Origin of the sequence: Pseudomonas purpurea (assembly GCF_039908635.1) — a bacterium.
Taxonomy (GTDB): domain Bacteria; phylum Pseudomonadota; class Gammaproteobacteria; order Pseudomonadales; family Pseudomonadaceae; genus Aquipseudomonas; species Aquipseudomonas purpurea.
The window spans coordinates 2,763,358-2,820,016 of the sequence record NZ_CP150918.1 but is presented as its reverse complement, the minus strand read 5'-3'; the positions used below and the strand labels follow the sequence as shown (position 1 = coordinate 2,820,016).

At 57.5% G+C, this 56,659-nt stretch carries 52 protein-coding genes and 9 pseudogenes (2 of these 61 running past the window's edge); 35 read left to right on the top strand and 26 right to left on the bottom strand.

The window, feature by feature from the left end; genetic code table 11:
* A pseudogene (locus AABM54_RS12705) lies at positions 1–197 on the bottom strand (lysis protein) (its annotated part extends 43 nt beyond the left edge of the window); the annotation flags it as partial.
* 633 nt (positions 198–830) lie between these two features.
* Between AABM54_RS12705 and AABM54_RS12700 the strand changes: the two are divergent.
* The gene (locus AABM54_RS12700; protein ID WP_347905996.1) at positions 831–1,076 is read left to right on the top strand and encodes a hypothetical protein; all 246 of its coding nucleotides are present in this window, start codon (positions 831–833) and stop codon (positions 1,074–1,076) included.
* 87 nt (positions 1,077–1,163) lie between these two features.
* Here AABM54_RS12700 and AABM54_RS12695 read toward each other — a convergent pair whose 3' ends face one another.
* Positions 1,164–1,583: a hypothetical protein gene (locus AABM54_RS12695; protein WP_347905995.1), complete on the bottom strand. Its 420-nt coding sequence runs from the start codon at positions 1,581–1,583 to the stop codon at positions 1,164–1,166.
* A gap of 300 nt (positions 1,584–1,883) precedes the next feature.
* On the opposite strand from AABM54_RS12695, the gene AABM54_RS12690 reads away from it, so the two are divergent.
* A complete protein-coding gene (locus tag AABM54_RS12690; protein WP_347905994.1) occupies positions 1,884–2,090 on the top strand; it encodes a hypothetical protein in 207 nt (68 codons plus the stop codon).
* Positions 2,091–2,258: 168 nt separating this feature from the next.
* Here AABM54_RS12690 and AABM54_RS12685 read toward each other — a convergent pair whose 3' ends face one another.
* The 3 genes from AABM54_RS12685 to AABM54_RS12680 all read right to left on the bottom strand — a co-directional run bounded on the left by AABM54_RS12685 (position 2,259) and on the right by AABM54_RS12680 (position 3,492).
* Positions 2,259–2,675 carry a hypothetical protein gene (locus AABM54_RS12685; protein ID WP_347905993.1) on the bottom strand — a complete coding sequence of 139 codons (417 nt, stop codon included), beginning with the start codon at positions 2,673–2,675 and terminating at the stop codon, positions 2,259–2,261.
* Positions 2,623–2,856 (bottom strand): integrase arm-type DNA-binding domain-containing protein, encoded by a 234-nt coding sequence (locus tag AABM54_RS26905; protein WP_367576137.1) that lies wholly within the window; start codon positions 2,854–2,856, stop codon positions 2,623–2,625. The genes AABM54_RS12685 and AABM54_RS26905 overlap by 53 nt, the downstream gene beginning before the upstream one ends.
* 261 nt (positions 2,857–3,117) lie before the next feature.
* A complete protein-coding gene (locus AABM54_RS12680) occupies positions 3,118–3,492 on the bottom strand; it encodes a MerR family transcriptional regulator (RefSeq protein ID WP_347905992.1) in 375 nt (124 codons plus the stop codon).
* Positions 3,493–3,567: 75 nt separating this feature from the next.
* Between AABM54_RS12680 and AABM54_RS12675 the strand changes: the two genes are divergently transcribed.
* On the top strand, positions 3,568–4,017 hold the full coding sequence (locus AABM54_RS12675; protein ID WP_347905991.1) for a hypothetical protein: 450 nt from the start codon (positions 3,568–3,570) through the stop codon (positions 4,015–4,017).
* A 149-nt stretch (positions 4,018–4,166) separates the two neighbouring features.
* On the opposite strand, the gene AABM54_RS12670 is transcribed toward AABM54_RS12675, so the two are convergent.
* Entirely contained in the window at positions 4,167–4,742 is a 576-nt protein-coding gene (locus tag AABM54_RS12670; protein ID WP_347906176.1) for a TetR family transcriptional regulator, read from the bottom strand.
* Between the two features lie 147 nt (positions 4,743–4,889).
* Here AABM54_RS12670 and AABM54_RS12665 point away from each other — a divergent pair, with 147 nt between their 5' ends.
* From AABM54_RS12665 to AABM54_RS12650, 4 genes are all read left to right on the top strand, one after another.
* The gene (locus AABM54_RS12665) at positions 4,890–6,011 is read left to right on the top strand and encodes an alkene reductase (protein WP_347905990.1); all 1,122 of its coding nucleotides are present in this window, start codon (positions 4,890–4,892) and stop codon (positions 6,009–6,011) included.
* Between the two features lie 52 nt (positions 6,012–6,063).
* The gene (locus AABM54_RS12660; RefSeq protein ID WP_347905989.1) at positions 6,064–6,852 is read left to right on the top strand and encodes an SDR family oxidoreductase; all 789 of its coding nucleotides are present in this window, start codon (positions 6,064–6,066) and stop codon (positions 6,850–6,852) included.
* Positions 6,853–6,899: 47 nt separating this feature from the next.
* Positions 6,900–7,769, top strand: a complete 870-nt coding sequence (locus AABM54_RS12655; RefSeq protein WP_347905988.1) for an alpha/beta hydrolase — start codon at positions 6,900–6,902, stop codon at positions 7,767–7,769.
* A 77-nt stretch (positions 7,770–7,846) separates the two neighbouring features.
* On the top strand, positions 7,847–8,845 hold the full coding sequence (locus AABM54_RS12650) for an NADP-dependent oxidoreductase (protein ID WP_347905987.1): 999 nt from the start codon (positions 7,847–7,849) through the stop codon (positions 8,843–8,845).
* A gap of 97 nt (positions 8,846–8,942) precedes the next feature.
* Here the strand turns inward: AABM54_RS12650 and AABM54_RS12645 are convergent.
* Positions 8,943–9,224, bottom strand: a pseudogene (locus AABM54_RS12645) (integrase core domain-containing protein); the annotation flags it as partial.
* Positions 9,225–9,372: 148 nt separating this feature from the next.
* Between AABM54_RS12645 and AABM54_RS12640 the strand changes: the two are divergent.
* Positions 9,373–9,714 carry a transposase gene (locus tag AABM54_RS12640; protein WP_347906175.1) on the top strand — a complete coding sequence of 114 codons (342 nt, stop codon included), beginning with the start codon at positions 9,373–9,375 and terminating at the stop codon, positions 9,712–9,714.
* 202 nt (positions 9,715–9,916) lie between these two features.
* Here the strand turns inward: AABM54_RS12640 and AABM54_RS12635 are convergent, their stop codons facing one another.
* From AABM54_RS12635 to AABM54_RS12625, 3 genes are all read right to left on the bottom strand, one after another.
* On the bottom strand, positions 9,917–11,947 hold the full coding sequence (locus tag AABM54_RS12635; protein ID WP_347905985.1) for a hypothetical protein: 2,031 nt from the start codon (positions 11,945–11,947) through the stop codon (positions 9,917–9,919).
* Between the two features lie 169 nt (positions 11,948–12,116).
* A complete protein-coding gene (locus AABM54_RS12630; protein WP_347905984.1) occupies positions 12,117–12,788 on the bottom strand; it encodes a DUF1906 domain-containing protein in 672 nt (223 codons plus the stop codon).
* Between the two features lie 902 nt (positions 12,789–13,690).
* The gene (locus tag AABM54_RS12625) at positions 13,691–14,107 is read right to left on the bottom strand and encodes a hypothetical protein (RefSeq protein ID WP_347905982.1); all 417 of its coding nucleotides are present in this window, start codon (positions 14,105–14,107) and stop codon (positions 13,691–13,693) included.
* A 465-nt stretch (positions 14,108–14,572) separates the two neighbouring features.
* Between AABM54_RS12625 and AABM54_RS12620 the strand changes: the two genes are divergently transcribed.
* From AABM54_RS12620 to AABM54_RS12610, 3 genes are all read left to right on the top strand, one after another.
* Positions 14,573–15,076 (top strand): hypothetical protein, encoded by a 504-nt coding sequence (locus AABM54_RS12620; protein WP_347905980.1) that lies wholly within the window; start codon positions 14,573–14,575, stop codon positions 15,074–15,076.
* A gap of 762 nt (positions 15,077–15,838) precedes the next feature.
* Positions 15,839–16,183, top strand: coding sequence for a metallophosphoesterase (locus AABM54_RS12615; RefSeq protein ID WP_347905978.1), 345 nt, complete (start codon positions 15,839–15,841; stop codon positions 16,181–16,183).
* 296 nt (positions 16,184–16,479) lie between these two features.
* Complete coding sequence (locus AABM54_RS12610) at positions 16,480–17,331, top strand: hypothetical protein (protein ID WP_347905976.1); 852 nt, start codon at positions 16,480–16,482, stop codon at positions 17,329–17,331.
* Positions 17,332–17,342: 11 nt separating this feature from the next.
* Here the strand turns inward: AABM54_RS12610 and AABM54_RS12605 are convergent.
* Positions 17,343–17,810: pseudogene (locus AABM54_RS12605) on the bottom strand (NlpC/P60 family protein); the annotation flags it as partial.
* Between the two features lie 215 nt (positions 17,811–18,025).
* Here AABM54_RS12605 and AABM54_RS12600 point away from each other — a divergent pair.
* Positions 18,026–18,589 (top strand): histidine phosphatase family protein, encoded by a 564-nt coding sequence (locus AABM54_RS12600; RefSeq protein WP_347905974.1) that lies wholly within the window; start codon positions 18,026–18,028, stop codon positions 18,587–18,589.
* Between the two features lie 110 nt (positions 18,590–18,699).
* Here the strand turns inward: AABM54_RS12600 and AABM54_RS12595 are convergent.
* Positions 18,700–19,157, bottom strand: a pseudogene (locus tag AABM54_RS12595) (hypothetical protein).
* 325 nt (positions 19,158–19,482) lie between these two features.
* On the opposite strand from AABM54_RS12595, the gene AABM54_RS12590 reads away from it, so the two are divergent.
* The gene (locus AABM54_RS12590) at positions 19,483–19,926 is read left to right on the top strand and encodes a hypothetical protein (RefSeq protein WP_347905972.1); all 444 of its coding nucleotides are present in this window, start codon (positions 19,483–19,485) and stop codon (positions 19,924–19,926) included.
* Positions 19,927–20,036: 110 nt separating this feature from the next.
* Here AABM54_RS12590 and AABM54_RS12585 read toward each other — a convergent pair.
* Positions 20,037–20,679: pseudogene (locus tag AABM54_RS12585) on the bottom strand (phage minor head protein); the annotation flags it as partial.
* Positions 20,680–21,239: 560 nt separating this feature from the next.
* Between AABM54_RS12585 and AABM54_RS12580 the strand changes: the two are divergent.
* Complete coding sequence (locus AABM54_RS12580) at positions 21,240–21,446, top strand: hypothetical protein (RefSeq protein WP_347905970.1); 207 nt, start codon at positions 21,240–21,242, stop codon at positions 21,444–21,446.
* Between the two features lie 207 nt (positions 21,447–21,653).
* Here AABM54_RS12580 and AABM54_RS12575 read toward each other — a convergent pair whose 3' ends face one another.
* The gene (locus tag AABM54_RS12575) at positions 21,654–21,914 is read right to left on the bottom strand and encodes a hypothetical protein (protein ID WP_347905968.1); all 261 of its coding nucleotides are present in this window, start codon (positions 21,912–21,914) and stop codon (positions 21,654–21,656) included.
* A gap of 2 nt (positions 21,915–21,916) precedes the next feature.
* Positions 21,917–22,228, bottom strand: a complete 312-nt coding sequence (locus tag AABM54_RS12570; protein WP_347905967.1) for a peptidase M48, Ste24p — start codon at positions 22,226–22,228, stop codon at positions 21,917–21,919.
* A gap of 270 nt (positions 22,229–22,498) precedes the next feature.
* On the opposite strand from AABM54_RS12570, the pseudogene AABM54_RS12565 reads away from it, so the two are divergent.
* A pseudogene (locus AABM54_RS12565) lies at positions 22,499–23,306 on the top strand (tyrosine-type recombinase/integrase); the annotation flags it as partial.
* Positions 23,307–23,326: 20 nt separating this feature from the next.
* Positions 23,327–24,916 (top strand): ABC-F family ATPase, encoded by a 1,590-nt coding sequence (locus AABM54_RS12560; RefSeq protein WP_347905965.1) that lies wholly within the window; start codon positions 23,327–23,329, stop codon positions 24,914–24,916.
* Positions 24,917–25,053: 137 nt separating this feature from the next.
* Here AABM54_RS12560 and AABM54_RS12555 read toward each other — a convergent pair whose 3' ends face one another.
* Together AABM54_RS12555 and AABM54_RS12550 are read right to left on the bottom strand one after the other, a co-directional pair.
* Entirely contained in the window at positions 25,054–26,091 is a 1,038-nt protein-coding gene (locus tag AABM54_RS12555) for a dienelactone hydrolase (protein ID WP_347905963.1), read from the bottom strand.
* 250 nt (positions 26,092–26,341) lie between these two features.
* Positions 26,342–26,953 (bottom strand): FMN-dependent NADH-azoreductase, encoded by a 612-nt coding sequence (locus tag AABM54_RS12550; protein WP_347905962.1) that lies wholly within the window; start codon positions 26,951–26,953, stop codon positions 26,342–26,344.
* A 127-nt stretch (positions 26,954–27,080) separates the two neighbouring features.
* Between AABM54_RS12550 and AABM54_RS12545 the strand changes: the two genes are divergently transcribed.
* Both AABM54_RS12545 and AABM54_RS12540 read left to right on the top strand, forming a co-directional pair.
* On the top strand, positions 27,081–27,989 hold the full coding sequence (locus tag AABM54_RS12545) for a LysR substrate-binding domain-containing protein (RefSeq protein WP_347905961.1): 909 nt from the start codon (positions 27,081–27,083) through the stop codon (positions 27,987–27,989).
* Positions 27,986–28,345: an MmcQ/YjbR family DNA-binding protein gene (locus tag AABM54_RS12540; RefSeq protein ID WP_347905959.1), complete on the top strand. Its 360-nt coding sequence runs from the start codon at positions 27,986–27,988 to the stop codon at positions 28,343–28,345. Before AABM54_RS12545 ends, AABM54_RS12540 begins: the two co-directional genes overlap by 4 nt.
* 25 nt (positions 28,346–28,370) lie before the next feature.
* On the opposite strand, the gene AABM54_RS12535 is transcribed toward AABM54_RS12540, so the two are convergent.
* Positions 28,371–28,772: a DUF1294 domain-containing protein gene (locus AABM54_RS12535; protein WP_347905957.1), complete on the bottom strand. Its 402-nt coding sequence runs from the start codon at positions 28,770–28,772 to the stop codon at positions 28,371–28,373.
* Positions 28,769–29,599 carry an undecaprenyl-diphosphate phosphatase gene (locus AABM54_RS12530; protein ID WP_347905955.1) on the bottom strand — a complete coding sequence of 277 codons (831 nt, stop codon included), beginning with the start codon at positions 29,597–29,599 and terminating at the stop codon, positions 28,769–28,771. The genes AABM54_RS12535 and AABM54_RS12530 overlap by 4 nt, the downstream gene beginning before the upstream one ends.
* 291 nt (positions 29,600–29,890) lie before the next feature.
* Here AABM54_RS12530 and AABM54_RS12525 point away from each other — a divergent pair, with 291 nt between their 5' ends.
* The 9 genes and pseudogenes from AABM54_RS12525 (at position 29,891) to AABM54_RS12485 (ending at position 38,073) form a co-directional block, all read left to right on the top strand.
* On the top strand, positions 29,891–31,525 hold the full coding sequence (locus AABM54_RS12525) for a methyl-accepting chemotaxis protein (RefSeq protein WP_347905953.1): 1,635 nt from the start codon (positions 29,891–29,893) through the stop codon (positions 31,523–31,525).
* Positions 31,526–31,650: 125 nt separating this feature from the next.
* Positions 31,651–32,214 (top strand): nicotinamide riboside transporter PnuC, encoded by a 564-nt coding sequence (gene pnuC, locus AABM54_RS12520; RefSeq protein ID WP_347905951.1) that lies wholly within the window; start codon positions 31,651–31,653, stop codon positions 32,212–32,214.
* Positions 32,211–32,735, top strand: a complete 525-nt coding sequence (locus AABM54_RS12515; protein ID WP_347905950.1) for an AAA family ATPase — start codon at positions 32,211–32,213, stop codon at positions 32,733–32,735. The genes pnuC and AABM54_RS12515 overlap by 4 nt, the downstream gene beginning before the upstream one ends.
* A 356-nt stretch (positions 32,736–33,091) precedes the next feature.
* Positions 33,092–33,541, top strand: a complete 450-nt coding sequence (locus tag AABM54_RS12510) for a hypothetical protein (protein WP_347905949.1) — start codon at positions 33,092–33,094, stop codon at positions 33,539–33,541.
* A gap of 1 nt (position 33,542) precedes the next feature.
* Entirely contained in the window at positions 33,543–34,121 is a 579-nt protein-coding gene (locus tag AABM54_RS12505) for an adhesin (RefSeq protein ID WP_347905947.1), read from the top strand.
* A gap of 63 nt (positions 34,122–34,184) precedes the next feature.
* Positions 34,185–35,177 (top strand): heme utilization protein, encoded by a 993-nt coding sequence (locus tag AABM54_RS12500; protein ID WP_347905945.1) that lies wholly within the window; start codon positions 34,185–34,187, stop codon positions 35,175–35,177.
* 63 nt (positions 35,178–35,240) lie between these two features.
* Positions 35,241–35,921: a C39 family peptidase gene (locus AABM54_RS12495; protein ID WP_347905943.1), complete on the top strand. Its 681-nt coding sequence runs from the start codon at positions 35,241–35,243 to the stop codon at positions 35,919–35,921.
* A 44-nt stretch (positions 35,922–35,965) separates the two neighbouring features.
* Positions 35,966–36,712 (top strand): hypothetical protein, encoded by a 747-nt coding sequence (locus AABM54_RS12490; RefSeq protein WP_347905941.1) that lies wholly within the window; start codon positions 35,966–35,968, stop codon positions 36,710–36,712.
* Positions 36,713–36,758: 46 nt separating this feature from the next.
* Positions 36,759–38,073 (top strand): annotated as a pseudogene (locus AABM54_RS12485) (hypothetical protein).
* Between the two features lie 67 nt (positions 38,074–38,140).
* Here the strand turns inward: AABM54_RS12485 and AABM54_RS12480 are convergent.
* On the bottom strand, positions 38,141–39,466 hold the full coding sequence (locus AABM54_RS12480; protein ID WP_347905939.1) for a sigma-54 dependent transcriptional regulator: 1,326 nt from the start codon (positions 39,464–39,466) through the stop codon (positions 38,141–38,143).
* Positions 39,467–39,808: 342 nt separating this feature from the next.
* Here AABM54_RS12480 and AABM54_RS12475 point away from each other — a divergent pair, with 342 nt between their 5' ends.
* From AABM54_RS12475 to AABM54_RS12460, 4 genes and pseudogenes are all read left to right on the top strand, one after another.
* A complete protein-coding gene (locus tag AABM54_RS12475) occupies positions 39,809–40,075 on the top strand; it encodes a hypothetical protein (protein WP_347905938.1) in 267 nt (88 codons plus the stop codon).
* A gap of 343 nt (positions 40,076–40,418) precedes the next feature.
* Positions 40,419–41,690: a hypothetical protein gene (locus AABM54_RS12470; RefSeq protein ID WP_347905936.1), complete on the top strand. Its 1,272-nt coding sequence runs from the start codon at positions 40,419–40,421 to the stop codon at positions 41,688–41,690.
* Positions 41,691–41,788: 98 nt separating this feature from the next.
* Positions 41,789–43,293 (top strand): annotated as a pseudogene (gene nhaB / locus AABM54_RS12465) (sodium/proton antiporter NhaB).
* Between the two features lie 99 nt (positions 43,294–43,392).
* Positions 43,393–44,172, top strand: a complete 780-nt coding sequence (locus tag AABM54_RS12460) for a TSUP family transporter (protein ID WP_347905934.1) — start codon at positions 43,393–43,395, stop codon at positions 44,170–44,172.
* On the opposite strand, the gene nudC is transcribed toward AABM54_RS12460, so the two are convergent.
* The 4 genes from nudC to AABM54_RS12440 form a co-directional block, all read right to left on the bottom strand.
* Positions 44,140–44,970, bottom strand: coding sequence for an NAD(+) diphosphatase (gene nudC / locus AABM54_RS12455; RefSeq protein ID WP_347905933.1), 831 nt, complete (start codon positions 44,968–44,970; stop codon positions 44,140–44,142). The genes AABM54_RS12460 and nudC overlap by 33 nt on opposite strands.
* Positions 44,971–44,976: 6 nt before the next feature.
* Positions 44,977–45,789, bottom strand: a complete 813-nt coding sequence (locus AABM54_RS12450; RefSeq protein WP_347905932.1) for a crotonase/enoyl-CoA hydratase family protein — start codon at positions 45,787–45,789, stop codon at positions 44,977–44,979.
* 167 nt (positions 45,790–45,956) lie between these two features.
* Positions 45,957–47,258, bottom strand: a complete 1,302-nt coding sequence (locus tag AABM54_RS12445; RefSeq protein ID WP_347905931.1) for an ATP-binding protein — start codon at positions 47,256–47,258, stop codon at positions 45,957–45,959.
* A 4-nt stretch (positions 47,259–47,262) separates the two neighbouring features.
* Positions 47,263–47,964 (bottom strand): response regulator transcription factor, encoded by a 702-nt coding sequence (locus AABM54_RS12440; protein WP_347905929.1) that lies wholly within the window; start codon positions 47,962–47,964, stop codon positions 47,263–47,265.
* A gap of 294 nt (positions 47,965–48,258) precedes the next feature.
* Between AABM54_RS12440 and AABM54_RS12435 the strand changes: the two genes are divergently transcribed.
* The 4 genes and pseudogenes from AABM54_RS12435 to AABM54_RS12420 all read left to right on the top strand — a co-directional run bounded on the left by AABM54_RS12435 (position 48,259) and on the right by AABM54_RS12420 (position 54,043).
* On the top strand, positions 48,259–49,416 hold the full coding sequence (locus AABM54_RS12435; protein ID WP_347905928.1) for an efflux RND transporter periplasmic adaptor subunit: 1,158 nt from the start codon (positions 48,259–48,261) through the stop codon (positions 49,414–49,416).
* 16 nt (positions 49,417–49,432) lie between these two features.
* Positions 49,433–52,532 (top strand): annotated as a pseudogene (locus tag AABM54_RS12430) (multidrug efflux RND transporter permease subunit).
* 191 nt (positions 52,533–52,723) lie between these two features.
* The gene (locus AABM54_RS12425; protein WP_347905926.1) at positions 52,724–53,365 is read left to right on the top strand and encodes a DUF1345 domain-containing protein; all 642 of its coding nucleotides are present in this window, start codon (positions 52,724–52,726) and stop codon (positions 53,363–53,365) included.
* A gap of 228 nt (positions 53,366–53,593) precedes the next feature.
* Positions 53,594–54,043, top strand: coding sequence for a hypothetical protein (locus tag AABM54_RS12420; RefSeq protein WP_347905925.1), 450 nt, complete (start codon positions 53,594–53,596; stop codon positions 54,041–54,043).
* A 70-nt stretch (positions 54,044–54,113) separates the two neighbouring features.
* Here AABM54_RS12420 and AABM54_RS12415 read toward each other — a convergent pair whose 3' ends face one another.
* Together AABM54_RS12415 and AABM54_RS12410 are read right to left on the bottom strand one after the other, a co-directional pair.
* Complete coding sequence (locus AABM54_RS12415; RefSeq protein ID WP_347905924.1) at positions 54,114–56,453, bottom strand: autotransporter outer membrane beta-barrel domain-containing protein; 2,340 nt, start codon at positions 56,451–56,453, stop codon at positions 54,114–54,116.
* A gap of 195 nt (positions 56,454–56,648) precedes the next feature.
* Positions 56,649–56,659, bottom strand: the end of a protein-coding gene (locus tag AABM54_RS12410; RefSeq protein ID WP_347905923.1) for a hypothetical protein. The gene runs 2,032 nt beyond the window's last position; 11 of the gene's 2,043 nt are visible here — the last part of the coding sequence; its start codon lies off the right edge, out of view; the stop codon is at positions 56,649–56,651.

The following is a 56,659-nucleotide window of genomic DNA, read 5'->3' as shown; positions in this document are numbered from 1 at the left end:
GCTATCAATCCTTGGTCTCCGGCATCGGTAATCCCGACAATTCGTTGAGCATGCGCTGGGTCAAACCACGCTGCTGGCGCTGTACAGCCACCGGCTGCATCCGTGGCGTCGAGAAGGACTGACAACCGCAGATCAGCAGTGGCAAGACGGTCGCGCAGGCGAGCCTGATGGGTTTGAGCATGGCTCAGCTCCTGGTGCCAGGCTGCATCGGAATGTGATCTGCAGCAAAGCAAGGCACCTGACTTGTAATCAGCACGCCGGGCAGAAACCGGCGCAGGCAGAGCCAGAGGTGACGACGTCGCGCAGATCACACCCCCGATGCGGACGAACACCCCGCCCAGAGCCGGCCACCTGCATCACTGCAACAACGGAGATGAAAGTGAGGTGCTGACTCACAGGCGAACAGGCTGCTGGCCGACTGAAAAAAGGCAGGAAGAGGTTGTTGAAATAGGTGGATCGGGGTTTCAACTCTTGGCCCTCGCACGCATGCAGGCGAAAGCCGTCGAGTCATGCCGGGATCAGCTCCGGTCATCTGAACCACCAACCGGAGAACACCATGCCCCAGACCAGTCGTCGATGTACCAGCGGGATCGTACTTCAGTCGCCTCTTCGCCTCAAAACCCGCGCGCAACAGCAAGCCTGAAGGTTGCGCCCAACACTCATACAGGCAGCGGACAGTAGGGCCGACGATGTGACCGGGCATCAGTCGGGCAACCGGTAGGCCCAACCCTCGTGACTATGCACTGCTGATGTTTCAACCCAGGCCGTCGCCAGTAGCGGGCCTGGGAATTTCACGGATGAGTCTTGGTGAGTCAGGGTGCAGCGGAAAAATGACCGAAGAAACGCAGAAGGAAGATCAGAGCAGGTTAGTCGTCTCTATCGTCACGATCGCGATTGCGCTCATACCCCTGATCATTGTCACGACGATCATATCGGCGGTCACGCCCTCGATCATCGTCATAGTCTCGGTCATACCCTCTGTCGTATCCACGACCATGATCATAACCCCGATCACGACCGTATCTTTCTCCGTCGTCCCAGTGAGGCCCGCAGCCTCCCAACAAGAGAGCGCCTGAAATGGCCATGAGCATTACTACTGCACGCTTCATTTGAACGTCCTAAAAGCAAAGGTCAGCGATATGACCGTGAAGCTGCTCAATGATTCACTGGTGAGATGCAGCAAGCCAAAAAACCAAATCCAACGCTGAGTTAACAGCGCGCTCCTTCCCCTCCAACACCACTCGCATGCACTCCCCTCCGCGCCCAACGGCAACCAGCGGTGCTTCCTGGTGGTGCGCGCGGTCAATCACGAAGGTTTCGGCGTGCTCAAGGGTTTCGCCAATGAACAGGATGCGAAGGGCTATCAGGCTGTCCTGGCTGCGGATGAGAAGACAAAGCCAGAGAACTCGTCTGCCGATGTCCCGGAAGTCGAAAGCGAGCAGCGTTATGAGGGCCGACAGCTCTAGCTCAAGGCTCACACGGGTGGCGAGCGTGTAGGGGATGCCAACAATTTCGGTATAATGCCGGCCCCGTTCGTGTTGAACCCTGGTGACGCGGTGGCGTGGGCGACTGTTTACCATCACCTAGGACGACCTGAAAAAATCGAAATTGGTCCAGAAAACTCAGAAATGGATTGTACGGCCAAGGTTTGGGGCTGGTCAGCATCACGGTAACCCGTGTTTCTGCACCCCGCCGAGGTGGTTACTGAGTTACTGATCAAGGCACTTGAGACCGCAAAAACTTCCTAGAGAGAGCGTCAGGATCAAGCGTGCCGCTGCTTGATCTTGTCGACAACGCTCTCGACGACGTGGCTAGCCTCAACAAAACGTCTTGAAAAAACCAACCAATCCAGCGCTGCCGCTACGTGCGGCAAGGAGAACGCTATGTTCGCAATAAAACTATTCGGCCTGCTCATGGCCGCCCTGTTCTACGTTGTCATCACCGGATTCTGGTTCGCCTACGGAGTGCCGCCGATGTTCGAAGTGGGCTCAGTGCCCACCCTGCTTGTCGCCGCTATCGGCACATTCATCTGGCTTACAGCCACCGGCTGCATCGCCATTCACATCATTAAAAAAGTGCGGCCGGCGTAGATCGGCCCTGGCTTTCATCAAATGCTGCCGCCGTGTGCGGCACGGAGAAATGCATGCACGGGTCACTCCGACCTGGGATCAGCAGTTTGTAGCGCTCGGTCAGATCATGCACCTGACGCACCTCTTCAGCCGCCTGCCGCGAGAGCGGCACCAGATAGGCCCGGCACTCTATTCCCCACCCTTTGCTCTGATCACCTTCTGGAACTGCTTCACACCTTCGGCCGGGATGCGGATAGCGCTTTTCGTGTACCCCGCCCCGTTGAATTTACTCGGCGCCACTAGAAAAATTCTTTCAGCTCCACCTGACGAAACATTGAGTTGAGTTTCTCCGGCGGCTCTTTCATTGCCACGATGTTCAGGTCTGAGGTCGGGTTTGTCACTATGCAGTCCGGCGCAATGGCGAACCGAAATATCTCGTTCAGCCCGGTGCGACACTGTCGAGGCCACGTTCAATGCCCCTCTGGATTCAACCCGACGCATTGCACTTAGCACGTCGGCAACCGGGATTTTCCCCAGCGCGGGAATCAGGTCCTTATCCAGGTACATGCGCGACTGGGTGACGCCGCCCCTCTTTGCGGTCAGCATGGCGATTTGAAGGCATGCCCTCATTGGCTACGACTTTGAAGGTTTTCACAGTACCAGTACTGGCGGCGCGCTTTTCTTCACGATGCTGTGATCGAGGATCAACTCCCTTGGCGATAAGAGATCTGGCTTCGTCTCGACGCTCGCGGGCTTCTTTCAGGCTGATTTCGGAATAGGTGCCCAAGGATATGCGCGGTTGCTGTCCACGCCATGCTTACGTAACCACATCAACACCGTCGACCGACCCTGAATCCCTTAGCCCCGTTGAGCTTCTTTCATAACTCAACTCGCTTTTTTCGACCTGGTCGACGACCGACAATTTAAAAGTCAGCGTGTAATCACGCTGACTGCGCCTTTTTCTTGTGTCCATTCCGTCCTCCTGAAAAAAGATCAGAAGGTGTAAACCTTATTCAGGACGGGACAGTTATCGGCCAGGAGCAGCCAGTCAAGCCGGTGAAATCGGCCCGTCGCCCAGCAAAGGACATACTTGCGTTGCTCGTTCGGCCAGTAGATTTTTCAGAGCCTGCATTTGCCCGATGCGCTCATCCAACAAAGCGATTTTTTCAGTAAATAACTGAGCCAGCAGGTGTTTAGAGACTTCTTCGCTGTTCCAAAGTAGTGGCAAATTTTCGCCAATCTCCGCCAACGAAAATCCCAGCTGCTGCGCCAACTTGATATAGCCCACCAGTTGTAGCGTCTGCTCTGGATAAAGCCGATAGCCGTTGGCAGCACGCTGAGGCTTGATCAACCCTTTCTCTTCATAAAACCGCAGTGCGTCGACCGAGACACCCGAACGCGTTGCCACTTCTCCGATTCTCATGACTTTCAATACTCGCGTTGACTCTGGACCTAAGACCAGGCTTTAGCCTGAGGGCCCAAACTGTGAGTGATGATTATGACCAGCGTAAAGAACAATCTACACATTGTCCGGGCTAGCGCCTTCTACGACCTGATAGTTACGGCGGGCTTCATGACGCCCTGGACAGCATCACTGGTTTTCAAAGGCTTCGCAGCGTTATCCGGCGCCTTGGCATTGGACCGCCCGGCGCCGACCTTAGAGGGGGCCGCAATGCTCTTGGCCAATCTGTTGGGTAGCGTCGTCGTGGTCTGGTCACTTTGGCGGATAATGCATCCAAGCCGTACTGTGGGTTTATATGACGCGCTGGCGCGAATACTGTTTGCTGTGTGGCAACTCTTTGCAGTAGCGCATGGTGCCAGTTTTCTTATCCTTGGATTTACGCTTATGGAAATTGGATTTGCCATCGCACAGACTTTGCCGTTGACCGCCCCTCGAATGTTTCAAACAAGCGTGGACCAGAAGTTGTCTGGTTTGGAAACGGCATAGAAGCAATGTCTGCTTCGGGTCGATTGCAGCCCTTGGTGACAGGCAGAAACCGGCCAAAAGCAGGCATTCATTCGTGTCGGCCAAAGACGAAATGAAGCAAGTCAGCACGTCTTGTGCTGACAACCATCTATTCCCTATACGAAATGAACCTACGATTGAATAGATAATGATGCGGTCATCTTCGCGTGACACACCGACAGAATTTCATCCGCCAGCGCCGAGTCGTCAGGACAGGTACGCGATAACATGATCGCACCGACCGCGCGCGCCAGCAGGTCGATCATTTTCTCCCTAGCCTCGCCCGCTGGCGCATCCAGCCCGGTCGGGTATTTTTCACCGAGCGTTTGCAGCGTGCGCTCAATGCCCTCAGCAAATGCTGACTTCAAATCGTCGGACTGACGCGCAGCGTCGCCGCACAACGCCGCCATGGTGCAACCCGTGGCGCGCCCGTCGCGATGATCCCTGGACACATACACATCGATGAAGTCCTTGATGCTCAGTGTTTCAGCGCTGATCAGCGATTGCGCAAGGCTGTTGGCCGAGGCCTCAGCCATCAAGTCGGCCTTCGAACCGAAATGTTTGTAGAAACCGCCATGGGTGAAACCGGCAGCAGCCATCAAGTCGGCCACGCCGACACCGTCAAAGCCGCGTTCGCGAAACATGACCGAGGCCGTTTCGACGATGTGTTCCCGATTTGCCTGGGCCTGGGCCTTGGTCACTCGCATGTTCGATACCTCGTTACCGCTTGGAAATTCATGGGTTGATAATACATAGATGTTGTTCATAATCAAAGTTGTTGACAGCTTAGATTTCGATCATCATCCTAATTGCCAGCAATATGAAATTCACCAACGGGCACGGAACAAACACCCATGAGCGACCAGAATCTGTTTACCCCTTACACGCTTGGCGCCCTGACGCTGTCAAACCGCGTGGTGCTCGCCCCGCTGACGCGCAATCGCGCCGGAAAAGGCTTTGTACCGAGTGAATTTGCTGCTGCCTATTACAGCCAGCGAGCCAGCGCGGGCTTGCTGATTTCCGAAGCCTCGCAGATATCCCAGCAGGGACAGGGCTATCAGGACACGCCAGGCATTTACACACCGGCTCAGATAGAGGGATGGCGCAAGGTGACCGATGCCGTGCACGCCAAGGGCGGGAGAATTTTCCTGCAACTGTGGCATGTGGGCCGTGTTTCCCACGTCGATCTGCAACAGCACGGCGCGGCGCCGGTAGCCCCTTCCGCGCTTCGTCTTGCGACCAAGGTGTTCGTCAACAACCGCTTCGAGGACGTTTCCGAGCCGCGAGCATTGGAAGCTGACGAATTGCCGGGCATCGTCAACGATTTCCGCCAAGCGGCGGCAAACGCCATTGCAGCAGGCTTCGACGGCGTGGAAATCCACGGTGCAAACGGCTATTTGCTGGATCAGTTCATCAAGGACGGCTCCAACCTGCGTACTGATGCGTACGGCGGCTCAATCGCAAACCGTGCGCGTCTGCTGCTGGAAGTGACGGCTGCCGTGGTCGCCGAGATTGGTGCTGATCGCACGGGTATTCGCCTTTCGCCTGTCTCGCCGGCCAATGGTGTATCGAGCCGTGATCCGCAGGCTCAGTTCGATTACATCGTCGATCAACTCAATGCTCTGGACATCGTTTATCTGCACGTCGTCGAAGGCGCGACCGGTGGACCTCGCGACGTGGCGCCCTTTGATTTCGGTGCCTTGCGTCAGCGCTTCAAGAACACCTACATCGCCAACAATGGCTATGACCTGGGCCTGGCCACGGAACGCCTTGCGTATGACAAGGCCGACCTGATCGCCTTTGGCCGTCCTTTTATCGGCAACCCTGATCTGGTGGAGCGGCTCAAAACCGGCGCGCCACTGTCCGCCTTTGACCCTTCCACGCTCTACGGCGGCGGTGCGGCGGGATACATCGACTACCCGACGCTTGGCGAATCCAGCGAAGTCGCGAACCAGGCACAAGCTGATCGAGCCTGATTTTGATCGTGCATCCATTCCCATTCATGTTCCCGAAAAAAGAGCTGACATCATGACTACTCGTCCTACCGTTCTCATCACTGGCGCTTCCACCGGCATCGGCGCGGTTTATGCCCAACGTTTCGCCCAACGCGGGCATGATCTGGTATTGGTCGCCCGCGACCACTCGCGCCTGGAAACGCTCGCCGCAAGGTTGCGTGATGAACACAGCGTCGCCATTGAGGTGGTTCCGGCCGACCTGACTCAACTCAGCAATCTGCACGCTGTCGAAACGCGCCTGCGGGATGACGAGCGCATCGGCATCCTCGTCAACAATGCCGGTGCCGCGCAGTCCGGCACCTTCATCGAACAAAGCACCGACAGCATTGCGCAACTGGTGGCCCTCAACACCACTGCGCTGGTGCGACTCGCCAGCGCCGTCGCGCCACGCCTGGCCAAAGCAGGTGAAGGCGCGATCATCAACATTGGTTCGGTGGTGGGTCTGGCGCCTGAGTTTGGCATGTCGGTCTATGGGGCGACCAAGGCGTTTGTGCTGTTCCTTTCCCAAGGCCTGAGCCTGGAACTTTCGCCTCAGGGTGTTTATGTGCAAGCCGTATTGCCCGCCGCCACCCGCACGGAGATTTGGGACCGCGCCGGTATCGACATCAACACCTTGAGCGAAATCATGGAAGTGGATGATCTGGTCGATGCCGCACTGGTCGGCTTCGACCGCCGCGAACCGGTGACCATTCCTCCGTTGCAAGAAGGCGAGCGCTGGGATGCCCTGCAAACCGCACGTCAGGGTCTTTTGTCGCAGATCAGACAGTCCGCCGTGGCGCAACGCTATTTGACTCAAGTCTGAACCCTGTAGAGCAGGTCGGCCTCGCCCCGCAATCGGACGGAATAAACATGACTCTTTTGGCTAGAAGCAATCATCCAGGTTCGCAGTCGTCATTTATCAACGCGGCGAACCAGTCGGTTCTGGTTGGCGGGATACCTTTCGCCTATCGTGATCTGGGACCCAGAACGCAGGTCCCGTTGGTCATGTTCAACCATTGGGGGGCAGTGCTGGATAACTTTGACCCCAGGATCATTGACGGTCTGGCAAAAAACCGGCGTGTCATCACCACCGATTACCGCGGTATCGGTGGCTCGGGTAGCGCCGCGCCATTGACCGTCGGTGAGATGGCTGACGATGCCATCGGCTTTATTCGTGCGTTGGGTTTGGACAAGGTTGACCTGCTCGGCTTTTCACTCGGCGGCTTCGTCGCTCAAGACATTGCCCTGAAAGCTCCCGAACGCGTGCGCAGGCTGATCCTCACCGGAACCGGACCGGCCGGCGGCACAGGCATCGACAACGTCGGCTCGGTAACCTGGCCGTTAATGATCAAGGGGCTGCTGACGCTACGAGATCCCAAGTTCTACCTGTTCTTTACCACCACGGCCAACGGACAACGCGCCGCGTCCGAGTATTTGCAACGATTGAAAGAGCGCCGGCAAGACCGGGACAAAGGCCCGACACCCCGCGCGTTTTTACGGCAATTGAAAGCCATTACTGCGTGGGGCAAGCAGGCGCCGCAAGAACTCGGTCGCCTGCGTATGCCGACGCTGATAGCCAACGGGGACAACGACATCATGGTGCCCACTGTCAACTCGCTTGAGCTGGCAAAGCGAATCCCCAACGCGCAACTGATCATTTACCAGGACGCCGGACACGGCGGCATTTTCCAGCACCATACCGATTTCGTGGCCAAGGCTTTGGCGTTCCTCGACGCCTGAGCGCCTGAACGTCTCATCGCAGCAACGTTGCCGGGGCCGCGCCCCATTCTCATTCCACCGACAAGAGCAGCTGCAACATGAAGGCATTTTTTATCGACCGCTACGGCAAGCAGAACGGAAGGATTGGCGAAGTGCCCGCCCCTGCGGTCGGTGTGCATGACGTTCTGATCCAGGTGCATGCAACGAGCGTGAACCCGTTGGACTCGAAGATCAGAACCGGGGAATTCAAACTGATCCTGCCCTATACATTTCCATTGGTATTGGGCAATGACCTGGCGGGTGTGGTCGTTCGCACGGGCTCGGCGGTGAAGCGATTCAATCCGGGAGACGAAGTCTATGCACGCCCTCCCGAGGATCGGATCGGGACGTTTGCCGAACTGATCGCCGTGAACGAAAACGCGCTCGCGCTGAAGCCCTCGAACCTTGACATGGCCGAAGCGGCGTCCGTCCCCTTGGCCGCCTTAACGGCCTGGCAGGCGCTGGTTGAGACCGCCCAGGTGAAAAAAGGCCAAAAGGTGTTGATTCATGCCGGATCCGGCGGTGTCGGCACGTTTGCCATCCAGCTCGCCAAACACCTCGGCGTCTTCGTTGCGACGACCACCAGTACGGCGAATGTCGAATGGGTGAAGGCGCTCGGGGCGGATGTGGTCATCGACTACAAGCAGCAAGATTTTGCAAACGAGTTGCGCGATTTCGACGTTGTGTTGAACAGCCTCGGCGCCGATGTACTGGAGAAATCGGTCAAGGTTCTCAAGCCTGGCGGACAGCTCATTTCCCTTTCGGGGCCGCCGACCGCGCAATTTGCCCAAGAGCAAGGCTTGTCCTGGATGCTACGGCAAGTCATGCACCTGCTGAGCAGCGGTATTCGTAGAAAAGCCCGCAAGCATGGGGGGAGCTATGCATTTTTGTTTATGCGTGCCGACGGGGTACAACTGCAAAAAATCACCTCGCTTATCGAAGCTGGCGTCATTAAACCGGTCATCGATCGTTCCTTCCCTTTTGAATCGACTGCAGAGGCGTTGCAGTACGTCGAGCAGGGCAGATCAAAAGGCAAAGTCACGATAACAATCAAATAAGCGCACTACAAAAAATGTCCGTAGAAAACGTGCATGCCGCCAAGTATCACCTTTCAGCGCCTGAACCAGAGGAGCCGCCATCGCACAACTGTAGTGGTCAACTAATCCCGGACACGACGTTAAGTTTTTTCTCGGCTTGAGCTGGCGCCAGCCCAGCGTTGAATTGATGGGGTCGAATCCAGTTGTACCGATGCATCAGATAGTGGCTGATGTCTCGGTGGGCTTCTTGAGCCGTCATGTAGCCCACGGTCGGTATCCATTCAGTTTTCAAACTCCGAAACACACGCTCCATCGGCGAGTTGTCCCAGCAATTTCCACGACGACTCATGCTCTGGCGCATGCGGTACCGCCAGAGTCGCTGGCGAAACTGGCGGCTGCCAACCCAGCGACGCAAAGCAGACTCGACAACCCCAAGCGAGCGGTTGGCTTCAATATGGCTATAGCCTTGATCGAGCACGAGGCCCCTGCGGCCTCGCGTTTGAACTCAGTGGAAAAGGAACGACGTTGCTTGGTCATCAGACACCTCTATCTGGCGAGCATTCTCGCCTAAATGGGTGTCCAGTTTCATTAGACCACTACACAAATGCTGGACAGCGCTGACGCGCTATCTCGATGATGGTGCTGTACCCATCGACAATAACCGGGTAGATAATCAAATCCGGCCGTGGGCACTTGGACGTTCGAACTGGTTATTTGCGGGCTCACTACGCAGCGGCAAACGTGCGGCTGCGATCATGAGCCTGATCCAGTTGGCGCGGCTCAATGGGCATGATCCGTATGCTTATCTGAAGGATGTACTCACGCGCCTGCCGACGCAGCGGGCGAGTACGATTACGGAGTTGCTGCCGCACAGGTGGACGCCCGTTTAATCACACAAGGTGTGTTGGGCGGACGCTTACCTTCCAGCTTGAATTCGAACGTCTACTGCGCCCGCTTTGCCTTGACCGTCATTGTTTCCTCCCCTTGCTTGAGCTTACACACTCAGCAAGGGGTTCGTTTTTCGGGGGCAAAGTCAATTCAAGCAGTTCAGTCTGGCGCGATGCCCATGGGGAAATCATGGCCCGTGAAAGCCTAAATCATCGCAAAGACGCCGTTAACTGCCCAGTCGGAAAGCGTCGAAATTCCTCCTGGTGGATTGGGCGTAGGCACGGTGCTACCCAGCTTGACAGGCGCGGACCAACTGCTGGCGCTGGCCGGGTCGGATGTACCCACGTAATAGAGATCTCCGGTGGGTTTGTATCCCTGTGTCGCATTCTCGGTCGTCGACTGATAGACGCAATAAAGCTGCGGTGTTCCGCTGCTATCGTCACAGACCACCACCGCAACAGCGCACATCGCCGTTATAAAGGTCTCGGGACCAAGCTGGCCACTGAAAAGTTGCATCGGTGCCCCCGTGTTGGTGTTGCCGAAAGAGTTGTAGAAGATGCAGCCGCCGTTTCCAAGATAGAAGACGTAAAGTGTCCCGTTGTAGACGATAGCAGCCGGCCCGGTCGAGCCCCCCCAGCTATTGCCTGTCGAGTTGGAGTAAGACACACCGTTTGTATTGACCTGCTGACTATTTCCCCAACTGCTTCCGTTGTAGACGCTGTACCAGAGCGCGTTGGCATTTCCCTCTCCCTCGTAAAAGACATAGAGTTCGTTGTTGAACACTACGGGCGCCGGCCAACCCGACATGCCGGCTCCCGATACCGTCTTCTGGGTGCTCCAGTTGCTTCCATCATAGGTCTGGTAGCGCAGGGCACCACTATAGTTGCCGCCCTGATAGAACACATACAAATCGGTGCCGAATACTGCACTTCCCGGTGTTCCCGTAATGCCAGAGCTCCCTCCTGAATACGCCTGTAACTGCGCTGGCGTACTCCAGCCTCCCGAACCAAATGTAACGTAGAAGAGCGCGCCGGTGTTGCCATTCTGCTGGTAAAAGCAATAGATATGGCTGTTGAAGACGGTAGCGTTTGGGCTCCAGGATATCATCGCGTCGGTAGCTTCGAACGTCCCTGTCGTTGGAAATTTTGTCATCAGGCTGGCAGGGTTACCCGGCGTGGCTGTGGTCGTATACCAGAGTTCGCCGCTGTTTCCTGGCCCTTGCATCATGCAATAGATCTGGTCATTGAAATTGACAAGGGATGGCGAGCTAGATAGCTGTACCGGGGCAACTTGAAGGGGCGCATTCCACGTGCTCCCGTCCGGCGAACTGACATACCAGAACCCGCTTCCGCTGCCCGCAGCAAACAGGACATAGAGAGTGTCGTCGTAGACCAGCGCGACTGGCGCTCCGGACATGGGCACCGTGTGGCCGCCGCACTCGAGCCACCCGCCTGGCCCTGCATCGTTTCCGGCCGTGTCAATTGAGGTGTAGCTAAGGTTGCCTGTACCCGTATTCTGGTAAAAGACGTAAAGGTACTCTTGGCCCGACGGGTTGGTGAAGACTACGGCCGACGGCGATGTGGCAATGCCGGTGTTGGGCCAGTGGGTGCTTGTGGACCAGTTGCTCCCATCGCTTGAAGACGTGAACCAAAGCTGCCCGTCGGGGCCAGGACCCTGATAGAAGACATAGAGAAGGTCATTGAAGACAACAGCCGATGGGCAGTCGGACATGATGACGCCCGGCGAATAACCGGATATGGCCTGTGTCGGCTGTATCTGGTAAGAGGTCTCCTGGCTCATGGTCTTATACATCAGCGTTCCGTCCGGACTTGGGACTCCGGTATCACCGACATCTTGCCAGAATACATACACCTCGCCGCCAAACGTCGTTGCGCCTGCTCCCGTTGCCGTTTCGACCGGGACAAGAGTAGAGACGGTGGGAATTGATGTCATGAGTTTCTGCGAGCTGGACCATGTCGTCCCGTTATAAGTGTTATAAAGAAGGTAGTCGGTCTGTGCCGAAGAACTCGGATAGAAGACATAGATCGTGTCATTAGATGACGTCACTGCCGGTGGATTGTTCGAAAGGAAACTGGCCTCGAACGCCAGCCAAGCGGGTTGCCAGGCCAGATCGACTATGTCGGCGGCCACTTTTTCCGCGAACCAGACACAGAGGCCTTCGAGATCGGTCGGCGGACCAAAAATCCCGAGCCAGGTTTTTGCGGGGTTGGTCATGATTCTCTCCTTGAATACTACGGCGTGTCGGGTCGCGACCGTTCACAGGTTAGCGGAGTCGTCCTTATGAACGCCCCCGCAGTCGGACCATGGGATAGGAATACAAACTTCCAATTCAATGCGGGCCATTACTGCGACCAAAGCATCAACGGCGACGAGCGCAGTTACATCATTGACCGGATGTACTACCCGACCCAGTCAGCCATAGCACCTGTCCGCCGAAGCTGTCGGTCTGGGTGACATCTTGATCGATCCCGATGCCATTCACGGGCGCCTGGACGAGCGTCTGCACCATCTGGTAGCCGCGCTCGGGCAGCGCCGGTACCTCGCTGCATGACTGCCAGTAGTGCTGGAACGGCAGGTCGTACAGTTGCGAGCCGGTGAGCACCGCGTCGCTGCCGACGTACAGCCCAGGCACATAGCCGGCTGCCGACACCGCGCTGTACCAGGCTGTGCAGTAATTAATGACGTCCTGTGCGGTTGAACTGGCCGCCACACCCTCAAGGTCACACCACACATTCATACCCGGTGGCAGACCAATGCTGTCTGCGTTTGTCGCAGCGTTGTTTCCATTGGTCTGCCCGGTGTTCTGGGAGGGTGACCAGCCAGGGTCATCGACGTGCTGAACGACCATCAGGGCCAGTCCTGATGCCAAAATGTCACTGGCCTCGCTTGATGACAGATCTCCTGCATCTTGCTCGGCGCCGAGGGATAGATAACGGAGGCAGAATGTATAACCCTGCGCCGCGAACTGCTGGGCAGTGGCGGACGAAAGCACCGTATCGGCGTCAAATCCGCGGGAATTGGCTGGAGCGCTTTGGATACTTCCGTAAAGTGACATCGTGAGCCTCCTCTTCCTTAAGAAGGGTGATGTTGTTGGAATGCACTAGGGTCTGTACGAAAAGTCGCCGAGTGGCGATCAGGCAAGGCAAAAACAGGCGAGGAAGCGGAGTTTACGGGTTGTAAATGAGCATTCCGAGCCTGTTTTTAACGCAGCATGATCGCCACTCGGCGACTTTTCGTACAGACCCTAGAGAACATCGTCTGCGTGTGCCCGAATCACCACGCCGAGTTTGATTATGGAGCACGCTCTCTCAGCCAATCACAGTCCGTTAAGCGCCGAAACGGCCACGCCTGAAATGGGCCCAGGCGTCTGTTCGCAACGTCTGTGGGATGCTGAGCGACCTGTGTTCACGAGTCCTGCAAGGCCACATCAAAGTAGAGGACATTTACCCGATCTTTGGGACTGAGTTACTCAGACCAGGCGCGCCATTTCGTACATTGCTGGACGGCAGTTCTGATTATCTTAAGTGTTACGGAACAGCGTGGCCCACCGAAGAAGAAACTAGACACGATAATCTCCGTAGTGAGGTGACAACTTGGTTGGTTTGCCACGATGGTATCCGGAGACGTTGCCTGATCATGATTGACTTGCTGTGGGCTGAAGCCGCCAGGCTTGAGGGCCTACCTCCCTACGATCTGGAAACTGCCGCAAATGCAAAATTAACCACTGGCCATTTAAACCGGGCTCGGCTTCGCGTCGAAGTGCTGAAACTGGATGGTTAGGAGGCTTGGAGAAGATCGCTCCTCCTTACAAAGTGGCGGCGCTTTCCCAGGTCGCAAGACTTAAGCAAAAAACGAATGAGAAAGCTTGATTGGGCTAGGCCGATCTCTCTGCGCGGGCGCTTCCAGGCGAAGAGGAAGCCCTTCTACGTAGTGAGCATACGGAGAAAGGGTAACGCCTCATCTTGCCGAAAGATGCACGTTTCGCTTTCGCTGGTCGATCATGACGGCAATAACTGCCAAAAGTACCGCTAGGGTGTATGCAAATAGACCTAAATTCACACCCATGATCATTTTTTCTGAGCCATCAGAAAGAATCATCGACCCGCCGTAGCCATCCCGGAGCCAATAGGCCAATAAAAAACCCCCGGTGACAAACAGGGTGAGCAAGCTCGCTCGCTTGAGATTGTCTTTAATCCATACAAGCCAGACGCTATAGGCTCCAATGGCAGTATTGGTAAAAAGCTGCCAAACCTCATGAAGCCTTGCGTGGGGCTCCCAAACGGTGTTGAAAACATGAGTTTCGTTCAGCTCTAGTACCGGCACAACGGCGGCATAAAAGACGATACCAATGCTCACTAACAACTTCGCTATCATCCGAAACCTCCTTGTTGGCGCTTCAAGCTAGTCCCTTTCACGGCACTGTAGCGCTCTGCTGTCTAGGCATCCAGCGTGGGCGCAATGACAGTAACGCCAAATCCAGTACTGATAGTGGCCTCCTGCTACACGCAAGGATTTCCCAGCCCTTCACCTGCAAGCCCATGGCTTGGTGTTGCGCCAATTTCGGCGCGTTTATGACCTGGGAGATCGATGTGAGTAGTGACAACTTCAGCCAAGGGAAGCCTCACGAACTGCTAGGCATCTATGCATGAAGCGATGATAGCCACTCGTCGTTTCAAACTCTTGTTTCCCCCAAGTTTTGAAGCGCATGACGAAAAACCAATCTATACCTCAGCAGGTAGTACTTTAATGGCTAGGAAAAACGCAGACTACATCGCGTAGCCGATGATAGAAATGCCGACGAGTCAAACAAATGGACAGACCCACTGCTAAGGAATAGTCATGGCTGGAAAACTATTAGTCCCATGGAAGAACAAAACCGCCAAACACCCAAATGGCGTTTGCGAAGCAGCCACAATGCTGTGGTTGTCTCGCACTGACCAAAAAGGTCTTAAGTACGCAAATACGCTCACCCCTGAAGACTGCGATGCATTACAGTCTAAAGTTGAAGCAGGTGACACGTTTGTTTTCCTGCTACCACCGATGCTACTCCCAACTTCACACTTTCACCCTCTAGATGCAGTCCCGCCTAGCCTAGATGCGTTGAAGGCGCTAAAAACAGGTGACTTTATTTTCGTTAACGCTAATGGCCTCCCTGGGATAGGCGGGCATGCAATGGGAATATATAGGAATGCAAACATCCTGTACTTTTTCGATCCTGAGTTCGGTATCTACTCCTATGATTTTAATAGCATAGCGGATCTCAACGAAGTCCTTGGAAAGACCAAGAATTATGGAGAGGTTGGATATTGCTTGGGCGACTTTACTCCTCCACCAAAACCATAATCACATTGGCTTCATGCAAAGAGCCCAGCACTAGACTGGGCTTTTTCACGTCAGGACATCCAGAATTCCGAGCGACTACAGCTCTGAGCAAGGTCTGATGATGGAGCCAGGTTACCTCTGATCTATCTCGATCTTCTGAGTCGGGTCGGGGCTGTATTTTTGGCGTTTCAGCTGTGGATCGCCTGCCGTCAGGCAGAAGAAATAGATCTCCGCTTCACCGCAGCCACCGTGTAAAGCACATTCGCTCGCCTGCATGTGGTCAAGGAGAATTTCCCTACCTTGGGACTCACAAAATGCGTTTGCCTCTTTCAGGGCCTGCCCTTTTGCAGAAGCCGGCCCCACCGAAAGGAACGCGCGTTGAAATCGTGTAGGTGTCTGGACCAACTTTCATAGGGCCAGAGTCAGCACACCCTGCCAGCATCGCTAGCACCACTGCCCCTAAGAACAATTTCATGTCGTTCCCTCGTTGAGATTTTGCGGGACTTTATCACCAACGAACGAGCAACACGAAAACCTCGCATCACGCTTTGCTTGGCGGGACTGGGCAGCTAATCGTCCTAAAAGTACCAGTATCGAGTGTCTGCACACCCAAGCATTCGAAGACATTGGACGGAATGCGGATACACCGCTATGTTCTATTTAGGCTAGATGCTGCACGAAGTCTGAAAGAATTATTGTGTGGCCTCGAAAAAACTCACTAAGAGAAAATAGAACTCTACACCTTTCTCGCTTTGTGAGTACACCAAGGCTAGGAGCGGAGCCATGCCGGATTCCACAATTAAATTCGCACAACTATCAGTCATTCATTTTTATGAGCCACCTGATGGACAAGTAGACAATTATCGCCGCTCACTAAACTGCTTAAAGAAAATCCAAGCGGAGTTAGAACATGACAAACCGGACTACCTTCTTGTCACTGGCGATATAACAAATATTGGTGACAACATCAGTTTAGAGAGAGCCTACCAGTGGATTGAGGACAAAATATACGTTGATGGCGACTATTATGGGCTGCAGTGCCAGGCTCGTGGCATTCATGTAATACTAGTGCCTGAAAATCATGATGCATTCAACGCTCAGAGTCACGGCTCTAATCTAAAGCGCTGACAGTCATCGCTCTCAAACTTTTACTCAGCCTTTCACAAACACCAATTTACTGACAGTGATAGCGTTGATTATTTTTGGGCGAACAAAGGCCCAACCAACGTATTTACATGTCGGGTCGACTCTTCCTACTTAGGAGACAGTGAGACAGAGCATTTATCTGGAAGTCTATCCATTAATCGAATTGCGAAGGGCAAGTTCTCTCGCCAACAGTCAAAAAAATACTATCGCTGTATGACAAGGGATTAAGAGGCGAGCTTCTAGACCCTAAAAATAATAAAATCAAAGCGGGTGAATTCATGCGAGCCCTAAAAATAATGGTAACTCACCACTATCTTTTTGAGCCCCCTGACTCAAAAGCGGAGCCTCTGCTTCACCTGGATGACAAGCAGACTGTTTTTCAGAACATTGCAATGTCTGATTTCGATCTGTTACTTTGCGGCCACAAACATATAGCTGATATTCATACATATTCATATCTGGATCATTTCGATCCGCGCGGAAAAATCCGCCTAGCATTCAACCATGTTCGACGATCACTTGGCATCAGCTCCTTACCTCTTGGAAGGGATGAAGATGGCAAGATCCAGAATAAAATGTACCGCTTTATTATCGGCCTATTAGTTCTGAGCAAAAGTAGAGGTGGCACACTAACCAATGAGCACTCGACAGAAATAATTGAAATCCTTGAACGCGCACTTCAAAATCCTAACGTACTTAGAGATGAGCTCCGGCGCTATGCCAAAAAACGTGACGAAGTGCAACAGGCTGGTCTTTTTGATGACGAGGAAATCCGAGAACTCCAGGAGCGTATAAGAACGCACTTCACGACAGAACAGCACAAACAACTAATTCTGGCTGCTGCTTTCCTTAAAGGCATAGTAGAGCGTTTAGGTGGTCGCCCCTTCGCTCAAATCATAGCAGGTTCATCAGCTAAAAAATCCGAGGCTGGCGCTAGAGCAAGAGCATTAAACATGTATGACATACAGGTTGATAAAGACCGGGATGGCGTATCGTTTAAGTACAAGAGACGATTATGGCTTGAGGATGGTATCGCTAGAGATGGAACAAGAGGAAACTTTGCAACACCGTTAATTGGAGAGATTTTTTTCCCAAACAACAGGGTTGCCGCGCTTCTCGACCCTGAATAGCCGTCTTCTTTTCACATGGTCTCAGTTGCCTGTGCATCTTTGTGCCTGGGAATCAAGCGTGCGCGGTCCAGCCAAGGCCCGCCAAAAACGATCACCTCGGACGGCCACCCGTACATGTGGTGCAGCAGGAATGGCCCTGGGCCGAAGGTGGCAGCATCTTCGCCCGGCAGCGCCGGATCAGCGCCGAGATAAATCCCCGCATGATTCGGATGCGCCGTGCGCCCCATGGCCATAACGATCATGTCGCCACGCTGCGGCTGGTCCACCCTGACGAACCCGGCTGCCCCGTAGGCCTGTTCGTAAAGGCTCGGCCCGTCCGCCTTTTCCCACCAGCCGTCCTCGCGCTGGAAGACTTCAAACTCCAGACCCCACACGCGCTGGTAGCAATCGGCGCAGACCTGCCAGCAATCCCTGGCACCGTGCACAAACGGCCGATTGAGCAACGGCGTGTTACCCGTCGGAGTGATGCTGCGCAGATCGGCTGCTCAACTGGCTCTTGGTGTAGCTGCCGCTAAGCCAATCACTGACTAATTTTACTCGCTGATCCATCGGGGACTCTTGATTCCAGGGCATGGTCAGTACCTCCTGACCATGATTGATACCTGTAAACCATGTACCCGGTCTCAAACGTAAAGGATGTACCCGGTCTTTACCCTCTACACCCATAGCCCAGCAAGACAAGGACGTAAACACAGTGAACAGGGAGATCATCCTGATGCGCCATGGCCAGCCGAATCTGGCCGTGATCTACAAGGTTTCAGCACTCGATATGAAACACTGGATCGAGCATTACAACTTATCCGAAATCGTCAACCAGCCCGCCCCAGAGGCGAGTGTCCGACTGGCCGCTACCGCCCAAGTGATCGTATCGAGTAGCGCACCTCGAGCGCTTTCATCCGTTCAGGCACTGGGCCTTCAGCCCACCCTGGTAGATGCAATTTTCTGTGAGGCGCAGTTGCCCCATGGTCGCTGGACACTGCCACGTCTTTCACCCTTTACGTGGGCGTTTATCCTTCGAATCTCATGGCTATGTGGCTTCTCAGGTGGGGTCGAGTCTGCCCGCCAGGCCCAAGTGCGGGCCAGAGAGGCCGCTCAACAGCTTCAGTACCTTGCCAGCGCAGGGCCAGTCCTATTGCTCGGTCATGGATTCATGAATCGAATGATCGCCAAGCAGCTGGAGGCTGCCGGATGGACTCGCCAGAAACGCAACGGAAACCGTTACTGGAGCGCAATGGTCTATCAGATGAATCAGAGTTAAGGCGCGTCGATAGCAAGCGTCTACCAGCACACCTTCCTGATCCTCGCGCTTGAAGCAGCAGTGTCAGGAACGGAGGAAAGCCTTCAGCCTGAAGGCCTGGCCTATAGACGCTACGCCCGCCCCGCAAACAGCCCACGGCGCAGCAAGTAATCCGCAAACTGCGTGGCGCTCGGCCGATCCGGCGCCGCCAGCAGCAGCCGGTTGCTGGTGCTTGCGGAGAGCTTGCCCTGCTGATCGAGCACGACAGGCTTCCCGTCGCGCTGCTCGACGCTTAAGCGGCGTTCGATATGCGTTTCGCGGACCAGGACTTTTCGAGTTCTTCGACGTTGCCGGACTTGCGCAGCGCCTCTTCACGCTCCAGCTGGGCCGCGTCTTCAGCTTCCTTCTTCTGACGCTTCGCCTCTTTGGTCTCGTCCAGAAGGGTTTGCAGCTGGTTCTTGAGGCCAGATACGTCTTCAGGTTGCGGCAACCCTTCAATATCGAGGACGAACTTGCCGTCCTTTTCGGTGTAAAGAGCGCGCACAGGTTCGTCGACACCGTCCAGGCTGTCCAGTTGGAATTTCAGCATGTGTTGTCTCCCAGAGACGTGGGTGCAGGCCCTGCCTGCAGGAACAAAAAACCGGCCGAAGACCGATTAAAGTTGATAGTTACTACGAGAACGAATCAACCAAATTTGCAATATTTTTCAATTGGTCGAGGAAAGAATCAAAATCAGATTCCCTACATTTATATTCATGCCGAATTACGATTTACCGCAGGTCGAAAGTACAGCTCGGCAAGCCACCCCTGATCTACAGTTAATTAGTCTCACTCTCGAGATATGGCACCTCCCCATTCGGCGATCACTTAGTTGAATGAGTAGAAAACCCATCAAATAAAAAAGGTAATCCGCTATGGACGCCCTAGTACTCCAGAATGCAGTTATCACTATGCTTGCCCATAACACCCCAGATACTGTGGACCATACTCTGGCCGTGCCGTTTCTATACAACCAGATAACAGCGGACGGTATTGGTCACGCCTCATCACACAAGGTGCAGTTCAACGTAAACAAGGACGCTGTTCCAGGAACAATATTTGTCAATGAGCATAACGACGGAGTCTGCATTGCCACTATAAGTAGCAATCATATAATCATAGACGGAGGGTACGTATTCTCCCCTGAGGGCTCATCCACGGATGATGCTGGCACACAACCCAATGATATAAATCAAAGCGTAAACGTTTCTTGGGTTCGGACATCTATCAAAGAGATAACTTTTTCAGTGACGAGAATTGGCACGTATGCTGGCAATATCACACTGATTTTTTTCGTAAGGTACGAGGCCACAACTTAGTGCTCAGTTAGTGATACTGAAAATTAGAACCTGCTTTAGTTTTAACTAGAGCGGTTCTAATCCGAAGATTGATTTGATTCATCCGCTCCAAACTTTGTTCGTCTTCCCGGTTAATGGAAAGCTTTTTCAAACGCCAACGGCTCAAGAGCGTGCATCTGCACCAGGGTCAGCGGTGAAAAGTTGCGATCGAGCTGCAGTTCTGAAAAGAGCTCAATGCTCAAGCCGCCTTCGCGAAACAGCTTGGCGCACATCGCGCCCGATAGCCTTGTCCTGAAACGCCGCCGGCTGCTGCTCGAGCCAGTCGTAATAGCTGAGATCTGCCCTGACCTGCTGCGGCCCGTCATCGCCGACGGATGCTCGAGTGGCGCCCTCGGCAAACAGCTTGCTGAAGCGCGTCACCGCCACCACCGTCGAGCGACAATTGATGTGAATCGGTGGCCGCGGCCCCTCAGTCAGTTTGAACCGACGTTTATCCAGCGTTCGGCACTGGTTGCTGGTCTTCGAATCCAGCGTACTGACCCACTCCACTGCCTGGACGACATCCGCGTTCTCTTTCAGCGTCGTCATGCGCGCCTGGGTAGCGACGTGCTGCACCGCCGCCCGGATCGCCGCCACACCCGACACTGCCGCCTCAAACGAGACACCCACCGGTGCCGCACGGGTCAGGCTGGTCGCTTCGAACTCGGCCTCGTAACTGGCGATGTCGATCAGGTCCAGGTTCAACTGCACGCTGTAGCGGTCGAAGATCCCCAGTGCGAGGCGCTTCTACGAGGGCTTCGGCTTCGAAGTACTAGGCGAGATCCCATTTTCCACCGACAAGACCGAGATCGGAATGGTTGTGATGTGTTGCGACATTTCCCGATAGGCGCGCTCTGTTGCCTCCCAGCCGGGTTGCTTGGTTGTCATGTTTTTGATCTCGACATTGCGCATACGCTTTTGGGTGGAGCAAAGCACCCGAGTTGAGTTGAACGGTTTTTTTGGATCTAGATAATGGGTATCGAATCCTTCAACTACAGGACATCGATAGTGCTAAACGTCATCCGAGCAATCATCTTATTCACCCTGCTACTGCTTCCTTCTTCAACTCACCATGATATTGGTCTGCACCTGGGCGTGCCCGTGCTGTTCTCCTTCGCTGCGCCACCATTCGTCGCATATGAAAACGTGGGGCGGAATACGTGACCATCTCTGGCTTAGGGATTGCACTGGCCCGTCGTAGCGGCCCCAGAACGACGTAACTCTGACGCGGCAGCAATCAAATTAACGCTTAAGGACTCCAGCGATACGCTTGGTCAGTCACCGGGAGATGTAACGTGTCAACTCTCAACGAAATCGCCGCGAACCACGCGAGAATGGCTAAGGCAAAGGCAGAAGAGTCGACTGAACAGAATGGGCGACATCTCCAAATAGTGGGCGGTTTCGAGGTTCCATTCATTGATGGGCAACAGCACATCCCGCTGCATCTCATCCCGGGAGTGCAGGACAACCACCCAGGACAGGTAACTGGCTACCTGCTCTGACTGCGCGCGACCTGATCAGTTGCCAGCTGTCGCATGCCATACAGTGTTCGCAGTTCAGGGCCCGGCACAGCCAGGCCTTCGCTCGCCACCATTACGTGATCATGAAGATGCTCCGGTCGCAGGTCGACAAACCGGCCGCGATTATTGATCTTCGTACTGTGCCCAATGTCGCGACACGATTTGATAATTCGCGAAACGTGTCGCGACCTACCGCGCTACCTCATACACATGCCCGCGCCTCGCCCAGGCATACGCCACCACGCCCGCATGGATCATCACGGTGAACGGGCTTACGTAATGCCCCTGGATCGCCGCGGCGAAATCACCGAATGCACCAATGGCTACCAAATAGAACGAGATGCTGAGCATCGGTTGCTCAATCGGGCGCACGCGGCGCAGGTAGTCAATCGAGGCAATCACCACCAGCACGCACAGAAAGGCGTCTACGCCTCCCAAAATAGGATTCATGATCAGGCACTCCCGGTTACGCCGAACTTTCCAGCCAGCGCCTTGAGGCCGGGGATGATGTTCATCGCCAACAGGCCAATCAGAAAGGCCACGCCGTTTTGGGTGTCGCCATCTGGTGGAAGTCCGAAGTAGTGGACGGCAAGCGGTGTGGTGAAAATTGCCGACAGGAAGCCGGTGGCCACCGCCCAGAATGCCTGCTTACGCGTCAGGCCCTGCAATAGGGTCAGCGATATACAGGCGCCCGCGAAACCAGCCACAGCTACGCCGTACTTCGCGATGAGCGCAGCCGCAGCTGTAGATGCTGGTTCTGCCATTTTTTACTCCAGAAATGAAAAAGCCCCAGCGAATGCTGAGGCTCGAAGTAGGTGTGAGGGGCTTTCCGCGCTGCTCAGGCCTTCCCGAAGGCTGTCCTGGCTACATCAGGCATAAATTGGGCTCAAAGCGCGAGCGTCAATGTCGGAGCAGGCATCGAAGCAAAGCTGTACGAATAGCTCCCAATCCCGCCCCCAAGCCACGGACGGAAGATTGATTTCGTACTCCGCGTCCATCCACGCACGAAATACCTCAGGCTTGATCAATGGGTCCGGGTTGGAGGACTGGCCGGCATCAAATGGTCGTCGCCGGCGGTAAAGCGCAATGCCCTGGTCAAGCTTTCGACAATCCTCAGGTCAGCGGTTTCAGAAGAGCGCCTAACGAAGAATCCAGCAGCCCCTCTTGAGCTTCCGAAGCGAAGCAGAAAAGAGATTGCCCCCCTTCAGCCTGGAGGAGGCCAACACCATCATCACGAAGATGTACCAGCACGAACACTGGCCCAGCACCATCTATGCAGCTTTCTTTGAGTTTGTTTTCTTTACGGGCATGAGGTTGTCTGAGGCGCTGGCCTTGCGGTGGGATGCTGTAAGCACTGAGAAAAGGACCGCCCACGTCTGTCGCGGGATTGCCTTGGGGGAAGTGGTGGAGCGCACAAAAACTGGTGGCGATCGCTATGTTCTGCGCAACGAGCGAGCATTGCATGCCCTAGAGTTCACCAAAAAGTATGCAGAACGTCGGAAAAAAGGGGTAGGAAAGATCCTTGAAACCCCCTTCATCTTTCCGCTATCAAAGAACAGCGAGTATGTGAGGCAGACGTCTGACCTGCACAAACAGTGGAAACCGACCCTGGAAGCCTTGGGAGTGCGACACAGGCCGCCATACAACTGTCGTCACACCTATGCGACAATATGCATTATGTCTGGCATGAACTCCGCATTCATTTCCCAGCAACTCGGCCATAGCGTGCAGATGTTGCTGTCTACTTATGCGCGTTGGATCAACTCAAGCTCAGATTGGAGTGAACTGGAAAAACTCCAAATTGGTCCCAAATTGGTCCAAGCTCAGAAAAGCGCAACCTAAGCTATTGAAAGGTAAGGTAATTGATCTCTACAGCAAATATCACGATGCAGTTCGGCGCCAAGCCGCTATTCGAGAACGTTTCAGTCAAGTTTGGTGCGGGTAACCGCTATGGCCTGATCGGCGCCAACGGTTGCGGCAAGTCGACCTTCATGAAGATCCTCGGCGGCGACCTCGATCCATCCGGCGGACAGGTCATGCTCGAGCCGAATGTGCGTCTGGGTAAATTGCGCCAGGACCAGTTCGCCTACGAAGAATTCACCGTGATCGACACCGTGATCATGGGCCACGAAGAACTGTGGAAGGTCAAGGCCGAGCGCGATCGTATCTACTCGCTGCCGGAAATGACCGAAGAAGACGGCATGGCCGTTGCGGAGCTGGAAACCGAGTTCGCGGAAATGGACGGCTACACCGCCGAATCGCGTGCCGGTGAGCTGCTGCTGGGCCTGGGTATCGGCATCGAGCAACACTTCGGCCCGATGAGCGAAGTCTCGCCTGGCTGGAAACTCCGTGTTCTGCTGGCTCAAGCGCTGTTCTCCGATCCGGAAGTGCTGCTGCTCGACGAACCGACGAACCACCTGGACATCAACACCATCCGCTGGCTGGAAAACGTGCTGACCCAGCGCAGCAGCCTGATGATCATCATCTCCCACGATAGACACTTCCTGAACAGTGTCTGCACCCACATGGCTGACCTGGACTACGGCGAACTGCGCCTGTTCCCGGGCAACTATGACGAGTACATGACCGTGGCGACCCAATCCCGCGAGCAACTGCTCTCGGACAACGCCAAGAAGAAAGCTCAAATCTCGGAGCTGCAATCGTTCGTCAGCCGCTTTTCGGCCAACGCCTCGAAAGCCAAGCAGGCCACTTCCCGCGCCAAGCAGATCGACAAGATCCAGCTGGCCGAGGTCAAGCCTTCCAGCCGCGTGAGCCCGTTCATTCGCTTCGAGCAGACCAAGAAGCTCCACCGTCAGGCGGTCATCGTCGAGCGTATGGCCAAAGGGTTTGACGGCAAAACCCTGTTCAAGGACTTCAGCTTCACCGTTGAAGCCGGCGAGCGTGTGGCGATCATTGGCCCGAACGGTATCGGCAAAACCACCCTGCTGCGCACCCTGGTCAACGAACTGACCCCGGATGCCGGTAGCGTGAAATGGACCGACGCCGCAGAAATCGGCTACTACGCACAGGACCACGCTTCGGACTTCGAAGACGAATCCAACCTGTTCGACTGGATGGGTCGCTGGACTCAAGGTGGCGAGCAACTGGTTCGCGGCACGCTGGGCCGCATGCTGTTCTCCAACGACGAGATCCTCAAGTCGGTCAAGGTCATCTCCGGTGGTGAGCAAGGCCGCATGCTGTTCGGCAAGCTGATCCTGCAAAAGCCTAACGTGCTGGTGATGGACGAACCGACCAACCACTTGGACATGGAATCCATCGAAGCGCTGAACCTGGCGCTGGAGAACTACCCGGGCACGCTGATCTTCGTCAGCCACGACCGTGAGTTCGTATCGTCCCTGGCCACTCGTATTATCGAGTTGAGCCCAAGCGGCGTGATCGACTTCAGCGGCACTTACGACGACTACCTGCGTAGCCAGGGCGTAGTGTTCTAAAAGCAGCTACACGCGCTTGGCAGCACGCTTCAAATGAAAGGCCCCGTCCTGGTGACGGGGCCTTTTGCATTTCAAGCTTTTGGCATTTCAAGAACCGGCGCGCTTCATACGCAAACACTGAGCAATCACTGCATGGATCACTGATCGGCGGTCTGCATCCCGGCTCGGCTGGACGCACCCAAAGTGTTGGAAAAGAACCGTCCGGCTTCAGAGATCAGGTTACGGTGAATGTCTTCGCGGTCAACGCCGTCGGCATCGGTGCACAGTGCCGGCATGGCCAGCAGTTGCTCTTCGGTGCACGGCGCCATAAACACAAAGTGCCCTGCCCCGGCCAACAGCTTGAAGTCCGGTGCGATCGGCAGCTTGCGCGCCAGGGCTGCGGCATTTTTGTCGAAGGCCACCAGCTTGTCGCCATCACCGCTGTAGAGCAGCACCGGTACATGCACGTCGGCCAACGTATGTCGGCCGAACTTCAGGCTCAGCGGCGCCATCAGCAACAAGGCATGAACACGCGGATCGGCCACGGGCTGCAAGTCGTCGCGGTCGACAATCAACTCGCCCTGGGTATTACAGGCGTCGCGGTCATCCGGACGCTCCTGACAATAGCGACGCAGGCGGTCCAGGTCCGGCGTGGCCCCGGACAGGATCAACGCGGTTTCACCACCCGCCGAGTAACCGATCACGCCCACCTGATCGGGATTGACGAACGGCGACAGCATCGGGTCCGCAAGGGTCGCAGTGATGGCTTCGGAAATCTGGATCGGCCGCCCATAAAGGTTGCTCAAAGTGCCAAGGCGACTATGGTCCCTGGAGTTGTCACCGGGATGGAACACCCCCACCACCACAAAGCCCTTACGCGCCAGCGAGGTAGCAAGGTCGTGAAGCGCCAGCGGAGTACCGGTGTTACCGTGGGACAGCATCAGTATCGGGAAGCGGCCAATGGCAACTTTGGCGTCTTCAGTGGCTTCGACTTGATAACCCTCGACCTTGCTGGAGTGTTCCTTGCCGGTCGACGGGTAGAAAGCGATGGCGCGCATGGGTTGCAAGTCCAGCGGGTCGAGAAAGCTCAGCTCATGGAAGCCAACGCTCCAATGAGGATGCGGTGCAGGCGCGGCGTGCACTGACATCAGGCTGCCGAGCAGGCAGATCAGTAACACTGCACTTAGACGCATCATGGGATGCCCCACCTTGACTGCTTGATTGGAAAACCCGTTTCTTCTCCAATCCCTTGGATTAATGGCCCTGGACTCACGCTGAGCGCGTTCAAGGCGTTTGCAGAACGGGGCCGATAACCCTCGACTGCATAACCTGGGCCAAAACCTTAAACGCCAAAAACAGAAAACCCTGTACTCCGGCCGTTTATCGGCGACCAGAATACAGAGTCTAGTGGGTAATGCCTGAGCTATTTACGACTTTACCGATGTCTTACGCGGCAGCGAACAACTGCTCGCTGATCTGCGCCTGCGCATCGCTCATGGCCTTGCCGCGAACCTCTTCACCGTAGGCCAGGCCGTGGGCGCGGACGAACTCGATGTCAGTGATGCCCATGAAGCCCAGCATGACTTTCAAATAGTCTTCGTGACCCACGCCGGTTGCCTGGCCCACATGCAAACCACCGGAGGTCGACACCACCACGACTTTCTTGTTGCCGCACAAGCCTTCCGGGCCGGCTTCGGTGTAACGGAAGGTCTGACCGGCAACGGCGATGCGGTCAATCCAGGCTTTGAGCTGGGTCGGAATGGTGAAGTTGTACATCGGCGCTGCAATCACGACGGCGTCGGCGGCGAGGAACTCGGCCAGCGTCGAAGCGCTGAGGTCGGCTTCGTGCTGTTGCGCGGCGTTACGCAGCTCGGCGGTGGTGCCGGCAGCGACCAGCGTCGCGGCAGAAAAATGGCTGATGGCGTCAGCGGCCAGGTCACGGTAAGTCACGACAGCCGTTGGCTCGGCGGCTTGCCAGGCGCTGACCACTTCGCGGCTCAACTGACGGGAAGCAGAGTTGTCGCCAAGGATGCTCGAATCGATGTGCAGAAGTTTCATGTGGGATCTCCAAGTGAGGATCGCCACCGGGCGATCAAGTTGGGTTAATCCTACAGACGAAACCAATAGCTGATTAGTCCGTACAAATGCGATAGTTCGTCCCACTGACAGGACAATGAGGCGCGCCATGCAAGACCTGAATGACCTCTATTACTTCGCCAAAGTGGTTGAAGCCGGCGGTTTCGCGGCGGCCGGGCGTTTGCTGGGGATTCCCAAATCGCGGCTGTCGCGGCGTATTGCCGAGCTGGAAGAACGCCTCGGTGCCCGACTCCTGCAGCGCACCACTCGCCAACTCAAGCTGACCGCCGTCGGCGAGCGCTATCTGCGCCACTGTCAGGCCATGTTGCTGGAAGCGGAAATGGCCGACGAAGCCGTCGCCAGCATGTCCAGCGAACCACGCGGGCGCTTGCGGGTGTCGTGCCCGGTGGGTTTGGCCCACGAATTCTTGCCGTCGGTCATCAGTACTTTTCTGGAGAAGTTTCCTCAGGTGCAACTGGAGATGCAGTTGCTCAACCGTCGCGTCGATCTGGTCACCGAAGGCATTGACGTCGCATTGCGGGTTCGCGAACTCGGTGATGAAGACCCGCTGCTGGTCACTCGTCGCCTGCGTCAGGCGCAAATGATCATGGTCGCCAGCCCGGACTTTTTGCGCGACCGCATCATCAACAGCCCTGATGACCTTAAACACGTCCCGGTACTCGGTGCCCTGGAGGCCGATCGGATGGTGCATATGCGCATGCTCGATACTCAGGGCCAATCCGTTGACCTGACGCTGGAAGCGCGCCTGGGCATCGATGACTTCATCGTACGCAAGGCCTGCACCCTCGCGGGGCTTGGCTTCACGCTGCTGCCGATGATGTTTTGTGAACAGGAACTGGAGAACGGCTCGTTGGTACAGTTGCTGCCTCAGTGGTCGCTGCCCGGCGGTTGGCTGCTGGCCGTCTACCCTCATCGACGCGGGCTGCTGCCGGCAGTGCGCGCATGGATTGACCATTTGACCGAATCATTCAAAGGCTGCGGGGATCGATTGTTATGAATGCCAGAACCATGAACGAAGACGATGTGGCGCGTTTCTGCCTGGCCTTGCCCGGCGCGCAGGAGGATTACAAGTGGGGCGGTGTACGGGTGTTTTCAGTCGCCGGGAGCAAGATGTTCGCGCTGCAGAACCTGCGTGGGGAATCGCTGGCGCTCAAGGTCGACAAGGCGCTGTTTCTCGGGCACGTCGACCGCCCGGGAATCGGACCCGCGCCGTATCTGGCGCGAGCCCAGTGGGTCATCATGCAAACGCCCTACCCGCTTGGCGCCGAGGAGCTGCAAGGCTTGCTGCAACGCTCTCACCAACTGGTGGTGAGCAAGCTGCCCAAACGTGTCCAGGTTGGGTTGCTGCTTTAACAACTAGCCCGGTAGCCGCCTCTGGCTACCAGGAAAACAAACTGGCGCCGAGGAACACCTGGTCGACCCAGAACACCTGGTGCAGCAGCACGATGATCCAGAACACCAGTTGAAACGAGACTTTGCGGGTTTTGTGGCGAAACAGTTGCTGGGCGAGCAACGCGCCCGGCCAGCCACCGGCGAACTCGACGGCATGCAGGACTTTTTCCGGGGTGCGCCATTGATCGGCGCGGGCCTGGCGTTTGTCGTTCCAGTACAAGAAAAGCGCCAACAGGCTGACCGCGCCATAGGCCGCCAGCGGGATCGGCGAAATACCGCGAAGCCACAATGACGCCGAGCCAAACAACGGCAACGCACACAGCACCAGGAAAATCAGCGCCTTGAGGCGCGGGTACTGAACCCCGCGCCCATTGCGTTGCTCGATCATGGCTTGGCCGCTGACCAGTCGACCCAGCCGAACTGCCAAGTCGCCAGAATCACCAGGCCGAAGGCGATCCGATACCAGGCAAACGCCGCATAGCTATGGCTGGCAATGAACTTGAGCAAGCCCTTGACCGCGATCATCGCGAAGATGAACGCCGTGACAAAACCGACGGCGAACACCGGCAGGTCTGCTGCCTGGAACAGGTCACGGTACTTGTAGCCCGAGTAAACCGCGGCACCGACCATGGTCGGCATGGCCAGGAAGAACGAGAACTCAGTCGCGGTCTTGCGCGACAGGCCAAACAACAGCCCGCCGATAATGGTCGAACCCGAGCGCGACGTACCGGGAATCATCGCCAGGCACTGCGCGAAACCGACTTTCAGGGCGTCTTTCCAGGTGATCTCATCGACCGTTTCGGCATGCACCGTGTGCTGACGACGTTCGGCCCAGAGCATGATGATGCCGCCCACCACCAGTGCACTGGCGACCGTGATCGGGTTGAACAGGTATTTGTGGATCAGGTCGGCAAAAATCACCCCCAACACCACGGCCGGCAGGAACGCGATCAGCAGGTTGGCGGTGAAGCGCTGAGCGGTGCGCTGGGTCGGCAGGCCCGTGACGACGTCGAGGATCTTGCGGCGAAACTCCCAGACCACGGCCAGAATGGCGCCCAGCTGGATGATGATGTTGAACGCCATTGCCCGCTCACCACCGAAGTTGAGCAAATCGGCAACGATAATCTGGTGTCCGGTACTGGAAATCGGCAAGAACTCGGTCAGCCCTTCCACAATGCCAAGAATCAATGCCTGCGCGGCGGTCCAAAGATCCATCAATCCCCCATGAAGCTATGCCCCAGGCACGCCCCTTTCGATATTTTTTAAAACGTTCACTGCGCTCAGCGTAGTTCATTCGAGCCGCGCAAGGATCAACAGAAAACCGTCAAAATTCCGTGAAAAATCAGCGTTAATTCAGGTTTTCCCGTGCGGGGCCGAGATCCTATCAGACACGCCCGAATAACGCTGCCGCGTTATTGGACTTGAGTAGGGTTGGCGTCACGCCCAAAGCGTGATTGGATGCTGGCGCTCGTTCATGACAAGAAAAAGAACACGGAGTAACAACCTATGAATAGCTTGCGCAGTGTGTCGATCAGCCGTCGGTTGTGGCTCATCCTGATTGTGGCTGTGCTGATGCTATTGACCTTGGGCGTGTTGATGCTCAAACAGATCCACGACGACTTGTATCAGGCCAAGGCACAGAAAACCCAGCATGTGGTGCAGACCGCCAGCGGCATCCTGACCTACTACCATGACCTGGAGATCGCTGGCACGCTGACCCGTGAAGCGGCGCAAAAACAGGCCCTGACTGCGGTTCGTGGCTTGCGGTACGACCAGAGCGACTATTTCTGGATCAACGACCTGACGCCCGTCATGGTCATGCATCCGACCAACCCGAAACTCGAAGGCCAGAACCTGTCGGCCGTCAGGGACCCGGACGGCTTTGCGCTGTTTAACGAAATGGTCACCATCGCCAAGGCCAAGGGTGCCGGCATGGTCGACTATCGCTGGCCAAAACCGGGTGCTAACGCCCCCGTGCAGAAAACTTCCTATGTAAAACTCTTCGAACCCTGGGGCTGGGTCATCGGTTCCGGGGTTTACATCGATGACATGCAGGCCGAATTCAATGCGCAGGTCTGGGAAGCGGCGCTGATGGGGCTGGCGATTGCCTTGATCATGGCGCTGTCGGTGATCCTGATTGCCCGCAGCATCGTGCGGCCCTTGCAGGAAGCGGTAAACGCCATGGCCAACATTGCCAGCGGTGAAAGCGACCTGACCCGCAGCCTTGACACCCACGGCCAGGATGAAGTGACCCAGTTAGCCCGACACTTCAATGCCTTTACTGCCAAGTTGCGCCTGGTCGTCAGCCAGCTACAAGTGAGCGCCGGGGCCCTGGGGCAGTCGTCGAACGAACTGGGTAACGATGCGACGCAAGCCCAGGAGCGCAGCCAACAGCAATCCCAACAAATGGAACTGGTGGCGACCGCCATCAACGAAGTCACCTACGGCGTACAGGACGTGGCCAGGAATGCCGAGCAAGCGGCCAGCGAAATGCGCGACGCCGAAGCTCAAGCCCAGCAGGGCCAGGTGAACATCGACAGCAGCCTGCAACAGATCGACCAACTCTCGGGCACCATCGACCAGGCGGTCGAGGTCATTCGTACCCTGGCCGCCGAAAGCACGCAGATCGGCAGCGTCCTGGAAGTGATTCGCTCGATTGCCGAACAAACCAACCTGCTGGCGCTCAACGCCGCCATTGAAGCCGCCCGTGCCGGTGAACAGGGTCGCGGGTTTGCGGTGGTGGCCGATGAGGTTCGCCTGCTGGCGCAACGCACGCAAAAATCCACGGCTGAAATTCAGTCGATGATCGAGCGCCTGCAAAATCATTCGGAAGCGGCCGTCAAAGTCATTGGCGACAGCAGCCGTGCATCGCAGTTGACCATCGAACAGGCCGGCCTGGCCGGTGCCAGCCTGAATGCCATCGGCCAGGCGTTGCGTAACCTCAATGGGCTGAACGCCTCGATTGCCAGCGCAACACTGCAACAGGCCCACGTGGTCGAAGACATCAACCAGAACGTCACGCAGGCAGCCGGGCTGTCCCACAGCACCGCGATGGCGGCGCAGCAGTCGAGCGTCGCCAGCGGGCACCTCAAGGAACTCAGCGTTCAACTGAACGAGTTGCTCAAGCAGTTCCGCGTCTGACCGCCCTTCCCCATGACCGCTGTGCAGGCGGCCATGGGGAATCCTCCGCAGCCTGAGAACCCCTCGCCATACGCCGCGCCTGCGTTACAATCCGCACCCTCTTCGACTTCCCCCAAGGAACCACCATGTCCGGGCTTGAACTGTTCGCCGCTGCACTCGGCGTGCTCGCCGTCTGGCTGACAGTCAAACAGAACCCCTGGTGCTGGCCGATCGGGCTGGTGATGGTGTTGCTCTATAGCTGGATCTTCTTCGAGGTCAAACTCTATTCGGACATGCTGCTGCAAGTGATTTATGCCGCGCTGCAACTGTATGGTTGGTGGCAATGGACCCGCGCCGGCGACGCCCATCACGGGCGTGAAGTGACGTGGCTCGGCCGTGCCGCCATGCTGCAAGGGTTGGCAGTCGGGGCCGTTGGCAGTCTGTTGCTCGGCGCGGCCATGGCCTTCTGGACCGACGCCGCCCAGCCCTGGCTGGACGCCGCCCTGACCGGTTTCAGCCTGGTGGCGCAACTGTGGATGGCGCAAAAACGCGTGCAGTGCTGGCCATTGTGGATCGCCGTCGACGTGATCTTCGTCGGACTGTTCATCTACAAAGGCCTGTACCTGACGGCCGCCCTTTACGGCTTGTTCACGCTACTGGCGGTACAAGGTTGGCGCGAATGGCGGGCCGACCCGGCGCTGCGCACATGAAAGTGCTGGTCCTGACCGGTCCCGAGTCCAGCGGCAAGAGTTGGCTGGCGGCCGAACTGCAGCAACACTTCGGCGGGCTGCTGGTGGGTGAGTACGTGCGCCATTTCATCGAACAGAACCCCCGAGACACCTGCCTGGCCGACATCCCTGAAATCGCCCGGGGCCAGTTGTCCCAGGAAGACGAGGCGCGCGCCCAGGCCCCGGCGCTACTGATCCTCGACACACACCTGCTGAGCAACCTGCTCTGGAGCCAGACCCTGTTTGGCGACTGTCCGGCCTGGGTCGAGCAAGCCTTGCTGATGCGTCGCTATGACCTGCACCTGCTGCTGTCTCCGGAACAGGTGGACTGGACCGACGATGGTCAACGTTGTCAGCCCGCACTGGCTGAGCGCCAGGCATTCTTTCAAGCGACTCACGTCTGGCTTGAGCGGCATCACCAGGTTTTCCAGGTGATTGAAGGCGACTGGCTGGCGCGGCGAGAGCAAGCGTTCAGTGCCGTGGCACGGCTGCTGACCATTTAGCCCCAGTGTTCGGCACATTAAGCCGACGAAAACCGGCAATGTGTCCATTCCTGAAACACTCGACCATGACTGAAAGGCCTATGCAAAGCCCCTTCATCGTACTGTCACAGCGACTGTTAAAGGTTTGGAACACTCCCCTGCAAAGCGGTGATTTAGAGCATTGCGCTGCTTATGGCCCATTGCCTGGCAAGTCGGCTGTTTCACCGGCGATACAGCTGCAACACGCCCACCCTGCCACCAGCAGTTAACACATTGATTTCTTGATAAAAATAGAAACCGGCACAGCTTCTGCTCTCTCCTTCGCAACGCAACGCTGACCAGGGCCAGCGCGTACAAGAAGAGAAAGGAGTGCCGACGTGGCGACAACCAATAACCAAGGCTTAACCCGCCTCCTGCTGCTTGGATGTGCATTCAGTTCTGTTATCAGCCTGCCCGTGTTCGCGGACGGCAATGGCGTGATCGTCCTGCAACGTGACGTGCAACCGACGCCGATTGGCAGATCACGTGACAAAGACCCCTATCCCAACACTGTCAGCGCCAACCCGTCGGCCCGCGTTGTTCAAACCACCGGCACCGAACTCAATGATCGCGACTTTGCTGGCGTCAGCAGTGGCTCAAGCATTATCAACAGAACAGTCGTTCCCAATGGTAATGGCAACGCCGGCCTGAACTCACTGACCAATGCCAACGGGATGCCCGGCATGGGTGCCGGTCACGGTGGCGGCGGCGGTAGCGAGATCTCGGGAACCATTAACCGCTCAATCAGCGCCGGCCTTTCTCCGCTGACCAACATGGGGGGTAAATAAGATGAATCGATCCCTTCTGTTTATAGCGCTGCTGGGGTGCACCTGCGCCATGGCTGATTCGGCTGTGAACGTTGTCAACAACGCGACCCTCGACAATTCCGGAGCGCAGTACAAAGGCAACATGATGATCAACCAGGCCGCTGGCGACCAGCAACAACAGGTCAACAGCCGCGCCATCGCCATCGGCACCCAGGCCCAGGCCACCAGCAGCCTCAAGCAGAAGCTGACAACGCCTGCCGACCCTTCGATGGATGCGAGCAGTTCGATTGGCGGCAACTCTTTCAGCAACGGCAACGGGGCACTGGGCGTCAACCAGGCCGCCGGGGCCAACAACCAGATGATCAATGCCATGCGGATCAGCATCAGTGCTCAACCGCAGAGCGTCGACGACAGCGCCCTGTCCCAACAGAACGTGGCGTTGTTACCAAACTCAGGAGCAACTGGCGCTTCGCAAGGCAGCCGCCAGGTCGTTACCAGCGACCAGGCCTTCACCGGCAGCCGAGGAGTGATTCAGGTGAACCAGAGTGCCGGGGTGGGGAACCGAATGGCTAACACCCTGAGCATCCGGGTCAGTGACTGACCCAACCGAAGTGCGATTAGAAAGTACCAACACTTAACCAACTAATAAGCACGGAGAAACACCATGAAACCTACAATGGCTCTCAAACCACTGGTCTTTGCGCTGGCATCCGTCATCGCAATAGCAGCACAAGCCGGCGATAACGATCGTGGCCGTCACCACCAGGACCATCACAGGCATGACGGCCCAACCTGGGAACAGAAACTTTCAATCAACTCTGGCGCTAGCGCCTATGTCGGGGACGAACAAACCAGCGAGGACAACTCGGTGCGCAACCAGGGCACCGAAAACACTGCCAAGGCTGACAACTCCCTGAACGGTTCCAACGGCAACATGGGCGCTAACGTGGCGGCCGGGGACGGCAACCAACAAGACAACGCCGCTGCCATTGCTACCGCTGATGAAAGCTTCATCTTCGGTTCTGCTGATGCGCAGTCCTACGCGAACCAGTACAACACCGATAACACCGTCAAAAATCACTCCACCAAAGATAACGCCACGCTCAACAGCGCTGGCAACGGCGGCTCCGGCAACATTGGTATCAACGTGACTGCCGGCGACTTCAACCAACAGAAAAACAACCTGGCTATTGCCGTGTCCGGTGGACGTGTTGCGACAGCATCCGCGAATGCCAACCAATACTCCGGCGGTCTGGATGTGAGCAACAAAGCTGACCGGACCTACAAAACAGACACTCTGCGCAGCACCTTCTATGCAGCTGGCAAATACGAAGGCGACGGCAAAGGGTATGTCGAAGATAAAGACGACCACCATGGTGGTTATGGCGACGACAGAAATGGCGGAGGCAACAAAGGCGACAAGCTGACCTTCCACGAAGAAGGGAACTTCCAACTGGCTGGCTATGCAACCTGGCAAGTGCTGACCAAAGATGGCTGGAAAAACCCAGTGATCAACAACGCCAGCATGACCAACTCGATGAACGGCTTCTCGGGTAACGGCGGTGCCAACGTTTCAGCAGGCGTGGGCAACCAACAAAGCAACTCGCTGTCCATCGCTGCTGGTTGCAAAGCCTGCCAAGGCGGCAACACTTTCTAACTGCGATGATCAAGAAGCCCCGGAAACGGGGCTTTTCTACAGTCCCCACAAGGCGGATCGACCATGCGAGTTGCTGCCCTCACCTTCCTGCTCAGCCTGACTGGCCTGACTCAGGCCGCACAGATGCCCGTCACGATTCTTCCCGGCGGCGTTACTGTCTACAAGCATGTGCAAAGTATTCGTGAGCGCAAATTCAGCGACCTGGTCGAACAAAAAACCGACTTCAGCTGCGGCGCCGCCGCACTGGCAACGGTGTTACGCCAAGCCTACTGGCTCGACGTCGATGAGGAGCACATCATCAAAGGCATGCTGGTCAAGGCAGACCAGAACCTTGTTCGTACTCAGGGGTTCTCCATGCTGGACATGAAGCGCTACATAGAAAGCATCGGCATGCGTGCCCGGGGCTACCGGATCCCTCCCGAAAAACTGGAGGCCGTCACGATTCCGGTGGTGGTCCTGATAGAAATCCGTGGTTACAAGCACTTCGTGGTGTTGCAGCGCGCACAAAAAGACTGGGTCTACGTTGGCGATCCGGTACTAGGCCATAAACGCTACTCCCACGAGGACTTTGTCAAAGGCTGGAACGGCATTGTGTTTGCGATTATTGGACCCGGTTACGACAAGGGCAATGCCTTGCTCGATCCGCCGGAACCGTTGACTGCACGAAACAAACTCAATGGTTTCAATCCCGTCAATGACGCAGAGCTGATGGACTTTGGATTCATCCAGAGCGACTTCTTTTAGGCGCCTGACAAAGATAAAGGGGCAGGACGCTCCGGGAGCAGCAGATGAAAAGTTCATACTGGCTGGCCGCCGCCTGCCTGGTAGCAAGCATCCCGGCGTATGCGGGTGCAGGATTCAAACCGATAGAGATCAAAGATTCCGAGCTCGCCCAACTGCGTGGTCGGTATGTCATGCCGGGGCGAATCATCAGCTTCGGCGTTGTCATGAGCAGTACCTGGCGCAATGCCAGCGGCGACCTGATCGGCGCATCAAGCGCCCTGCAGATTCAGGCTGCCACCATAAAACCCGAATTTTATGTCTCAACCATCAAGCAGACCGGTAACGGCACCCCTGCCCTGCAAGGCACTGGCAATGTGATCGGCGGAGCGGCGTTGAGCAGCACCCAGGGCATTACCCAAAGTGTGCGTGCCGCAGGTGATGGCAACTCGGCTTACAACAACGTTGCCATTGATGTGAAGGAAAGCAACAGCCCTCCTCCTATTGTGACCCCGGCCGGCCAGGTGCTGACCGCCGGTCAAACCATCAGCGCCAATAACGCGGCAGGTTCCATTGCCGTTTCAGCCACCGGCAGCGGCATTCAAATGGCCATTCAGGCCAACAACAACCAGGGCAGCGCCCTGCAACAGGTCGCCCAGGGTGGCTTGCTGCAGAACACCCGTTTACTGGGCAACAGCAACATGGTCAACAACCTGACGCAACTCAGCGTCGTTCTTAATAACAACGGCCCAAGTCCCGGTGCACTGGACTGCAACCTGACGCAACTCAAAGGACTACGCACTATGGGATATTGAACTACGCTGAGTCTCGACCATTGGGCTTTAAGGGACGGCTTATTTCATGTATCGATCGGTGTCACTACGCGCAGTTGTATGTCTGAGCACTCTCTTTCCAGCGGCGCTGCTGCAAGCAGCACCGAATGGCGATGTAGAGACCCTCAAACAGGAACTTCTGGAGTTGAAGCAACGATACGAAGTGCAACAGAAGGCGCTGGCGGTACTCGAGCAACGGGTTCGTCAGGTAGAAGATCAACCGGCCTCGCCTCCTCCTAAACGTCTGGCCAAGTCGCCAGCGGACATGAAGGGCAACCAGCAGGTTGCGAGAACAGGCGCCAAAGCGGCGTCAGGGGGCGCAGCAGGGGGAGCTGGGGCCGCGGGCGGTTCATACGGGCAATCGCTGCAAGACGATTCCCAACCCGCACAGAGTGTTTCCAACCTCTACGACGAGGCCAGCGGGTTCTTTGGCGGGGGCAAGTTCAGTTTCGAAACCGGGCTGACCTATTCGCGTTATGACACCCGGCAGTTGATTCTCAACGGTTTCCTTGCACTGGACTCGATCTTCCTGGGCAACATCAACCTCGACCGTATCAAGGCCGATAACTGGACCCTTGACCTCACGGGCCGCTACAACCTCAACAACCGATGGCAGTTCGACGTGAACGTGCCGGTGATCTACCGCGAGTCGACCTACCAGTCCGGCGGTGCAGCAGGCGGTGACGCAGGCGCACTCAGCGAACAGGACGTGACGCAGGACCCGACCATTGGTGACGTGAACTTCGGCATTGCCTATAAATTCCTCGACGAGTCGGTCAACTACCCGGACGCCGTGGTTACCCTGCGGGTCAAGGCACCTACCGGCAAGGAGCCTTTCGGGATCAAGCTGCGCCAGACCGGGCCTAACACCAACCTGTTCGTACCGGACGACCTGCCGACCGGCAACGGTGTCTGGTCGATCACGCCGGGCATCTCGCTGGTCAAGACCTTCGACCCGGCCGTACTCTTTGGTACTCTTTCCTACACACATAACCTGGAAGAGTCGTTCGACGACATCAGTTCCAGGGTCAACATCAAAACCCCTGGCAAAGTAAAGCTGGGCGACAGCTTCCAGATCGGCGCGGGCGTAGCCTTTGCGTTGAACGAGAAGATGAGTATGTCGTTCTCTGTGTCTGACCTGGTGCAACGCCAAAGCAAGCTCAAGCAAGACGGCGGCAGTTGGCAATCGGTGGTGTCCAGCGACGCCAACGCCGGTTACTTCAACGTCGGCATGACCGTTGCGGCCACCGACAACCTGACCATTGTTCCCAACCTGTCCATCGGCCCTGACGCCCGACGCCCCGGACTTCACCTTCAGCCTGAAATTCCCGTACTACTTCTGATCCACACCGCTGACGCAAAAGGCCCGCTGCGACGTCAATCGCAGCGGGCCTTTTACGTTGCCGCGCCCTAACGGATCTGGTGTTTGTGCAGCAGTCGGTAAAACGTCGGGCGTGACACACCGAGTACCCGAGCCGCAACGCTGAGGTTGTCACTGTGCCGATTCAATACATCGCACAAGGCCTGGCGCTCGGCACGGGTCTTGTAATCTTCAAGTGTGCCCATGGGCGTAGCAATTGCCAGCTGGCTGATCAGGCCCAGGTCCCGAGCCTCGATCTGCCGCCCTTCGGCCAGCACCAGGCCACGCCGCACCCGGTTGGCCAGTTCGCGAACGTTGCCCGGCCAATCGTGTTTGCCCATGGCCACCAGCGCGTCCTCGCTGAAACTGCGGGGCCGGCGACCGGTTTCCTGGCTGTAGAAATGGGAAAAATGGTTGGCCAGCATTGATAAGTCGCCGTGGCGCTCGCGCAACGGCGCGGTGATCACCTGCAAAACGTTGAGCCGATAGTACAAATCCTCACGAAAACGCCCTTTTTCGATAGCGGCTTCAAGGTCGACGTGGGTGGCCGCCAGCACACGGACATCCACGGGAATCGGTTGGCTGCCGCCCACTCGTTCGATGTGTTTTTCCTGAAGAAAACGCAGCAGATTGGCTTGCAGTTCCAGGGGCAGATCGCCGATTTCATCGAGAAACAGGGTCCCGCCATGGGCGGCCTCGATCCGCCCGACCTTGCGTTGATGCGCGCCGGTAAACGCACCCTTCTCGTGGCCGAACAGTTCGGACTGGATCAAGTGCTCGGGTATGGCCCCGCAATTGATCGCCACGAACGGTTTGCTGTGACGTTGTGATTGGCGGTGCAGGGTTCGCGCTACCAACTCTTTACCGGTGCCGCTTTCACCGCGGATCAACACCGGGGACTCGGTGGGTGCCAGTTTGCTCAGGAGTTTGCGCAGTTCACGGATCGAGCGGCTATCGCCCAAAAGCTCATGTTCAGGCTGATCGACATGGATCGTGCCCTGGCCGCGCAAGCGTGCCATGCCGAAAGCTCGGCCGAGGGTGACCTGAACCCTGGAGACATCGAACGGCAAGGTATGGAAATCAAAAAACCATTCGCACACGAAGTCACCCACGTTCTGTAAACGCAGGACTTCCTGGCTAAGCACGGCGATCCACTCTGTACCGCTGCGACTGATGAGTTCCTTGACGGCCTCGGGCCGCTCCAGATGAAACGGTTGCAGGCGCAACAGGCCGACATCACAGGAACGGTCGACCGCGTTTTCAAGCGTACAGCTGTCGACGTCCCAACCGATGATGCGCAAACCGGGCAGCAGGCGGTGGCAATCGTCACAAGGATCGACCACGAGCAAGCGGCGTAACGCTGGGGCTTCGATCATGACTGTTCCTTGGCGCCAAAATTAGGAAATGTTATTAGAAACAGTCATTTGGCTGACCCGGTTGTAACATTAGCAAGAACTTGACGTCGCCTTGTATCGTTTGACTATAGGGGTAATACCTATTCCGTTATAAAAACCCAGGTAGTGAGTTAGCGACTGACTCCAACCTTTCATTCAGCTTTCAAAAAGCCCTGCAAAACCGGCTATATGAAAGAAAGTTGAAATTTCTGCTAAATGGGTGTGACCCACCCCCCTGTTGCGGGCATCAGTACAAGTAACCAGCCGAACGGTAAGCCCAACCGACGGCACATCACTTGATTGGGCACACAGAGAGAAGACCCCATGAACGCCCCGCTCCGTATCAACGAAGCTCTTTTGATTGCCAACCACGCATTCCAGCCGTTTCAATGCGTGGCCTGGGCCCCACAGGACGGTACCGGCGAACTGAGCCTGACCGTCATCGACCGCACCAGCACCCGCATCGGTCGCAAACAAATTCCAAGCAGCGCCTACACCGACCCGACACAACTGGCGAACGTACTGCAACAAGCCCGCGCCGAGTTGTGCGAAGAAGGCTACGAGTTGCAATCGTGGACCATGCCGCTGTAGTAAAAAAGGGCGGATCACTGACGGTGATCCGCCCTTTTTCGATTCAACTGCCTCGCCTCATTCCTGCGCGCCTTAGTGTAACTTTGATCACCGCCCCGCTCTTGCTTAGTTGCCTGAATCCGCGCAGCGTTGTTTGCGTCTGGGCAGCAGCCGTGCTCATGCCCTCACTACATTTTGTTTAGCGAACTTACTACTGGGTCGAAAAGACACTGATCAGGCCCAAAACACCCCTTCACCTGTAATTTATGACAGTTGTGCAACACCTTGTTCAGGGATTGAATGACTCCCTCGTGTAATTGCCCCCGGAACCTTGGAGTCGGTCGGCACACAAGGAGTTGCGTGCATGTCCATCCACACCGTTTTCGCGGCGGCAACCCCCCTCGGCATGGCGGGGCAACTCGATCAGGGCTTCGCCTGCGGCGGCAAGGCCCACGTGGTTTTCCCCGACAGCCTTTCGTGCATGGCCAACAGTATTGCCGTCGACCCGAAGGGGCGCTTACTGGTCGGCGCCAAGGTCACCCTCCCTGCCGGCAACCGTTTTGGAATGGCACGCCTCAACGCGGACGGTTCTGCCGATGTGACCTTCGGCCATCAGGGCAGTGTCGTCGGCCAGTTCGAAACAGATTGCGAAGCCACGGGCGGCACGGTTCACCTGCTGAGTGACGGGCGGATTCTGTTGGCCGGCCTGCATTATGAAAGCGCCCATCGAACGCTGCCGGCACTGGCACTGTTCGACAAAAATGGGCAGCCAGACCTTCGATTCGGCACACAGGGAGTGCAAGTCGTACGCCTGCCGGGCGATTTGTCTGTCGGGCGCCGTGATGACTGGCTACCGCCGGGGATTCCCGGCGCCGAAGCCTGTCCGATCCAGGTGCAACTCGACGGCCGGATTCTGATATTGGCCAATCACCACTACGAACTGGCCGATCACGTGGGCGTCCTGATAAGGCTAGAACCCCATGGCGCGCTCGACACTTCGTTCAATGGCCGTGGTTTCCTCATGGTCCGGCGTCTATTGATGAACACCTGGCTGGGCAGTCTGCTATTGCAAAGAAATGGGCGAATCGTGGTCGGCGGCTCAATCGACCTGCCTCAGAAAGGTTTGCTGGTGCGCTTCGAAGCGGACGGAAGCCTGGATAACAGCTTTGCCGATCATGGCTATTTCAGTTTCAAGGCCGAGGGACGCAGCGCCCAGGTCAGCCAGGTGATCGAGCACCTCGACGGTCACCTGCACGGCTTTGGCAGCAGCCGTGATCCGATGCAGTGCATGTCATTGACCCTGCGCGGCGACGGGCTCGGTGCGCGCGCGCAACTGGATGAAATCGGCAGCAGCCACTGCCAGTGGACCGCCGCCCAGCGTCTGGACGATGGTCGCGTGCTGACCGCTGGCGCCACCATCGGTGGGATCGAGGCTGATTTCATACTGGCGCGACACTGGCCGGATGGACGCCTGGATCTCAGCTTCGGCGGGGGCAATGGCTGGGTTCGAACCCGACTGGGCCGCAGCCTCGATACCGCGACTTCGCTGGCCGTGCAAGCCGACGGCGCGATTGTCGTGGCTGGCTATTCTCTGGATGGCAACTACCGTGCGGTAGTCGCGCGTTATCTGGGTTAGCTCCAGATGCAAGATCAGACTCCAAGCCAAAGCTCAAGTGCTTGATCTTCTGGTTCTGTTACGGCAAGTTGCGCGCTTCTTAAAACAAGGAGCAGCCGATGTCCGGTTCCATGGCCCAGGCGTTCGTACACAATTTCCTCGGGCATTCGCCGCGCTGGTACAAAGCAAGCATTGTTGCCTTCCTCGTTCTCAACCCGCTGACCCTCTGGACCCTCGGGCCGGTAGCCGCCGGATGGCTGCTGGTGGCGCAGTTCATCTTCACCCTGGCCATGGCGCTCAAGTGCTACCCGTTGATGCCCGGCGGCTTGTTGGTGGTTCAAGCCCTGCTGCTGAACATGACCACGCCCCAGGCGCTCTATGACGAGCTGTTGCACAACTTTGCGGTGATCCTGCTGCTGATGTTCATGGTGGCCGGCATCTATTTCATGAAAGACCTGCTGCTGTTTCTGTTCTCGCGCCTGTTGCTGGGCGTTCGCTCCAAAGCGTTGCTGGCGCTGATGTTCTGTTTCCTCTCGGCGTTCCTGTCGGCGTTTCTCGATGCCTTGACCGTGACCGCCGTGATCATCAGCGCTGCCGTGGGGTTTTACTCGGTGTATCACCGGGTTGCCTCGGGCACGGACCCACGCCAGGACAGCGAGTTCAGCGATGACCAGCACCTGCCCACCCTGCACCACGGTGACCTGGAGCAATTTCGCGCCTTTCTGCGCAGCCTGCTGATGCACGGCGCTGTTGGTACGGCACTGGGCGGCGTGTGCACCCTGGTCGGCGAACCGCAAAACCTGTTGATCGGCCATGAGATGGGCTGGCACTTCGCCGAATTCTTCCTGAAAGTCGCCCCGGTTTCGCTGCCCGTGCTGGTAGCGGGGCCCTGGTGACCTGCGTGCTGTTGGAGAAACTGCGCTGGTTCGGCTACGGTACCCTGCTGCCCGACAACGTGCGCGCCGTACTGGCCAATTACGCGGCCGAAGACAACGCCGAACGCACCACGCGCCAACGCGCAGCGTTGCTGGTGCAAGGGTTGGCGGCATTGATCCTGATCGCAGGGTTGGCGTTTCACATTGCCGAAGTCGGGTTGATCGGCCTGATGGTGATTGTGCTGATCACCGCTTTCACCGGCATCACGGAAGAACACCGCATCGGCAACGCCTTCAAGGATGCAATGCCGTTCACTGCGCTGCTGGTGGTGTTTTTTGCGGTGGTGGCGGTGATTCATGATCAGCAGCTGTTCACCCCACTGATCCAATGGGTGCTGGCGCTGCCGGCCGATCAGCAGCCGGGCATGCTGTTTATCGCCAATGGCCTGCTATCCGCCATCAGCGACAACGTGTTCGTGGCGACCATTTACATCACCGAAGTGAAACAGGCGTTCATTTCCGGCCACATGAGCCGCGAGCATTTCGAGACGCTGGCGATTGCCATCAACACCGGGACCAACCTGCCCAGCGTGGCGACACCGAACGGTCAGGCGGCGTTTCTGTTTTTGCTGACCTCGGCCATCGCGCCACTGATTCGCTTGTCCTACGGGCGGATGGTCTGGATGGCGCTGCCTTACACCGTGGTCATGGGGACGCTGGGCTGGTACGCCGTGAGCTTCTGGCTCTAAACGAAGCGGCGCAGAGCGGTCGCCGTGTGTCGCGGTTATGGGTAAGATACCGGCCTTTGGCGCAGCCACTTCTGCGCCTCCGCCGAATAAGTCGATCCCATGCCTTTCGAACTCAGCGTAGACCTCACCACATTGGCCATTCTGGCCGTTGTCGCCTTCATTGCCGGTTTCATCGATGCCATTGCCGGCGGTGGCGGCTTGCTCACCACCCCGGCCTTGCTCACGGCAGGGCTACCGCCTCACCTGGTGCTGGGCACCAACAAGCTCAGCTCCACCTTCGGCTCGGCCACCGCCAGTTTCACCTTCTACCGCCGCAAGCTGTTTCACCCACGGCAGTGGGTGCATGCGATTGTCGGCACGCTGGTCGGTGCGCTGACCGGTGCCATCGTCGCCCACTACCTGCCCGCCGAATGGCTGAACAAAATGTTGCCGGTGATCGTCTTCGCCTGCGGCCTGTACCTGTTGTTTGGCGGCACGCCGAAAGCACCGCTGGACAGCGACGCACCGATCAAAAAGAAATGGCAGTCGACCCAGGGCTTCAGCCTCGGTTTCTACGACGGCGTGGCAGGTCCCGGCACTGGCGCGTTCTGGACCGTCAGTAGCCTGCTGCTCTATCCCATCGATCTGGTGAAAGCCAGCGGTGTGGCGCGCAGCATGAACTTCGTCAGCAACATCGCGGCGCTGTCGGTGTTCATCTTTTCCGGGCAAGTGGACTGGATCATTGGCCTGAGCATGGGCCTGTCGGTGATGGTCGGCGCATTCTTCGGCGCACGCACCGCCATCAGCGGCGGGGCGAAATTCATTCGCCCGGTGTTCATTACCGTGGTGTTGGGCTTGACCGTGCGCCTAGCCTGGCAGCACTGGTTCAGCGTGGCCTAAGCGCCGCGCCACGTAGACGTCGATCAGGTAACGGGCAATCGAGCGCGACGCCGGCAACGGCGGCAGCGCATGAATGCTGAACCACTGGGCGTCTTCGATCTCGTCGGCTTGCGGGACAATCTCACCACTGGCGTACTCGGCATGAAAACCGAGCATCATCGAATGCGGGAACGGCCAGCACTGGCTGCCCAGGTACTGAATGTTCTTCACCTCGACCTGCACTTCTTCGTGCACCTCGCGAATCAGGCAATCCTCGGCCGACTCCCCCGGCTCGGCGAAACCGGCCAGCGTGCTGTAGACCCCGGTGACAAAGCGCGGTGAGCGCGCCAGCAGGATTTCATCGCCACGGGTAATCAGCACGATCATGCTCGGTGAAATCCGCGGATAGCTGCGCAAGTCACAGGGCGCGCAGTACATCGCCCGTTCACGCGGCACTTGCGTCATACGCTGGCCACAGTTGCCGCAAAACCGATGCTCCCGCGCCCAGGTGCCGATTTGCGCGGCGTAACTCAGTACCTTGTAGAGGGTGTGATCGCCCTCGAGCATGAACGCCCGCAGCCCCTTCCAACTGCAGCCCGGCACATCGCTGTGAGCCTTGAGCTCCAGCAGATACACCGGCTCGCCGTCCAGGTGACCAATGCCATGCTCGGCGAGTACCGACAGGTCCTGGCGTTTCAGCCATTGGCGTGGAAACAGCGCGCCATTGTCATCGAACAGAAAACCTTCGGGGCTGCGGGCCACCGCCCAGCCACCCGGTTGATCGGTATCCAGTACTGCGGTGGTCCAGCGTGAAGTCATGTGGGCTCAATCCAGGAATTCGGGTTTCTGCTTGCTCATCGACGCGGCCATGGCCACCCGCAGATCGGTGGATTGAAGCATAGCGGCGTTCCAGGTGGCGATGTATTCCAGGCCATCGTTGATGCTGTGATCGCGCATGTAGGTGATCATTTCCTTGGTCCCGGCAATCGCAATCGGAGACTTGGCGGCAATTTCACGGGCGATGCCCATCACGCCGTCGAGCAGGCTGGCCACGTCCGGGTAGACGCGGTTGACCAGGCCAATGCTACGCGCTTCTTCGGCGCCCAGGGTACGCCCGGTGTAGGCCAGCTCGCGGAGCATGCCGTCGCCGATGATGCGCGGCAAGCGCTGCAAGGTGCCCACATCAGCGGCCATGCCCATGTCGATTTCCTTGATCGAGAACTGCGCGTCTTCGGCGGCATAGCGCATGTCGCACGCAGAAATCAGATCGATGGCCCCGCCCAGGCAATAGCCCTGAATCGCCGCCAATACCGGTTTGCGGCAGTTGTCGACCGCGTTGAAAGACGCCTGCATCTGCAAAATCTTGCGACGCAGCAGGCGCGCATTGCGGCCCACGTCCTTGCCCATTTCATTGGCCACCGAGGCCAGCAACATCAGGTCGATGCCGGAAGAAAAATGCTTGCCCGCCCCGCTGATCACGACCGCACGGACTTCATCGGTGTCGTCGATCCATTGGAAGATATCGACGATTTCGGTCCAGAACACCGCGTTCATGGCGTTGATTTTTTCCGGACGATTGATCTGCACATGGGCGATCTTATCCGTCAGTTCGACGCGCAAGGCTTGGTATTCGGGCATGGCAGTGATCCTTACTGGAGCGAAAAATGAAGCCCGAACTATAACAAGTCAGCGCAAGCGGCTGTAAGGCAGTGCATCGGCCAAAAGCAGGACTGTGCAGGCCATCGGCGCGTATTGATGATCACCCCGGAGTTGAACAGAACCCACGCGGGCGTGAGTTCCATAGATCAAACAGGCGCCGGCAACCACAACTTGAAACGCGCCCCGCCCAGCGGCGACGCTTCAACCGTCAGTGTGCCGCCCTGGGCCACCAGCGCCCGGCGGCTGATGGCCAGGCCCAGGCCAAACCCGCCCGTGGCGCGGTCACGGCTGCGGTCCAGGCGATAGAAGGGTTCGAAAATTCGCTCACGCTCGTCGTCGGGAATACCGATACCGTCGTCATCAACCCAGATTTCACAGCCCCTGGCACAGACCTGCACGCCAATCTGAATGCGTTTTTCGCAGTAGCGCATAGCGTTGCGCAGCAGGTTCTGGATCGCCCGTGCGGTAAGGCGCGGGTCAAGCGTGAAGCGTTCGAGCTGGCCGTGCAGCAGGACATCGATGACGATGTCCGGCGACTCCAGTTCTTCATCGACGCTGCCCAGAATGCTGTCGATGAACTCGTCCAGCGACACGTCGACCTGTTCCGGCAAACGCGCCGGGTTTTGCAAACGGCTGTAAGACAGCAACTCCAGCACCAACTCGTCCAGTTCACGGATGTGCGCCACCAGGCCCTGCAACCGTTCACGGCTGGCGGCCGGCAAATCATCGGACAGCGCCAGCGCAAGGCCGAAATCCAGACGCGTCAACGGTGTGCGCAGTTCATGAGAGACCGCGTTGAGCAAGTCGCGCTGCTGGTTCAACAGGTTCTCGATGTCACCGGCCATGGTGTCGAACACATGGGCCAGGCTGCCGATGTTCGAGCTCGGGCGGATCTGTGTGCGTTCGCTCAAATGCCCTTTACCAAAGCGTTCGGCGGTCGCTTTCAGGCGCTCCAGGTCACGCCAGTGCGGGCGCAGCCAGATCAACAGGCAGGCCAGCAGCGCCGCACCGATCAACACATTGATGCTCCAGTAGAGCAGGTTCACGTCCAGCGGGTCCGGCGGAACGGCCAACTTGACCGCCAACTGTTCATTCAGCGGCGCCACCGTCAACGTGCGCCAGCCCCAATCGCCGAGGCGCACCACGTTTTCACCGCGCTGCAAGCGTTCGGTTTCATAGGGCGTGAAATCCGCATCGTCGATACGCACCAGTGCCACCTGCAACGGGCGGAAATCGTGGTCCATCTGGGTGGCCAGCGCCGACCACTCCTCAGTCGGCACAGAGTGGAACTGTTTGACGATCAGGCTCTGCAAGCCACGAGAGTGATCCAGGTTGTAATTCTGGAAACGCTCGTGGAAGACCTTGATCACCAGGTCCGGCACCAGATAGATCGCCGCGCTGAACGTGACGATCGTAATCAGGTACAGACGAATCAGAATGCGCAGCATGGTCTCAGCATTCCCACTCGGAACGGCTGAACAGATATCCCTTGCCCCACACGGTCTTGATCTTGCGCGCTTCGCCGGCGTGGTCGTCGAACTTGCGTCGCAACTTGGAAATCGCCACGTCCACCGAGCGGTCGGTGCCGTTGAACTCAATGCCGCGCAAGCGTTGCAGGATCTGGTCGCGGCTCAGTACTTCGCCAGCGTGCCGGGCCAGCACCACCAGCAAGTTGTATTCACCGCTGGAGAGTTCGACCAATTGCTCGCGCCAGCTCACGGTGCGCTCCGAAAGGTCGATACACAGGTTGCCCATGAGAATCCGGTCGCTGGCCGCCTGCGGTTCGTTCAAACTGCTGCGCCGCAGCAAGGTTCGCACCCGCGCCAGCAATACACGCGGCTCGCAAGGTTTGGTGACGTAGTCGTCGGCGCCCATTTCCAGGCCCAGCACCTGATCGTGGCTGTCGTCGCGGGCGGTGAGCATGAGGATCGGCAGGGTCGCCGAGTCGGCACGCAGCAAACGGCAGACTTGCAAGCCATCCAGGCCCGGCAGCATCAGGTCGAGGATCACCAGGTCCGGCGGGTTGACCCGCGCACGTTCACGCACATGGTCGCCACGGCTGATCACGCTGACCTGGTAACCGTTGCGCTCCAGGTAGCTGGCGATCAGTTCGGAGAGGGCGCTGTCGTCTTCGACCAGCAGGATGTTGGGCATGGGTGTTTCCAGAAATTACAGTGGCGCTTGATGAATCGCCATCGCGAACAGGCCCGCTCCCACAGTTGATCGGAGGTGTTCACATAATCTGTGCTCACATGAAATCCCTGTGGGAGCGAGCCTGCTCGCGATAGCGATCTAATCAGTCGCATTAGAAATCAAGGCGCAAAGGATATACGGCCTCAAGCGTTCACGAGCAAAACCTTCACACAATTTCACACAGCACCTACAAAGCTTCACCGCTACCCTCGTCGCCTGCCCGTAGCATGCCAGGGTCATTATTGGGGTATCCACATGTCAAAGAACCTGTTTGCGAAGCTTGGCCTGATTGCATTGGCATTGACGCTGAGCGCGTGTGACAAGTCCTCAACCGCCGAAGAACAAGCGCCACTGGCCACCGTGCGCATCGAAACCATCGAAGCCCGGCCACTGTCGATCACCAGCGAACTGAGCGGACGCATCGCCGCGCCGCGGATTGCCGAAGTCCGTGCACGGGTCGCTGGCGTGGTGTTGCAACGCACCTTTCGCGAAGGCAGCGACGTCAAACAGGGCGACGTCCTGTTTCGCATCGATCCGGCACCGTTCAAGGCCGACCTGGACAGCGCACAAGCGGCGCTGCGCAAAGCCTGGGCCAATGCCTTCCAGGCGCGCTTGCAAGAGCAGCGTTATGCCCAGTTGATCGAAGGCAACGCCATCAGCGCCCAGGATTACGACAACGCCCGCGCCGCGGCCCGGCAGACGGCCGCAGACGTGGCGGCCAATCAGGCCGCCGTGCAACGGGCGAAGCTGAACCTGGGTTACGCCACCGTCACCGCGCCGATTTCCGGACGGGTCGGCCGTGCGCTGGTCACCGAAGGCGCGCTGGTCGGCCAGAACGAAAGCACGCCGCTGGCGCTGATCCAGCAGTTGAACCCGATCCATGCCGACCTCACCCAGTCGACCCGCGAGCTCAACGACCTGCGCCGCGCCTTCCGCTCCGGGCAATTGCAGCAGGTCGGCCAGGACCAGGCCAAAGCCACCTTGATTCAAGATGACGGCAGCCTGTATCCATTGCCCGGCAAGTTGCTGTTTGCCGACATCAGCGTCGACCCGGGCACCGGCCAGATCATTCTGCGCAGTGAGTTCCCCAACCCGGACCTCGACCTGCTGCCGGGCAGCTTCATTCGCGTGCGCCTGGAACAAGCGGTGAATCAGCAAGGTATCAGCGTGCCGCAACGGGCGATCCAGCGTGACAGCGCCGGCATCGCCCAAGTGCTGCTGCTGGACGCCGATGCCCGCGTCAGCCTGCAACCGGTGCAACTGGCGTCGGTGCAAAAGGATCGCTGGATCGTCACCGGTGGCCTCAAGCCCGGTGACCGCATTGTCGTCGAAGGTCTGCAACACGCCCGCCCCGGCGAAAAAGTGCAGATCGACGACACCCCTCTTCCCCTCGCCCAGGTTTCAGGCCAGTAGCCAGGAAGCAGACTTTATGCCGCACTTCTTTATCGACCGCCCCGTATTCGCCTGGGTGGTCGCGCTGTTCATCCTGCTGGCAGGTGGCTTAGCCATTCCGCAACTGCCCGTGGCGCAGTACCCCAACGTCGCACCGCCCAAAGTCGAAATCTACGCGACGTACCCTGGCGCTTCGGCGCAAACCATCGACGAAAGTGTGGTCAGCCTGATCGAGGAAGAACTCAACGGCGCCGACCACCTGCTGTACTTCGAATCCCAGAGCAGCCTCGGCAACGCCGCAATCACCGCGACGTTCCAACCTGGTACTGACCCGGAAATGGCGCAGGTTGATGTGCAGAACCGCCTCAAGGTTGTCGAGTCGCGCCTGCCGCAAGCGGTAACTCAGCAAGGGTTACAGGTCGAGAAAGTGTCGGCCGGATTCCTGCTGCTGATCACCCTGACCTCCAGTGACGGCAAGCTCGACGACGTAGCGCTCAGCGATTACCTGGCGCGCAACGTGATGAACGAAATCAAGCGCCTGGACGGTGTCGGCAAGGCCCAGTTGTACGGTGCCGAGCGCGCCATGCGGATCTGGATCGACCCGCAGAAGCTGATCGGTTTCAACCTGACCCCGGCCGATGTGAATGCCGCGATTGTTGCGCAGAACGCCCAGGTCTCGGCCGGCAGCATCGGCGACCTGCCGGCGCGCACCACTCAGGAAATCACCGCGACGGTGTTGGTCAAAGGCCAACTGTCGACGCCGCAAGAATTCGCCGACATCGTGCTGCGCGCCAACCCGGACGGCTCCACCGTGCGCGTCGGTGATGTGGCGCGGGTCGAAATCGGCAGCCAGGAATACCAGTTCTCCACCCGCCTCAACGGCAAGCCGTCGACCGCCGTCAGCGTGCAGTTGTCGCCCGGCGCCAACGCCCTGAGCACGGCGACCCTGGTGCGCGAGAAGATGGACGAACTGGCGCGCTACTTCCCGGCCGGCGTGGAGTACAAGATCCCGTACGACACCTCGCCGTTCGTCAAGGTCTCGATCACCAAAGTGGTCTACACCCTGGGCGAGGCGATGTTGCTGGTGTTTGCGGTGATGTTCCTGTTCCTGCAAAACATCCGCTACACGCTGATCCCGACCCTGGTGGTGCCAGTCGCGTTGATGGGCACCTTCGCGACCATGCTGGCGCTGGGCTTCTCGATCAACGTGCTGACGATGTTCGGCATGGTCCTGGCCATCGGCATTCTGGTGGATGACGCCATCGTGGTGGTGGAGAACGTCGAACGGATCATGACCGAGGAAGGCCTGTCGCCCAAAGAGGCTACCCGCAAGGCCATGGGCCAGATCACCGGGGCGATTATCGGTATCACCCTGGTGCTGGTGGCGGTGTTTATCCCGATGGCGTTCATGCAGGGTTCCGTGGGGGTGATTTACCAACAGTTCTCGCTGTCGATGGCCACCTCGATCCTGTTCTCGGCGTTCCTCGCCCTGACCTTGACCCCGGCCCTGTGCGCCACGCTGCTCAAACCCATCGCCAAGGGCGAGCACCACGCCAAGGGTGGCTTCTTCGGCTGGTTCAACCGGCGTTTCGAACAGTTGACCGAGCGCTATCAAGGCTGGGTGGTCTATGCGCTGAAACGCAGCGGTCGTTACCTGCTGATCTACGGCCTGCTGCTGATCGCGCTGGGCCTGTGTTTCAGTCGCCTGCCCTCCTCGTTCTTGCCGGTCGAAGACCAGGGCTACACCATCACCGACATTCAGTTGCCACCCGGTGCCAGCAAGAACCGCACGGTGCAGGTGGTGGAACAGATTGAAGCGCACAACGCCGGCGAACCGGGCGTGGGCGACAGTACGGTGATCCTGGGTTTCAGTTTCTCCGGCAGTGGCCAGAACGCCGCGCTGGCGTTCACCACGCTCAAGGACTGGTCTGAGCGGGGTCATGAAGATTCGGCCGCTTCGATCGCCGACCGGGCCAACATCGCCCTCAGCCAGATCAAGGACGCGGTGGCCTATTCCGTGTTGCCGCCGCCCGTGGATGGCCTCGGTACGTCCAGCGGTTTCGAGTTCCGCCTGCAAGACCGTGGCGGTCTCGGGCATGCCGCGCTGATGGAAGCCCGCACCCAGTTGCTGGCGGCGGCAGAGAAAAGTCCGGTCCTGATGAATGTGCGCGAAAGCGCTCTGGCTGAAGCACCGCAAGTGCAACTGGAGATCGACCGCAAGCAGGCCAACGCCTTGGGGGTGTCCTTTGCCGACATCGGCAACGTACTGTCCACGGCGGTCGGCTCGGCCTACATCAACGACTTCCCCAACCAGGGACGGATGCAACGGGTGGTGGTGCAGGCCCGAAGGCGATCAACGCAGCCAGGTTGCCGATTTGCTGAAGATCCACGTACGCAACAACGCCGGAAAAATGGTGCCGCTGTCGGCATTCGTCCAGGCCCGATGGACCCAGGGCCCGGCGCAGTTGACGCGGTACAACGGCTACCCGGCTATCAGCATTTCCGGTGAGCCGACTGCCGGCCACAGCACCGGTGAAGCCATGGCCGAAATCGAGCGACTGGTCGCGCAACTGCCGCAGGGCCTGGGTCAGGAATGGACCGGGTTGTCGTTGCAGGAACGTCTGTCCGGCAGCCAGGCCCCGATTCTGCTGGGGTTGTCGTTGCTGATCGTGTTCCTGTGCCTGGCGGCGCTGTACGAGAGCTGGTCGATCCCGACCTCGGTGCTGCTGGTAGTGCCGCTCGGGGTGCTGGGTGCGGTGTTGGCCGTGACCTTGCGCGGGATGCCCAACGACGTGTTCTTCAAGGTCGGGCTGATCACTATCATTGGCCTGTCGGCGAAAAACGCGATCCTGATCATCGAGTTCGCCAAGAGCCTGTATGACGAAGGCCATGACCTGATCGACGCCACGGTGCAAGCGGCTCGCTTGCGTCTGCGGCCGATTGTCATGACCTCGCTGGCGTTCATCCTCGGCGTCGTGCCACTGGCCATTGCCACGGGTGCGAGTTCGGCGAGCCAGCAAGCCATCGGCACGGGTGTGATCGGCGGCATGATCACGGCGACGTTGGCCGTGGTGTTTGTACCGGTGTTTTTTGTGGTGGTGATGAAGCTGGTCCGCAAGCGTCATAAAAGCATCTAACAAGCAACACCTTTTACCTGTGGGCGAGCCTGCTCGCGATGAGGCCGTAACATCCAGCATTTATGTTGGCTTTTACACCGCTATCGCGAGCAAGCTCGCTCCCACACTTTTTTGTGTCGCTGTCGCCTCGGTGGTCACAACGGACGGCGCTGAGCTAAGGTGTTTGCACAGCCCCGACGTATCGAGCCTCCATGCCCCACCTCCTGCGCACCCACCCTCGCCTGACCGCCGCCACCCTGCTAGGGGTGGCAGTCGGCATCCTGGCGCCAGCCGATACATTCATCAGCAAAATGCTGATCGGTTGGAACGCCGGGGTCTGGAGCTACCTGGCGCTGATGATCTGGCTGACCGTCCGGTCAAAAGCCAACGACGTCAAACGCATCGCCGAGATCGAGGATGAAAACGCCGGTCTGGTGCTGTTCATCGTCTGCATCGCGGCCATCGCCAGCCTCGCCACCATTACCTTCGAACTGGCTGGCAGCAAAGAACTGGAGACCAGCCGCCGGCTGCTGCACTACGGCTTTACCGGGTTGACGGTCATCGGTTCCTGGCTGTTGATCGGGGTCATCTTCAGCGTGCATTACGCCCGGCTGTTCTACACCTGGAACGGCAAGGAACCCGCACTGCGGTTTGCCGAAGGGCAACTGAACCCCAATTACTGGGACTTCCTGTATTTCTCCTTCACCATCGGTGTGGCAGTGCAAACGTCCGATGTCGGGGTCGCGACCCGTGGCTTGCGCAAAGTTGTTCTCGCGCAGTCATTGATCGGGTTTCTATTCAACACCGCCATACTCGGCTTCTCGATTAATATTGCTGCGGGGTTGTTCACCTGATGAAAAAACGGGGACAGTAATAATGATTCCAACTAACGATTATAGGCTTTTTAAATAACACCCCACACACAAGCCCCTCTAACAACAGCCCACATAAAACATCAACTGTAAACTGGTATATCTGACAGTTTACAGGGCTACTCTATTGAGCTCTGATTAGTTAATCCATGAGTGAGCGATGGTTACCTATTTGTGGATTCTTTGTTAATTGCCAGGGAGAAAGCAATCATGAACGTAGCCGCAAGGAATACCCGCACACAAGACTACTTCGACGTCACGTTGGAGGATGCCGCCCCCTTCAAGGCCAGCGGGACGGCACTGCGCAGTAGCACAAGCCCTAACCGGGGTGAAACCTGGGTGGTGGAAGCCACTGAAAAGGATGACGATGAAAAGCGCCTGCGGGTGTTTATCATCGTATTTTCCAAGACACTCACCAGCGGGAGCCATAAGGTCGGTGAGGACAAACAAGGCTTCGTTAGCATTGAACTCGTTGATTACACGGACCCACAAAACCCGGCCAGTGAGTTGGCAATTTCAGGCGATATAGAAATTCAGCTCGACGTTGCAGGCAGCCACTTTTCAGGTGACTTTACCGTGCAGATCAAAAAGAAAGACGCTCATGCTCGCTCCACCGCGGCCGATGGAAAATTCGATACTCTGTTAACCAGCGCGAAATAACAAATAAAAAGCCCTGCCTCAATAGAGACAGGGCTTATAGGATTGGACGCGATAAATAATTAATCGCCCATTACCACTTGAATTGAATGCCTACCGTCCCGCCGATCGGCATTTCAATGTTGTTGCCGTTCATGTACTCGACCTCGGCATTCACACTTAAGCGATCGGTCAAACTCATGGCGATGCCTGCGCCCAACTCGACACGCGATCCGGAAAGGTCATGGTTGAACGCATTGTCATTGACCTTGAACTCATTGCTCTTGGAAAACTCGTGGGCCACAGCGGCGCGCACATAGGGCTGCACAGTGCCACCACGACTCATTGGAATGTCGCGGCCTGCCGTCACGCCAGCCTTGCCCAGCAACGAGTAAGACCGGTCGCCCCTGGCCTGCAAGCCATTGTCCAGGTCATAACTCTGCCCCTGAACAAACACAGTCGACCACTGAGTAAACGGCTCGACAAAGTAACCATCCTTGAGCTTGATGTGCCGCCCGAACTCCACCGAGCCGCCCAGACCGGTCGTGTTGTAATCGCCTTTGGCACGCTGACCGTCGCTCATTGCAACTTTCGCGTTGTTCTGGAAGCGGTTGAGTTTGATAACGCCATCGGCGTAGTACCCACTCACGTCATCCAGCCAGGTCAGATAGCTGCCCACGTAGTAACTTTTGACCGACCCGGAGCTGCCCTGACTCAGGTCCAGGTCCGAGGTGCTGTGCCCCGCCATCACACCCAGCAACCATTGACCATCGCCGAACGCAACCGGCGCATCGGCGCCCAGGGCGAAGCCTTGTTGCGTTTGTCGATACCCGCCACCGTAGGCATCATCAACGTTGTACTTGTTGCCGTAAACACGACTCCAGGCCCCGGACTTGTCGGTGTTGAACCGCACTTCGCCCATGCGGCTGCGCAATGACGTCAGCTCGCCATACCAAACGGTGGGTGCCGTGTTGAACAACGCACTGACCACGCGGGTGGACGGGCTGACAGTGCGTTTTGTCGGATCAAGGAACCAGTCATTGTTGGCGACATCTTTACTGAGGCCGTAGGAATATGTACCCAGATCGACCGCGCCATTGGTATTAGCCAACGAAAAAACCGCATCGCCGCCCTCGGTGCGCACCACGGTAATCGGCTGACCACTGGCCGGATCGACACCCGTGCTTTCAATCAACAGTTCATGTTGACCACTGGCCGTACCCGTGACATTCAAGACGTCCGTTTCGCCTGTGGTGAAATGGGTGCCCATGTAAAACAGGCCTTCACCCGACAGGTGGGCCACGTCCAGTTGATAGTAGGCATCACGGTCGCCAAACCTGACAGCGCCGCCGTCCATCGCCAGTTCACCGACCTGACTGTTGCCGGTCAGGGTCCATACGGACTGATGGTCGATGCCTACCGCCGCGACATTTTCCATGCGCCCGGTCAGGTGCGAGCCCTGCTGCAATTGCACCGTTGCAGTGCTACCGGCCTCGGCGACCACATCACCGGTCAGTGCGCCCTGAGTGAAGTTCAGGTGGGCGCTGCTGTTGCCAGCCACCTGGACATTCCCCTCCAGCGCGCTATTGCCAACGGTCATGTTCACCGAGGCGCCACGCCGCACGTCCACGATAGTGCCATTGCCGCCCACAAGGGTGGAGCCGTTGAGGATTTGAATATCCGTGCTGCCGGCATGTCCGGCATTGTCAACGACGATCGCGGAGCCGGTTTTGCCCTCAACGTGCGAGTTGTCCAGCACCAACTGGCTGCTTTTGCCCAACGCTCCGACTTCAATCGTCACGCCGTTTTGCCCGCCGATGATCTGCGAACGATCACTGGCCGACGCCGAACCACTTCGCAGTTTCAGCCCGTTACTGATAGCGCCTGTACCCTCGATCGTCGAGTTCGACAGGCCGAGGTGACTGAACGCGTTCACCCAGGCGCCGGTTTGTTGTCCGCTAATGTGGCTCTGGCTGACGGTGGCTGTCGATCCCGTTGTGGAGCCTTCAAAATGAGCCACCAACAGACCCGTGTTAATACTGGAAATCGTGCTGTTGGTAATCGTTGCCGTGCTCTCGACCAATTCGAGTCCGGCGTCGCCGACCGTATTGTTCACGGTGGCATTGTCGAGGCGGACACTGGAACCGCTCTCGGCATAAATGTGCTGGGTAGTACCTCCCAAAACGTTCAGCGTCGACTGCGAGGCCTGAATATCCAAAGCCTCACCGCCATTGATGGTCAACATTGCGTCCCTGTCCAACGCCCAGGACTCAACCGGAGCACTGGCGTCGATCGCCCAATGTTCCCCGATCAGGTCTCGAGCACTGGCTTCGCTGGCCATCAACGACATCAGAGCCAGCGAAGACCCTCCCAATGCAATGGCAAGAGGTTTCAAGTTAAAGCGGGTGTTCATCGACATCGTGGATACGTCCATCTGATGATCTTTCCAAATGGAAGGATTCGAAGAGTTCGGCAGAAACCGGCTCTGCCCGTCAGCGCCGAGAGACTACGGATGCAAACACCTATCGTATGTAGGACTTTTCTTGGCGGCTTGCAGGTGTATTCCTGCAAATAGATGCAAGGCGGAAACACAGGTGTTTCCGCCCTTTGTGGCGAGACTTGTCCTTATTTACTTACGGG

Bases quoted from the DNA above. Each gene is read 5' to 3' on its own strand.
- AABM54_RS12700 (WP_347905996.1), top strand. From the start codon at position 831: ATGACCGAAGAAACGCAGAAGGAAGATCAGAGCAGGTTAGTCGTCTCT.
- AABM54_RS12690 (WP_347905994.1), top strand. From the start codon at position 1,884: ATGTTCGCAATAAAACTATTCGGCCTGCTCATGGCCGCCCTGTTCTAC.
- AABM54_RS12685 (WP_347905993.1), bottom strand. From the start codon at position 2,675: ATGCTGACCGCAAAGAGGGGCGGCGTCACCCAGTCGCGCATGTACCTG.
- AABM54_RS12680 (WP_347905992.1), bottom strand. From the start codon at position 3,492: ATGAGAATCGGAGAAGTGGCAACGCGTTCGGGTGTCTCGGTCGACGCA.
- AABM54_RS12675 (WP_347905991.1), top strand. From the start codon at position 3,568: ATGACCAGCGTAAAGAACAATCTACACATTGTCCGGGCTAGCGCCTTC.
- AABM54_RS12670 (WP_347906176.1), bottom strand. From the start codon at position 4,742: ATGCGAGTGACCAAGGCCCAGGCCCAGGCAAATCGGGAACACATCGTC.
- AABM54_RS12665 (WP_347905990.1), top strand. From the start codon at position 4,890: ATGAGCGACCAGAATCTGTTTACCCCTTACACGCTTGGCGCCCTGACG.
- AABM54_RS12660 (WP_347905989.1), top strand. From the start codon at position 6,064: ATGACTACTCGTCCTACCGTTCTCATCACTGGCGCTTCCACCGGCATC.
- AABM54_RS12655 (WP_347905988.1), top strand. From the start codon at position 6,900: ATGACTCTTTTGGCTAGAAGCAATCATCCAGGTTCGCAGTCGTCATTT.
- AABM54_RS12650 (WP_347905987.1), top strand. From the start codon at position 7,847: ATGAAGGCATTTTTTATCGACCGCTACGGCAAGCAGAACGGAAGGATT.
- AABM54_RS12635 (WP_347905985.1), bottom strand. From the start codon at position 11,947: ATGACCAACCCCGCAAAAACCTGGCTCGGGATTTTTGGTCCGCCGACC.
- AABM54_RS12630 (WP_347905984.1), bottom strand. From the start codon at position 12,788: ATGTCACTTTACGGAAGTATCCAAAGCGCTCCAGCCAATTCCCGCGGA.
- AABM54_RS12625 (WP_347905982.1), bottom strand. From the start codon at position 14,107: ATGATAGCGAAGTTGTTAGTGAGCATTGGTATCGTCTTTTATGCCGCC.
- AABM54_RS12620 (WP_347905980.1), top strand. From the start codon at position 14,573: ATGGCTGGAAAACTATTAGTCCCATGGAAGAACAAAACCGCCAAACAC.
- AABM54_RS12615 (WP_347905978.1), top strand. From the start codon at position 15,839: ATGCCGGATTCCACAATTAAATTCGCACAACTATCAGTCATTCATTTT.
- AABM54_RS12610 (WP_347905976.1), top strand. From the start codon at position 16,480: ATGCGAGCCCTAAAAATAATGGTAACTCACCACTATCTTTTTGAGCCC.
- AABM54_RS12590 (WP_347905972.1), top strand. From the start codon at position 19,483: ATGGACGCCCTAGTACTCCAGAATGCAGTTATCACTATGCTTGCCCAT.
- AABM54_RS12575 (WP_347905968.1), bottom strand. From the start codon at position 21,914: ATGAATCCTATTTTGGGAGGCGTAGACGCCTTTCTGTGCGTGCTGGTG.
- AABM54_RS12570 (WP_347905967.1), bottom strand. From the start codon at position 22,228: ATGGCAGAACCAGCATCTACAGCTGCGGCTGCGCTCATCGCGAAGTAC.
- AABM54_RS12555 (WP_347905963.1), bottom strand. From the start codon at position 26,091: ATGATGCGTCTAAGTGCAGTGTTACTGATCTGCCTGCTCGGCAGCCTG.
- AABM54_RS12550 (WP_347905962.1), bottom strand. From the start codon at position 26,953: ATGAAACTTCTGCACATCGATTCGAGCATCCTTGGCGACAACTCTGCT.
- AABM54_RS12545 (WP_347905961.1), top strand. From the start codon at position 27,081: ATGCAAGACCTGAATGACCTCTATTACTTCGCCAAAGTGGTTGAAGCC.
- AABM54_RS12540 (WP_347905959.1), top strand. From the start codon at position 27,986: ATGAATGCCAGAACCATGAACGAAGACGATGTGGCGCGTTTCTGCCTG.
- AABM54_RS12535 (WP_347905957.1), bottom strand. From the start codon at position 28,772: ATGATCGAGCAACGCAATGGGCGCGGGGTTCAGTACCCGCGCCTCAAG.
- AABM54_RS12530 (WP_347905955.1), bottom strand. From the start codon at position 29,599: ATGGATCTTTGGACCGCCGCGCAGGCATTGATTCTTGGCATTGTGGAA.
- AABM54_RS12525 (WP_347905953.1), top strand. From the start codon at position 29,891: ATGAATAGCTTGCGCAGTGTGTCGATCAGCCGTCGGTTGTGGCTCATC.
- pnuC (WP_347905951.1), top strand. From the start codon at position 31,651: ATGTCCGGGCTTGAACTGTTCGCCGCTGCACTCGGCGTGCTCGCCGTC.
- AABM54_RS12515 (WP_347905950.1), top strand. From the start codon at position 32,211: ATGAAAGTGCTGGTCCTGACCGGTCCCGAGTCCAGCGGCAAGAGTTGG.
- AABM54_RS12505 (WP_347905947.1), top strand. From the start codon at position 33,543: ATGAATCGATCCCTTCTGTTTATAGCGCTGCTGGGGTGCACCTGCGCC.
- AABM54_RS12500 (WP_347905945.1), top strand. From the start codon at position 34,185: ATGAAACCTACAATGGCTCTCAAACCACTGGTCTTTGCGCTGGCATCC.
- AABM54_RS12495 (WP_347905943.1), top strand. From the start codon at position 35,241: ATGCGAGTTGCTGCCCTCACCTTCCTGCTCAGCCTGACTGGCCTGACT.
- AABM54_RS12490 (WP_347905941.1), top strand. From the start codon at position 35,966: ATGAAAAGTTCATACTGGCTGGCCGCCGCCTGCCTGGTAGCAAGCATC.
- AABM54_RS12480 (WP_347905939.1), bottom strand. From the start codon at position 39,466: ATGATCGAAGCCCCAGCGTTACGCCGCTTGCTCGTGGTCGATCCTTGT.
- AABM54_RS12475 (WP_347905938.1), top strand. From the start codon at position 39,809: ATGAACGCCCCGCTCCGTATCAACGAAGCTCTTTTGATTGCCAACCAC.
- AABM54_RS12470 (WP_347905936.1), top strand. From the start codon at position 40,419: ATGTCCATCCACACCGTTTTCGCGGCGGCAACCCCCCTCGGCATGGCG.
- AABM54_RS12460 (WP_347905934.1), top strand. From the start codon at position 43,393: ATGCCTTTCGAACTCAGCGTAGACCTCACCACATTGGCCATTCTGGCC.
- nudC (WP_347905933.1), bottom strand. From the start codon at position 44,970: ATGACTTCACGCTGGACCACCGCAGTACTGGATACCGATCAACCGGGT.
- AABM54_RS12450 (WP_347905932.1), bottom strand. From the start codon at position 45,789: ATGCCCGAATACCAAGCCTTGCGCGTCGAACTGACGGATAAGATCGCC.
- AABM54_RS12445 (WP_347905931.1), bottom strand. From the start codon at position 47,258: ATGCTGCGCATTCTGATTCGTCTGTACCTGATTACGATCGTCACGTTC.
- AABM54_RS12440 (WP_347905929.1), bottom strand. From the start codon at position 47,964: ATGCCCAACATCCTGCTGGTCGAAGACGACAGCGCCCTCTCCGAACTG.
- AABM54_RS12435 (WP_347905928.1), top strand. From the start codon at position 48,259: ATGTCAAAGAACCTGTTTGCGAAGCTTGGCCTGATTGCATTGGCATTG.
- AABM54_RS12425 (WP_347905926.1), top strand. From the start codon at position 52,724: ATGCCCCACCTCCTGCGCACCCACCCTCGCCTGACCGCCGCCACCCTG.
- AABM54_RS12420 (WP_347905925.1), top strand. From the start codon at position 53,594: ATGAACGTAGCCGCAAGGAATACCCGCACACAAGACTACTTCGACGTC.
- AABM54_RS12415 (WP_347905924.1), bottom strand. From the start codon at position 56,453: ATGGACGTATCCACGATGTCGATGAACACCCGCTTTAACTTGAAACCT.